51 protein-coding genes (1 of these 51 running past the window's edge) are annotated in these 57671 nt (G+C 46.5%); 10 read left to right on the forward strand and 41 right to left on the reverse strand.

Annotated features, from left to right (window positions below; translation table 11 throughout):
- Positions 1 to 219: 219 nt before the first annotated feature.
- Positions 220 to 924 (reverse strand): ABC transporter permease, encoded by a 705-nt coding sequence (locus tag BBG47_RS12925; RefSeq protein WP_065292042.1) that lies wholly within the window; start codon positions 922 to 924, stop codon positions 220 to 222.
- Positions 917 to 1828: an ATP-binding cassette domain-containing protein gene (locus BBG47_RS12930; protein ID WP_065292043.1), complete on the reverse strand. Its 912-nt coding sequence runs from the start codon at positions 1826 to 1828 to the stop codon at positions 917 to 919. The genes BBG47_RS12925 and BBG47_RS12930 overlap by 8 nt, the downstream gene beginning before the upstream one ends.
- Positions 1829 to 1915: 87 nt before the next feature.
- Here BBG47_RS12930 and BBG47_RS12935 point away from each other — a divergent pair, with 87 nt between their 5' ends.
- Positions 1916 to 2128 (forward strand): hypothetical protein, encoded by a 213-nt coding sequence (locus BBG47_RS12935; protein WP_065292044.1) that lies wholly within the window; start codon positions 1916 to 1918, stop codon positions 2126 to 2128.
- A gap of 133 nt (positions 2129 to 2261) precedes the next feature.
- Entirely contained in the window at positions 2262 to 3158 is an 897-nt protein-coding gene (locus BBG47_RS12940; RefSeq protein WP_065292045.1) for a hypothetical protein, read from the forward strand.
- 43 nt (positions 3159 to 3201) lie between these two features.
- Here BBG47_RS12940 and BBG47_RS12945 read toward each other — a convergent pair whose 3' ends face one another.
- Entirely contained in the window at positions 3202 to 4878 is a 1677-nt protein-coding gene (locus BBG47_RS12945) for a M28 family peptidase (RefSeq protein ID WP_065292046.1), read from the reverse strand.
- 383 nt (positions 4879 to 5261) lie between these two features.
- On the opposite strand from BBG47_RS12945, the gene BBG47_RS12950 reads away from it, so the two are divergent.
- On the forward strand, positions 5262 to 6086 hold the full coding sequence (locus BBG47_RS12950) for an undecaprenyl-diphosphate phosphatase (protein ID WP_175400531.1): 825 nt from the start codon (positions 5262 to 5264) through the stop codon (positions 6084 to 6086).
- Between the two features lie 113 nt (positions 6087 to 6199).
- On the opposite strand, the gene BBG47_RS12955 is transcribed toward BBG47_RS12950, so the two are convergent.
- The 5 genes from BBG47_RS12955 to BBG47_RS12975 form a co-directional block, all read right to left on the reverse strand.
- Complete coding sequence (locus tag BBG47_RS12955) at positions 6200 to 6481, reverse strand: barstar family protein (RefSeq protein ID WP_065292048.1); 282 nt, start codon at positions 6479 to 6481, stop codon at positions 6200 to 6202.
- Positions 6478 to 6969, reverse strand: a complete 492-nt coding sequence (locus BBG47_RS12960; protein ID WP_065292049.1) for a ribonuclease domain-containing protein — start codon at positions 6967 to 6969, stop codon at positions 6478 to 6480. The genes BBG47_RS12955 and BBG47_RS12960 overlap by 4 nt, the downstream gene beginning before the upstream one ends.
- Before the next feature lie 238 nt (positions 6970 to 7207).
- The gene (locus BBG47_RS12965; RefSeq protein WP_065292050.1) at positions 7208 to 8968 is read right to left on the reverse strand and encodes an ABC transporter substrate-binding protein; all 1761 of its coding nucleotides are present in this window, start codon (positions 8966 to 8968) and stop codon (positions 7208 to 7210) included.
- A 377-nt stretch (positions 8969 to 9345) separates the two neighbouring features.
- On the reverse strand, positions 9346 to 10365 hold the full coding sequence (gene spoVAD / locus BBG47_RS12970; protein WP_065292051.1) for a stage V sporulation protein AD: 1020 nt from the start codon (positions 10363 to 10365) through the stop codon (positions 9346 to 9348).
- 31 nt (positions 10366 to 10396) lie between these two features.
- Positions 10397 to 11260, reverse strand: coding sequence for a DUF421 domain-containing protein (locus BBG47_RS12975; RefSeq protein ID WP_065292052.1), 864 nt, complete (start codon positions 11258 to 11260; stop codon positions 10397 to 10399).
- Positions 11261 to 11423: 163 nt separating this feature from the next.
- On the opposite strand from BBG47_RS12975, the gene BBG47_RS12980 reads away from it, so the two are divergent.
- The gene (locus BBG47_RS12980; RefSeq protein WP_065292053.1) at positions 11424 to 11630 is read left to right on the forward strand and encodes a DUF1657 domain-containing protein; all 207 of its coding nucleotides are present in this window, start codon (positions 11424 to 11426) and stop codon (positions 11628 to 11630) included.
- Positions 11631 to 11982: 352 nt separating this feature from the next.
- On the opposite strand, the gene BBG47_RS12985 is transcribed toward BBG47_RS12980, so the two are convergent.
- From BBG47_RS12985 to BBG47_RS13020, 8 genes are all read right to left on the reverse strand, one after another.
- Positions 11983 to 12732 (reverse strand): M15 family metallopeptidase, encoded by a 750-nt coding sequence (locus BBG47_RS12985; RefSeq protein ID WP_254659815.1) that lies wholly within the window; start codon positions 12730 to 12732, stop codon positions 11983 to 11985.
- A gap of 235 nt (positions 12733 to 12967) precedes the next feature.
- A complete protein-coding gene (locus BBG47_RS12990) occupies positions 12968 to 13591 on the reverse strand; it encodes a 50S ribosomal protein L25 (RefSeq protein WP_065292055.1) in 624 nt (207 codons plus the stop codon).
- Between the two features lie 287 nt (positions 13592 to 13878).
- The gene (locus BBG47_RS12995; protein ID WP_065292056.1) at positions 13879 to 17058 is read right to left on the reverse strand and encodes a glycoside hydrolase family 10-like protein; all 3180 of its coding nucleotides are present in this window, start codon (positions 17056 to 17058) and stop codon (positions 13879 to 13881) included.
- 370 nt (positions 17059 to 17428) lie between these two features.
- The gene (locus BBG47_RS13000; protein ID WP_083189272.1) at positions 17429 to 17653 is read right to left on the reverse strand and encodes a hypothetical protein; all 225 of its coding nucleotides are present in this window, start codon (positions 17651 to 17653) and stop codon (positions 17429 to 17431) included.
- Positions 17650 to 17982 carry a YbjQ family protein gene (locus BBG47_RS13005; RefSeq protein ID WP_065292057.1) on the reverse strand — a complete coding sequence of 111 codons (333 nt, stop codon included), beginning with the start codon at positions 17980 to 17982 and terminating at the stop codon, positions 17650 to 17652. The genes BBG47_RS13000 and BBG47_RS13005 overlap by 4 nt, the downstream gene beginning before the upstream one ends.
- A gap of 180 nt (positions 17983 to 18162) precedes the next feature.
- Positions 18163 to 18366 carry a hypothetical protein gene (locus BBG47_RS13010; protein ID WP_021261482.1) on the reverse strand — a complete coding sequence of 68 codons (204 nt, stop codon included), beginning with the start codon at positions 18364 to 18366 and terminating at the stop codon, positions 18163 to 18165.
- Entirely contained in the window at positions 18363 to 18566 is a 204-nt protein-coding gene (locus BBG47_RS13015; protein ID WP_065292058.1) for a helix-turn-helix transcriptional regulator, read from the reverse strand. The genes BBG47_RS13010 and BBG47_RS13015 overlap by 4 nt, the downstream gene beginning before the upstream one ends.
- Before the next feature lie 90 nt (positions 18567 to 18656).
- Positions 18657 to 20135 (reverse strand): aminotransferase-like domain-containing protein, encoded by a 1479-nt coding sequence (locus BBG47_RS13020; protein ID WP_094183164.1) that lies wholly within the window; start codon positions 20133 to 20135, stop codon positions 18657 to 18659.
- 156 nt (positions 20136 to 20291) lie between these two features.
- Here BBG47_RS13020 and BBG47_RS13025 point away from each other — a divergent pair, with 156 nt between their 5' ends.
- Complete coding sequence (locus BBG47_RS13025) at positions 20292 to 20924, forward strand: LysE/ArgO family amino acid transporter (protein ID WP_065292059.1); 633 nt, start codon at positions 20292 to 20294, stop codon at positions 20922 to 20924.
- A 76-nt stretch (positions 20925 to 21000) separates the two neighbouring features.
- Here BBG47_RS13025 and BBG47_RS13030 read toward each other — a convergent pair whose 3' ends face one another.
- From BBG47_RS13030 to BBG47_RS13060, 7 genes are all read right to left on the reverse strand, one after another.
- On the reverse strand, positions 21001 to 22746 hold the full coding sequence (locus tag BBG47_RS13030) for a methyl-accepting chemotaxis protein (RefSeq protein WP_065292060.1): 1746 nt from the start codon (positions 22744 to 22746) through the stop codon (positions 21001 to 21003).
- 550 nt (positions 22747 to 23296) lie between these two features.
- On the reverse strand, positions 23297 to 24286 hold the full coding sequence (locus BBG47_RS13035) for a hypothetical protein (protein ID WP_065292061.1): 990 nt from the start codon (positions 24284 to 24286) through the stop codon (positions 23297 to 23299).
- A gap of 37 nt (positions 24287 to 24323) precedes the next feature.
- Complete coding sequence (locus BBG47_RS13040; protein ID WP_065292062.1) at positions 24324 to 25334, reverse strand: hypothetical protein; 1011 nt, start codon at positions 25332 to 25334, stop codon at positions 24324 to 24326.
- Between the two features lie 98 nt (positions 25335 to 25432).
- Entirely contained in the window at positions 25433 to 26356 is a 924-nt protein-coding gene (locus BBG47_RS13045; protein ID WP_254659816.1) for a helix-turn-helix transcriptional regulator, read from the reverse strand.
- Positions 26357 to 26462: 106 nt separating this feature from the next.
- Positions 26463 to 27356, reverse strand: coding sequence for a hypothetical protein (locus BBG47_RS13050; RefSeq protein WP_065292064.1), 894 nt, complete (start codon positions 27354 to 27356; stop codon positions 26463 to 26465).
- A gap of 80 nt (positions 27357 to 27436) precedes the next feature.
- Entirely contained in the window at positions 27437 to 28123 is a 687-nt protein-coding gene (locus tag BBG47_RS13055) for an AlkZ-related protein (RefSeq protein ID WP_065292090.1), read from the reverse strand.
- A gap of 97 nt (positions 28124 to 28220) precedes the next feature.
- Positions 28221 to 29186, reverse strand: a complete 966-nt coding sequence (locus BBG47_RS13060; protein ID WP_065292065.1) for a helix-turn-helix transcriptional regulator — start codon at positions 29184 to 29186, stop codon at positions 28221 to 28223.
- A gap of 235 nt (positions 29187 to 29421) precedes the next feature.
- Here BBG47_RS13060 and BBG47_RS13065 point away from each other — a divergent pair, with 235 nt between their 5' ends.
- The 3 genes from BBG47_RS13065 to BBG47_RS13075 all read left to right on the forward strand — a co-directional run bounded on the left by BBG47_RS13065 (position 29422) and on the right by BBG47_RS13075 (position 33786).
- Entirely contained in the window at positions 29422 to 30531 is a 1110-nt protein-coding gene (locus tag BBG47_RS13065) for a nitric oxide synthase oxygenase (protein WP_065292066.1), read from the forward strand.
- A 242-nt stretch (positions 30532 to 30773) separates the two neighbouring features.
- Positions 30774 to 33284, forward strand: coding sequence for an excinuclease ABC subunit UvrA (gene uvrA, locus BBG47_RS13070; protein WP_065292067.1), 2511 nt, complete (start codon positions 30774 to 30776; stop codon positions 33282 to 33284).
- Between the two features lie 67 nt (positions 33285 to 33351).
- Positions 33352 to 33786, forward strand: a complete 435-nt coding sequence (locus BBG47_RS13075; RefSeq protein ID WP_083189276.1) for a MarR family winged helix-turn-helix transcriptional regulator — start codon at positions 33352 to 33354, stop codon at positions 33784 to 33786.
- Between the two features lie 236 nt (positions 33787 to 34022).
- On the opposite strand, the gene BBG47_RS13080 is transcribed toward BBG47_RS13075, so the two are convergent.
- Genes BBG47_RS13080 through BBG47_RS13090 form a run of 3 tightly spaced genes read right to left on the reverse strand, consistent with a single transcriptional unit; the run spans position 34023 to position 36615 of the window.
- On the reverse strand, positions 34023 to 35594 hold the full coding sequence (locus BBG47_RS13080; RefSeq protein ID WP_065292068.1) for a GMC family oxidoreductase: 1572 nt from the start codon (positions 35592 to 35594) through the stop codon (positions 34023 to 34025).
- Positions 35591 to 36187, reverse strand: a complete 597-nt coding sequence (locus BBG47_RS13085; protein WP_065292069.1) for a gluconate 2-dehydrogenase subunit 3 family protein — start codon at positions 36185 to 36187, stop codon at positions 35591 to 35593. The genes BBG47_RS13080 and BBG47_RS13085 overlap by 4 nt, the downstream gene beginning before the upstream one ends.
- 32 nt (positions 36188 to 36219) lie before the next feature.
- Positions 36220 to 36615 (reverse strand): hypothetical protein, encoded by a 396-nt coding sequence (locus tag BBG47_RS13090; RefSeq protein WP_065292070.1) that lies wholly within the window; start codon positions 36613 to 36615, stop codon positions 36220 to 36222.
- Positions 36616 to 36732: 117 nt separating this feature from the next.
- Here BBG47_RS13090 and BBG47_RS13095 point away from each other — a divergent pair, with 117 nt between their 5' ends.
- The gene (locus BBG47_RS13095; RefSeq protein ID WP_065292071.1) at positions 36733 to 37857 is read left to right on the forward strand and encodes a mandelate racemase/muconate lactonizing enzyme family protein; all 1125 of its coding nucleotides are present in this window, start codon (positions 36733 to 36735) and stop codon (positions 37855 to 37857) included.
- A 121-nt stretch (positions 37858 to 37978) separates the two neighbouring features.
- Here BBG47_RS13095 and BBG47_RS13100 read toward each other — a convergent pair whose 3' ends face one another.
- From BBG47_RS13100 to BBG47_RS13110, 3 genes are all read right to left on the reverse strand, one after another.
- Positions 37979 to 38797, reverse strand: a complete 819-nt coding sequence (locus BBG47_RS13100; protein WP_065292072.1) for a hypothetical protein — start codon at positions 38795 to 38797, stop codon at positions 37979 to 37981.
- A gap of 114 nt (positions 38798 to 38911) precedes the next feature.
- A complete protein-coding gene (locus tag BBG47_RS13105; RefSeq protein ID WP_065292073.1) occupies positions 38912 to 39358 on the reverse strand; it encodes a thiol-disulfide oxidoreductase DCC family protein in 447 nt (148 codons plus the stop codon).
- A 50-nt stretch (positions 39359 to 39408) separates the two neighbouring features.
- On the reverse strand, positions 39409 to 39969 hold the full coding sequence (locus tag BBG47_RS13110; protein ID WP_065292074.1) for a helix-turn-helix domain-containing protein: 561 nt from the start codon (positions 39967 to 39969) through the stop codon (positions 39409 to 39411).
- A 149-nt stretch (positions 39970 to 40118) separates the two neighbouring features.
- Between BBG47_RS13110 and BBG47_RS13115 the strand changes: the two genes are divergently transcribed.
- Entirely contained in the window at positions 40119 to 41105 is a 987-nt protein-coding gene (locus BBG47_RS13115) for a DMT family transporter (protein ID WP_065292075.1), read from the forward strand.
- 138 nt (positions 41106 to 41243) lie between these two features.
- Here BBG47_RS13115 and BBG47_RS13120 read toward each other — a convergent pair whose 3' ends face one another.
- The 12 genes from BBG47_RS13120 to BBG47_RS13175 form a co-directional block, all read right to left on the reverse strand.
- Entirely contained in the window at positions 41244 to 41432 is a 189-nt protein-coding gene (locus BBG47_RS13120; RefSeq protein ID WP_065292076.1) for a hypothetical protein, read from the reverse strand.
- A gap of 171 nt (positions 41433 to 41603) precedes the next feature.
- Positions 41604 to 43298 carry a stalk domain-containing protein gene (locus BBG47_RS13125; RefSeq protein WP_065292077.1) on the reverse strand — a complete coding sequence of 565 codons (1695 nt, stop codon included), beginning with the start codon at positions 43296 to 43298 and terminating at the stop codon, positions 41604 to 41606.
- Positions 43299 to 43425: 127 nt separating this feature from the next.
- Positions 43426 to 45360 carry an LTA synthase family protein gene (locus BBG47_RS13130; protein WP_065292078.1) on the reverse strand — a complete coding sequence of 645 codons (1935 nt, stop codon included), beginning with the start codon at positions 45358 to 45360 and terminating at the stop codon, positions 43426 to 43428.
- A complete protein-coding gene (locus tag BBG47_RS13135; protein ID WP_065292079.1) occupies positions 45357 to 46697 on the reverse strand; it encodes a DUF6080 domain-containing protein in 1341 nt (446 codons plus the stop codon). Before BBG47_RS13135 ends, BBG47_RS13130 begins: the two co-directional genes overlap by 4 nt.
- 136 nt (positions 46698 to 46833) lie before the next feature.
- Positions 46834 to 47151: an EamA family transporter gene (locus BBG47_RS13140; RefSeq protein ID WP_065292080.1), complete on the reverse strand. Its 318-nt coding sequence runs from the start codon at positions 47149 to 47151 to the stop codon at positions 46834 to 46836.
- Positions 47141 to 47470, reverse strand: coding sequence for an EamA family transporter (locus BBG47_RS13145; RefSeq protein WP_065292081.1), 330 nt, complete (start codon positions 47468 to 47470; stop codon positions 47141 to 47143). The genes BBG47_RS13140 and BBG47_RS13145 overlap by 11 nt, the downstream gene beginning before the upstream one ends.
- Positions 47458 to 48099 (reverse strand): HAD family hydrolase, encoded by a 642-nt coding sequence (locus BBG47_RS13150; protein ID WP_083189279.1) that lies wholly within the window; start codon positions 48097 to 48099, stop codon positions 47458 to 47460. The genes BBG47_RS13145 and BBG47_RS13150 overlap by 13 nt, the downstream gene beginning before the upstream one ends.
- Before the next feature lie 24 nt (positions 48100 to 48123).
- Entirely contained in the window at positions 48124 to 49050 is a 927-nt protein-coding gene (locus BBG47_RS13155; protein ID WP_083189280.1) for a decaprenyl-phosphate phosphoribosyltransferase, read from the reverse strand.
- A gap of 242 nt (positions 49051 to 49292) precedes the next feature.
- Positions 49293 to 52940, reverse strand: coding sequence for a DUF4855 domain-containing protein (locus BBG47_RS28960; RefSeq protein WP_083189281.1), 3648 nt, complete (start codon positions 52938 to 52940; stop codon positions 49293 to 49295).
- A gap of 365 nt (positions 52941 to 53305) precedes the next feature.
- Positions 53306 to 54988 carry a DUF4855 domain-containing protein gene (locus tag BBG47_RS13165; RefSeq protein WP_065292082.1) on the reverse strand — a complete coding sequence of 561 codons (1683 nt, stop codon included), beginning with the start codon at positions 54986 to 54988 and terminating at the stop codon, positions 53306 to 53308.
- A 120-nt stretch (positions 54989 to 55108) separates the two neighbouring features.
- Positions 55109 to 56785: a DUF4855 domain-containing protein gene (locus BBG47_RS13170; protein ID WP_175400530.1), complete on the reverse strand. Its 1677-nt coding sequence runs from the start codon at positions 56783 to 56785 to the stop codon at positions 55109 to 55111.
- 502 nt (positions 56786 to 57287) lie between these two features.
- On the reverse strand, positions 57288 to 57671 hold the final stretch of the coding sequence (locus BBG47_RS13175) for a hypothetical protein (RefSeq protein WP_065292084.1). The gene runs 771 nt beyond the window's last position; the window shows 384 of its 1155 coding nt (coding positions 772-1155); its start codon lies beyond the right edge, outside the window; the stop codon is at positions 57288 to 57290.

A 57671-nucleotide genomic window follows, 5' to 3' on the forward strand; every position in this document is an offset into this window, starting at 1 on the left:
CTCTATACAAACAACCGCCGTTGTTTATAGTCCAGACTTTGCATAGAGCGCATCTGTAACTTACCGTTATCAGTCATGGCGATTCTCCTTATCAAAGAAAATAAAGTAATAAACTAGCGATAGCCCTCAGCTGATTTTCCCCATATATTACTCCCCGCTTCGTAAGAGTCTCTCGTTTATATTATGTACCTCCATATAATTGCGCCCATGATCTGCAGACTACTCTTCAACCCGCTTCAGCACTTGAATGAGCAGAATCATCAGCAGCACCGCATATCCAATAGATAACCCGATCGTACCAACAGTTGATGCCATCGTATAACTGCTATAGTTCAGCAGCATATTCATCGTATGATAGGCAGGCGGAAATACCCATGATAGAAGCGCACCTGCTATGCCTGCTTTTGCGATAAGTGCTCCTTGACAGAAGGACAGTGCAAGAATAAGCAGTATCCCGCCAATTGCATAGCTAGCACGCTCCACCCTCTTCGCGAAGTACAGCGATATCGCAATTCCGAGGAGTGCAGAGCCGAGGTGCGTGAACAGCCCGACAATGAGATGCTCGAACCGAATAGGCTCGTCAAATTTATCGAACACGATTGGGTAAACAATTGCAACCACAACAATGAAACAAATGATAAGCGCAGCCGAACAAATAAGCCCGATCAAATAGAGTGCTCGGCTCTTCACATGCAAGATTGTCAGTTCTTCCTGAACCGCATGCTCCGTCTTCAGGAAGCTGTAGCTGAACCATGCTGCCATGATATAAATCAGCATCGTCGTGAATGAGAAGCTGCCCATAATCGGATTCGGTGTATACGTATAGAACAAGCCCAAACTAATCAAGAACGTGAATAACGGCGGTATGTAGCGATACGATCGACTGTAGTTGCGCAGCAAGTACCATATGGTTGCTTTAAGCATATTCGCGTCCCTCCTGTCGAGAAGGCTGCTGCGCATAATTTGAACCAGTATATCCATGGGCGGCACTTGCTTGAACGGATACAATCGAACATTTCCGCATTAGCAGCTCTAACAGCACGTGATCTGAATCATGCTGCCTCGAACGTATGACATACCTGTCAGAGATTGTATCATGCTCTTTATAACCGAGAATCCCTTCTATTCGAGCGATCTCATCACTTATAGACAGAGATGTCGGTACCGTCACCTCAATCTGCACATCTTCCTCGAGCGGACGAACCTCTGTAATTGAAATAGAGCCACGGTGAATGCTTACGCATCGATCCGCAAGCTGATCGACCAAAGATGCCTCATGACATGACATCACCATTGCAATGCCCTGCTGCTTCATATGTCCGAGCAGACGAATAAGCTCTCGCTGTGATTCCGTATCCAATCCGGATAGAGGCTCGTCCAGCAGCAATAAATCAGGCTTATTCAGTACAGCTTGCATGAGGTTCACCTTTTGCAGCATCCCTTTGGAGAAAATATTCATTCTTCGTGCAGCTGCATCCTCCATTTTGAACAAGGCAAGCAATTCATCCAGCCGTGCAGATATGGCTTCCTTGCTCATCCCTTGCATACCACCCATGGAAAATAGGTACTCTTCCGGTGTAAGCCGCAGCTTCGGCAGTCGATCAGGAACGAAGCCAATACGCTGTTTGCTTCCTCCGTGACGATGAATCATTCCGCTCGTCGGCTTGGCTAATCCGGCAATCAAGCGGAGCAGCGTGCTTTTCCCCGATCCATTCGTTCCTGTAATCGATACTGCTTCATGCGCTCCGATAGACAATTCTACACGTTGCAGGATGACTCGACGATCATAGCTCTTCGTCACTTGCTCCAACTTTACTAACCCTTCCAATCAGATATCCTCCCGAATCTATCATTTCCACTAAAAACAAACATGCACATCCTAATACCAGTATTTTAACAGGTTGTAACAGTATGCATGGAAGAACAAACATTGTCAATCCATACCGGAGTCATTCGATATCCAGATCATGACCGAACCGTTGAGGAACACTCTGTTCCGATCCCCATTTTACATGAGCATTTACATGAGCATCATGAACATCTTCTTTCTTGCCAGATTACATCGCCAGATGGAATCGATATCCTTCCTGCGATTGATGTTGTTAGCTTAAAGGTTCGCTACAATTAGATGTTGTAGCTACAAATTGTGATGTACGTTGAACAATTAATTTCTTCACGTTCGCTCGAAGAGTGCCTGGGTGAAAAACAAAGCAAGCAGCTTCATTAGGGTTGTAAATGAACAATAGAGAGGACTACAACTTATGCTTACAATCATCATGACAAGTTTGGGAACGGTAATGCTCCTCGTCATTATTATTGCTTGTGCATCTATACGCTGGATACGTAGAAGCTTTCGGATTACACCTGCAAATCGCAATCGTTTCGATTTTCCTCACCCAGAACCAATGACGAAGAATCAAGCGAAGTACGTTTTACGGACGGTACAGACAAATGCAATTGCAGATTGGGAACGACGATACGAAGCTCTTCTACAGCACATGATCTCGCATGGAGATTTGCTAGAGGCATGGGGATTCCGCACCTCTCTCGTTGTACAAGGAAGAACGAACAAATCGCAATGGAGCGATCTTTTCATTTACAAGCTTCCTCCAGACATGAGTGCTGCGGATTTTACGGCTCTGGAACAGACGTATGTAAAGGATGCCGATCCATGCATGACTGAACAGCTCCGCTCACACAGCCGAATCGTACCGGCTCATCTTATCCCTAGCTGTGTAATCGGAGATGAGTCGAACTTGCCGCCAGAATGTGCATTCTATGTTGAATATATCTCGGTACAGCCTGACGCTATACAAAACTATACGCACAGCATGGATGCAATCACCGCACCTGCGATGTCTATGCTCGTCAAGCAGGGAGATATCCACTCCTTTACGGTATTTGAAATGGATGCGGCCGATACGGATGGTACAACTACGACTACCCTTAAAAGGTGGAACCAAATTCATATCACCGCCGGTTCGCCGCTCTCGTTCATTCCATTCAGTTCCCGCTTCAACCGTGCAATTACAACAGTGCATCCGCAGGTCGGAGGATTAGAAGGCGCAATCAAACAATGGGAGAAATGGTGCTCGTATGAGCGGGTTGATGTGATGAAGCTATTGTGGCACTGTCGCGACTCCAAGCAAACCGAATAATACACGAGCAGAGCCCATGATGCATACATGGGCTCTGTTTTACCTATTTGCTATCCACAATTTTCGCGGAACGGCTTACCCGAACCATCGTTAGACTCGTCATAAGCGGCTGCAGCAAGGTGAATATTAACACGCACAGAACTGTGGTGAATACCGTAATCTGAAGCGGCATTCCCGTATACAACAGATGAAATAAACTTGTTGTCAGCGTCAATGGAGCAAGCGCGAATACAAGGCTCACCCATGGCCGCTGCAAGACCATAATCGGATTGCGCTTATGCAGTGTACACCCGATGACGATGCAGTGAATAAGAAGCGGGAGCAGGAATAGGTAGCTTGCTCCAGGGATAAGCCCTAACACAACGATTAAAAGCAGGAAGTAGAACAGCATTCCGGTTAGGATCATTTCCAAGACGTTAACCCTATCCCGAGTCAGACGTGTGAATGCGAGATGAACAAGTAATGCGATCAGTACAAAAACAAGATTGACCTGAGCCGGTATGGAAGCAGATTGCAATGGCATCCCCGCCACTGAACTTCCAATATACATAATCCCTACAAACACCAAGTAAGCGACCACAACAGATGTAATGATGCTTCCTAGTGTAAGCAGGAAGCTGAGCGCCATTCCCTTCAAAGCAATTGCCTTCTTCCTGAAGAGCACCACGATACAGAGAAGCCACCCTATACCAATGAGAATGGACATCGGGATCGTCCAGGAAGCAGGATAATGAAGCAGCATCGTAAACCAGTTAAAATAGACCCGATCGGAATCATTCACTTGCTCTAAATCCATACTTCCGAACCGCATAGCTACCCCAAGTGCATTCTCGCCATGGTGCTGTAGTGTTGCTAGTGTTACATTGTCGGGCGTATCTTGATCGGAATGGTATTTGTCCCAGCCATCGATATATGCGAAATTAAGACCTGGTATGCCAGCATTCAGTGAGACGGTCAAATCCGTATCATTCGGCATCGTCCGATACAAGTCGCCTAACAGAGAACTGCTAACTGGAGACACCGCGAACGAGGCAAATTCAGAAATAAGCTGACCATTATTTCGGCTCGTTTGGAACATGATTGACGGACCTCTCGAACCTCTCGCCTCGAAATTCACGACAAGGCCGATCTGTTCACGAACTTTATTGTCAAACCAGAAAGCCTCTGCACCAAGCATCCCTTTCTCTTCACCATCAGTCAGCACGAACCAAATGTCCCTATCCATAGGCGGACTAGCCTGTAGAATGCGTGCCGTCTCCAAGAGTGCCGCAACCCCAACCGCATCGTCATTAGCCCCTGGGCCAAATGGTGTAGAATCGTAATGAGCGGTCAGCATCAATGCTTTTCCCGGTTTGGTTCCTTTATGTACTCCAATGATATTATGCAGCTCAAACGACTCGGAGATGCCTCTATACTGCCCTGTCCATGGATACGTGTTCACATTTGGCTGTAGCCCTAATAACTCCATTTGCTCAACTAAATATGTTCGCACCCTCTCATTCTCTACCGAACCTGATGGATGCGGCAGCTGTGCGATGGCTCTCACATGCTCTATAGCTCTAACCGCTGAAAATTGTTCTATCGGTGCATTCTCTCCTTTTGGCGCCGGCGGCTGCTCTGACCATAGTGTTGCGAGAACAAGCATTATACAGATGACGGCAATACCAAGCGTACTCCATCTTGTCTTATACGTCTGTTTCACTCTGACCGTCTTCCCCACATTCGACTACCCCCTAATCATCCTTTTATTTTTACTTTTAGGAATAATTTACCTAGAAAGATAGAGCTATCATATATGACCTCCCCTACAAGTACAAGACTTAAATCTGAGCGCGTACTACTTCAAATTCATTAAGAAATTTCTGTTTTTCTGAACTTAGCAATACTTACAAAACAACAAAGCTTCTTACCGCCTGCCTCTTAGCAGCTTAAGTACCGATTCTTGTCTTACATTCATTTATAAATCATTTATTAACATACTATGTATTATGTAAACTACTACTACCACAATGTGCAAGATCGCTATATAATACAATCTGTGCTATGCACATTCTATTTTACAGGCCTTACATAGGAGAGTGACTATCGTTGAATTGGTGGGACATGTTTGTTGGATTTATTTTAGGCGTGGTAGAAGGCCTGACTGAGTTTGCTCCGGTCTCTTCGACCGGGCATATGATTCTAGTGGATGACTTTATGCTTCATTCAAAAGAGATATTTAGCCCTCAAATGGCGAATATGTTCAAGGTCGTGATCCAGCTTGGCTCCATCCTTGCGGTTGTTGTTGTTTTTTGGGATCGTTTTTTCCAGCTGCTTGGGTTGAAGCGCGCTCCAATTGATCCAGAGCTAGGTAGAGCGGGACATTCCAGATTGAAGCTCACACAAGTGCTCGTTGGATTAATTCCAGCAGCAGTGCTTGGATTACTGTTCGAAAAGTATATTGATCAATACTTATTTTCCATCCAGACTGTGCTGATCGGCCTTGTGCTCGGAGCAGTGCTCATGATCGCATCAGACTGGTTCCGCCCTGCGAAGCCAACGGCAAAGACGGTGGATCAGGTAACATACAAGCAAGCATTTGGCATCGGCTTGTTCCAATGTCTTGGTCTATGGCCAGGATTCTCCCGTTCTGGCTCTACGATCTCAGGCGGGGTTCTGCTCGGTATGAGTCACCGTGCGGCTGCTGATTTTACATTCATTATGGCCGTACCTGTCATGGCTGGAGCTAGCGGATTATCCCTGCTGAAGCATTGGAAGGATTTCTCCATGGATGCACTGCCGTTCTTCATCGTCGGTTTCATTAGCGCATTCCTATTTGCTCTCATCTCTATCCGCTTCTTCTTGAAGCTGATTAATCGAGTGAAACTCGTACCATTTGCCATCTACCGTATCGTATTGGCAGCTGTCATTTATTTTGTCTTCTTGTAAGATAACACATGGGACATATACAAAAACAAGCCTTTGACCATATTGTCAAAGGCTTGTTCACTGTTATAGGCTTCTATATTCATTATGATGTCTTATTCCCTATCTGCCACACATTACCGTGTGATCTTCACTTTGAATCCATCCAACTCAGCTTCTGCATCTTGGAACAAATGCAGCAGCTGCTCGCAATACTCTCCCAATTGCCTTTTGCTTGCCTCATAATGGCTCCAATGGATTGTTAACGGACGTGCAGATGATTCCGTCAAGCAATCCCACAGCGCATCCAGATTACGTCCATAATGTTCAGGGAGCTCTAATTCCTTGCTGAGGACATCATGCAGCTTCGTACGCGAGGCTAAGAGTCGTCCATCCAATTCAATAATTTGTCTTGTCATCGCTCTCCATCCTTCTCTTTCATCTGCTGGAATGTATCATAATGATCCTCTGTTTTATAGATCAGCCCGTCATTTGAGAAGAGAAGACGATCTTTCCCACGGAATCCCTTGGAGTAGTTTATATCTGCTTCATACCAAATGCGCCCCTTCTTCTTCGGCAGCTTGCCTTCTCGATTGCGGAAGATGTCTCCGCCAATGCTCTTGCCCGGGGCTACTTCATTTAGATTGCCTTCCTTCGCATTCCAGCCCAGCTTCTCTGCATCCTTCTTCGTGATGAAATTATCAGGAAGAGAATGATGCTTCCGTATATAACTCGCCACTTCCTCGAAGTCTGTAAGGGGCTTCGATTGGGCTGGTTCGTTTGTTTCTACTGTTGTCGAAGGGCGATCTGTCGCAACCTTCTTCTCATTTCCAATCTGTGTCGTGCCGCAACCTGCCATTACCATCAAGGTAAGGAACAGGACGAACAGCGATTTCATCCATCTCAACGTATAATTCCCTCCATAGGTCTATCTACAGCTAATGTGATCAGGCACTATTGTAACATGAATGAGCCATTAGAATAAAATTCTCATATTTCTTGTCACGAAACTGTACCGAAGCAAAGATTTGAACACGGGTAAATGTATCGATAATTTTAATGTAAGCGAACAGATAGCAAGTCGATTTGCCAAAATTAAAAAAGAAAGTCCAGCAAATTGCTGGACTTCCCGAGAACATGTTCGATCATTGAATTTGAATAGTAGGAAGAGAATAAGTGAAATCGTTGTAAGGCGACATATCGAAGCCTTGAACACGAGCGTTCGTTGCAAACATATCACGACGTTGGTACATGTACATCAAAGGAAGATCTTCGTTCAACTCTTTATAGATTGCATGGAAGATTTCTTTACGCTTCTCAACATCGAGAGTCGAACCTGCCTGCTTGTACAAATCATCGATCTTCGGATTGCTGTAGCCAATTTCGTTCTGGAAGCCCTTTGTTGTGAATACACCCTCCGAAGATTGCGGATCTGGTGTTAATCCATATGCCATGAACAGCATATCGAAGTCGCCCTTCTTTTTCTTGTCGATAACCGCGTTGAATTCCATTTGGTCTGCGATGAACTCGATGCCGAGATCGCCGAAGTTCTTCTGTGCAACTGGAATAATTGCATCGTTAACTACGTTAGGCGTAGATGCTGTAAAGTGGATGACGAATTTCTCGCCATTCTTTTCACGCTTACCGTCAGCGCCGACTTTCCAGCCAGCTTCGTCAAGCAATTTCTTCGCCTTCTCCAGATCGAAGTTGTATTTCGTTACATCGTCCGTGTAAGACCAGGATTGCTTCGATTGTGGAACATCGATAACGTCTGCATAACCTTGGTATACAGCATCAACGATTTCTTGACGGTTCAAGCCGTATGTCAACGCTTGACGAACACGCTTGTCCTTGAACTTATCAAGCTTGTGGTTGAATGCGATGTAGCCGTAGCCATTTGTACGGTACAAGGTGGTATCCAAGAAGCCCATTTCCTTCAATTGCTCAACTTGGTCTTTGGATACTGCAGGAGCATCCATATCCGTCTCACCTGTTTGCAGCAATTGAACGTTTGTTTCGTCGGTTGTAAATTTAAAGATCAATTTCTCAACCTTAGGTTTGCCTAAGTAATAGTTCTCATTCGCCGTAAGCTGAGCTTCTTGTCCTGCTACGAACTTATCCAGCTTGTATGGACCAGCACCGACTGGTCTCGTGAACAAGTCAGGCATGTAGCCAAGGTTGCCTTGCTTATAGTCCTTACCATAGTAAGCCTTGGACATAATCTCTTGTGTACCGATAGCTGCTAGTGCTGTCGCGCTTACTTCTGTAGTCGTGAACTCGATCGTCAACGGATCGATAACTTTAATCCCTTCGATGGAAGATACTTTGCCATCGCGGTAGTCTTGTCCACCCTTGATATGTGCATCCTTCACGATATCAGCCGGACCGTCGTAGGATTTATCATGGAAAACAGTGAATGTGAACGCTACGTCTTCTGCCGTAAGAGGCGTTCCGTTGCTAAATTTCAAATCTTTCTTCAGCTTGAATGTATATTTCAAATTGTCAGGAGACACTTGATACTCTTCCGCCAATGCTGGCTTCACTGTACCGTCCTTGTCATATTGTAACATCCCTTTGAACAAGGAGCGCATAACGTATACATCATATGCAGACTCCGAGTAAATTGGATTGAAAATACCCTTCGGAGCTGTGATACCGATAATCACCATATCTTTACGGTTGTTCGCCAATTCTGGAGATTTGGAAGTATCCGTTGCCTTAATTACACCCTCAGAGACGATTTCGCCTTCTCCAGCCGCATCATCTTTCTTCTCTTCTTGGCCAGAACCCTGTTCATTCGATTGTGTGTTCTTCTCTGGTTCCTTCGCTTTATCGCTGCCGCACGCAGACAACGCGATCGATACAGCAAGAAGCGTACTCAAGAACAAACTCCACTTCTTTTTCATACAAAACTCCCCCTATTTCTGGAATAAATCCAATGATGTGATGTTTTTTTATGCACTATTTTAAACATGGAAGCAGCAGCAAAAAAACGAGATTTCCGATTGTTCTCCAAATGATTTTTTGCATATATATCCACTTACCATAAATAGGCATCTCAATATTTCTCACTATACTACTTTATCTATTTTATTTTGTAAAGTAGTTTTTTAGATTTTCTTGCAGGAGTAGTCGTGGAGAGGATTTTCATGCAGATCGATATTCCCACGGAAGACATATGAATAATTAACCATATGTCTGAAAACAAAATACATTATTACATAAAAAGGGATCTTGATATACAAGATCCATAATAGTAATTATTTGTTGTGATATTATCTTCTTACTCACCTTCCGAATCCATCTCAATGGATACGGCATGAGCAATACATGGTATGCTCTCACCTTGTTGATATGAGAGTGGCGACAGCAGTGAACCGGTGGCCACAATTAACATTCGTTTCAATTGTCCTCGAATCATCCGCTTCATCAAGTGCCCATAGGTGACAACAGCAGAGCAGCCGCAGCCGCTCCCTCCAGCTTCTACTGCTTGCTTGTTGCGGTCAAATATCATTAAGCCGCAATCATCGAATACGGTATCCTCCATCGATACCCCGGACTGCCTCAATAAGTCTGAAGCGATAGGATGGCCCACGGCAGACAAATCCCCGGTAACGATCATGTCGTAATAGCTTGCCTCTCTCCCGGTGTCAGTAAAATGCGCCCGCAAGGTATCCACTGCGGCTGGCGCCATAGCCGCCCCCATGTTGAACGGATCGGTTATACCTAAGTCAATGACCTTCCCAATTGTAGCGGTGGTTACCCGCGGCCCACTACCGCGATTGCACAATACCGCAGCGCCGGCCCCGGTTACGGTGAATTGTGCCGTAGGCGGTTTCTGCGAACCGTACTCCGTAGGGTAACGGAATTGCTTCTCCGCTGTGCAATTATGACTGCATGTTCCTGCAAGAGCATAATGCGCATTCCCGGAATCAATAATCATCGCAGCAAGCGCAAGTGATTCCATGGAAGTTGAGCATGCACCGAATACGCCAATATAGGGAACAGACAGAGTTCGAGCCGCGAAGCTGTTACTCGTAATTTGGTTCATCAAGTCCCCACCGATAAAATACTCGATATGGCTTGTGTTAACGTTCGCTTTCGTGATCGCAAGACTCGTTGCTTGTTCAAGAAGCTTGCGTTCTGCCTTCTCCCAGCTCGTCTCGTAAATATCAAGCTGTTCGTGGATCAAATCATAATCAGCTGCAAGCGGCCCCTTTCCTTCCTCAGGCCCAACAATGGCCGAAGTGCCTATAATATAAGGTGCTCGCTCAAATTTCCATGATTGCTTGCCAATAAGCATGTAACCACCTCGCTATGTCGCATACCTTCGATTATTGGATGAGTAATGGTCGTACCTTCTCAATAATGTGCTGCATCGTGCGAGAGCACTGTCCATACATTTGTTTTGCCTTCTCATCTTCCGTTGACAGACAGAACATTTCCAGATCAGCTTCGCACTTTTTCATCGTTGCTAACGTATTAGCCCTCTTCTGCGGGACCGTAACTTTAATTTGATCGTTGAACAGATCGACATACAACTCTCCGAAACTGTCCACTTGTGCCAAATATACATCTTGAACAGTCTTCACGCCTAGCGCTGTCAACTGTTCGCTCAACCACTTATTATCACGGCCAATCGTAGCAAGCGGCTGCTCCATAACCTGCCCGTCCATAATAACTGCTTGCGGTTCATACTCAGGAGCGACCTTAATCCCTAGATGTTTTGGAGTAAATGGCATATTTTCGCTTTTGAGCAAAACACTTACGTCACCGCTTGATTCCATCATAGCAAATTCAACATCAGCCACTTTGAATACATCCTTCTTTCGAAGCAGCAGCAGCAATTCATCGGAGGTCAGACGTTCCTTTTTCAAGTTGTCTTCAAGAATTTTGCCGTTCTTTATCAGAACTGTTGATTTTCCGTCTATCCAATCCCGCATCGTCTTACTCTTCAGTTGCAAGAATTCAATGCCGAACGAGACCGTAACCCATACACCCAGCGACACAAGCCCGAGATACCAGTTGTCCTCTAAATCTAGAGAAACATAAGCAGCTAGGCTTCCGATCGTGATCCCGGTTATGTATTCAAATACTGATAATTGAGTGACTTGACGCTTCCCCAGCATCTTGGTTAGCAGGAACAAGACAACGACCGCAACCAAAGTTCGAAGCGTGATTTCCAGCCAAAGTGGCATCATACATCCTCCTTGAAAAGAAAAAGTTCCATTCCACTACGTCATTATTTGTAGATGCTCATGATTTTATGAAGTGAGTTAATTTAATTATTAGAGGTATGGCCGCTCCTCTTTCGGGACACATTATCCTCTGTAGTTCGGTGGAGGAAGGGAGGTGTACAGCATGACAGTTGGATCTCAAGTGAAGACATGCTTAGCTTCGTTAAAAGGTGTTCAAGCTGACTTGGAGTCTTTCGCATTGGCCACTCAGAACCAAGAAGCAAAGCAATTATATACGAATGCCGCTCAGCAAACGCAGCAGATCGTCGACCAAGTAGAAAACCGAGTGCAGCAATTAGAAACGGAGGAGCCTCAATACAAAGGCTTCTAAGCAGAACATACAAGCCATGCAGGAATTGCATGGCTTATTTACATAACAGACGCGATGTAACTCGTCAAACGTCCAATCACCTCCACAGTTTCCTTCATACACTTATACGGTAATACATCATAACCAAACGAAAGGGGATTTGAACATGTCTGATGTAAGAGGCTGTGGAAGCTGCGGTTTCGGTGGATTTGGCTTTACAAGCACTGGCGTTATCTTGGTACTTTTCATTTTGCTCGTAATCATAACCCGTTCTTTCTGGTTCTAAGAGCTGCACCCAGGCGACCACCCAGGCATTGCTTGGGTGGTTTTCCTTTTGCCATCGACGTCGTTATCCATTCTCCAGAGCAGACCACTACGGATAAGATGAATCATAATATTCTTCCAGCGTGATCCCCCGTGCTGTCAATAGAGCGGACAATTTCTTCCCAACATAACGGATATGCCATGGCTCATATTGATATCCTGTAATATGCTCTTTTCCTTTTGGATACCGAACAATATACCCATATTCATGTGCATGATTCTGCAGCCATTTTGCCTCTTTCATGTCCGCGAAGCAAGCTTCCGCTGCACATTTTCCATCACTGCGCGTGAGGTCTACGGCGAGCCCTGTCTTATGTTCGCTATGCCCCGGCTCCGCACAATACAACTCCGCATTTTTCTTGCCATAACGCCGTACATTGCTATGATATATGGCAGTCTGAGCAGCATGCGATCGGTAAGCAGATACACCTGCCAAATAAATACCGTCTTGTCTAGCACCAGCGATTAGCTGCTCCAGAGCTCTAGCTGCTTCCTTGCGCAATTTGCGCTTATCTACTCGCTCGTCAAAAATAAAGGGTGCGTTTGGATAAACCAGATCATCTGGCCGGTAATCAAGAGGGAGTTCGTGAAATTTATTAACGAGGATCCCGATACTGCCGATTCTAGCCTTATCCATTTTGACATTACGTTCAATTGGAGTCTGATGCATCTTCAACATCGTATGTTGGAATGACTTCAAATCATCCAGTTGCATCGCGACAACTTCGATTGCTTGTCTTGGATGAAGAGCGTTCATCTGTGTATCAGCCACTGTCACTTCATATCTTGGGTGTTCCATCCCTTGTATCCTGCAGCTGCAGCATAATGGAATCAACAACAGCATGGACATTACTCGTGCAAATCGCAATCCATCACCCCCATCGCCTATCGTTAGTATGGATCGATGAGACATGATTCATGTGAGCCAATTACAGTTGTATGCATGAAAAAAGAGCCTGCTGTGTGCTCGTCCATTCGCACTTTGCAGACTCTTCATTCTGTTTATATTTAATTTAGTTAAATGAAATAATGTGCTATACTTCCACAGAAGCCGGTACTGCTGTTGCCGCTTCTGATTCTTCATCCTCTACCTCTTCAATGCCCCGCTGTGTAACAATGGAAACCAATAGCTCATTCTTATGGGACAAGAGATGGATATGTTCTGGAATTTGCACGTCTTCCACCAACATCTTACCACCTATGCCCAAATGGGAAATATCCACTTGAAACACGGAAGGAAGATGTGCGGGCAGACCCTCGATTTCCAAACTTGTTTCTTGCGTCTGCAAAATACCGCCTTTTTTGACCCCAGCAGGTGTACCGATATATTCTATAGGCACATGAATACGTATTGGGTGATTTGCAGATACCTGTTGGAAATCAACATGTGCATAAGCACCATCTTGTTTGACAACGTCTTTGATTAGCGCTTGGACTGGCTTCATGCCTTCCACCTGCAGTTGGAACACTTCTGTCCGGCCAACATGTGCAAGCTTGACGAAGTCTCTTGAATCAACATGCAATGCAGTACTCTCGATATCCGCACCGTATACGACGCCCGGGATCCGGCCTTTCTGACGTAATTCACGAAGGGAAGAGCGAGTAAAGTCCGTTCTTCTCTCTGCTTTCAGTTGATAAGTTTTGCCTTGTGCGTTCATATTGAAACTGCCTCCTTGTAGCAATCCTCTCACTTCACCAGAGTGGCGTCCTGCGATGAGTGTTGCAGGACATGTCTATTATTAACCTCGTTAATCTTATTTGAAACAATTTTTCATTATTTTTTCGCAAATTTTCTGAAAATAACGATTTAGCCTGATCGCAACTCCTTTTCTGTCATTTCACATAAACAATGCCAGCATTCGCAAGGAACACTGGCACTGTCTCTCGTATGCTTCTATTTGCGCTGAATATGCTGTAACGAATATCGTGATGTGATATTGTCCGACTACTTCTGTGACACTTTGATTTGCATTGTGCTCTGCAAGAAACTTCCATACTTTGCGGTCACAACAGCGGTACCCGATAGATTCGCCTTCACCGTGCCTGCCTCGTTAATGGACAACACCGAAGGCTGATTGGATGTGAAGCGAAGATCATTCGTCAACTCCACTCGATTCCCACTCTTGCCAACTCCGAACACCTTCAGTTGCTGTTGTTTCCCCGCTGTCATATTCGTATCGCCCTTCAACTCAATTGAGACAAGCGGTTCATTCCAGATCCATTTGGATTGGCTAGGCATACTCTCGTTGTGCAGACGGTCAGCCGCCGTAACCGCATAAGTATATTGTTTGCCTAGCTCACCTGTCGTATCAAGGTAAAATTGATATGCGCCGTTTATTTTACGTATAGTCTTCACGATTTGCTTCGGATCATTGACATTAATCGACTCGCTGCCCTCAGCCCGATAAATCACATAGTAAGCAGCCGAGCTGTTCGTAACCTCCTCCCATGACAGGTGAACTCCTTTATCGGTGACATGTGCAGTTGTAAGCTTCGGTGCAGATGGAGTATTGGCTGGAAGCCACGGCATCTCTGGCACAAGCGCTTTATACCGGTAACTGTCCCCGCTTAGTCGATCCTTCAACCCAAGCGGATTATTGAGAATATCGACGGTGCTGAAATGCATGCTCCCCTTCACCGTATCGAAGTTGAGCAGGTATTTCAATTGATTCGGAAGCTCATCAGGATTGAGCCAGGCTGGCGTGTTCGGATCATTCACCTTATAATCGGCATGACCGATATAGAGCTGTGTATGTGTTCCTTCTGTTTCCTTCACCCACCAATCCACAAGCTTCTCGAAGGCTGCAGGAGTAAAGCCAAAATACCAGTATATCTGTGGCGTAATGTAATCAATCCATCCCTTTTGAATCCACAAGCGTGTATCTGCATAGAGGTCATCATAATTCTGAACCCCAGCTGTTGTATCGGAGCCTGTCGGATCCGTTACTTTGTTGCGCCATACGCCGAATGGGCTAATGCCGAATTTCATATAAGGCTTCGCCTGCTTCATTTCTTTGGACAATTCCTCAATGAAGGTATTCACATTGTTGCGTCTCCAGTCCGTAATATCGGAGAAACCAGCTCCATACTGCTGGTAGGTCGCACGATCAGGGAACTCTACCCCGTCTACCTTATACGGATAGAAGTAATCGTCGAAATGAATCGCGTCAATGTCATAATTGTTGACGACCTCCATGATGCTGTCCATCACGAATTGCTTCGCTTCCGGCACCCCTGGATTGAAGTAGAGCTTGCCGCCATAAGATACTACCCAATCTGGATGCAATCTTGCAGGATGGTTGGGAACTAACTTATTGATATCTGGCTGCATACTTACACGATACGGATTGAACCATGCGTGGAATTCCATATTGCGCTTGTGTGCTTCATCAATCATGAATTGAAGCGGGTTATAGCCAGGATCCTTGCCCTGTACGCCAGTGAGCCATTCCGACCAAGGTGCATATTTAGACGGATAGAAGGCATCTGCAGTCGGTTTAATTTGCATCACAATAGCATTCATGCCTGCTGTTTCTAATTCATTGAGAAGATTTACAAAGTCTTGCTTCTGCTCTCTTTCCGTAACTACGCCTTCACGCGGCCAATCAATATTGACGACGGAAGCAATCCAAGCTGCTCGCAATTGCCGCTTAGGCAGGATTGTATCCTTGTTCACGACAAGTGTGAAATCAGCAGTCTTGCCTCCGTAAGCAGCAGTTATGGAGCTGATGCCTACTTGAAGAGCCATGACGTTCCCACTAGCATCTATCGTTGCATTGTGCGGCTGACTGGATTTGAACACAACGCCTGTCGATACTTCTGAGAAAGAGCCATCGGAATAGTATGCTGTTACCTTCCCTTGCAGCGACTCGCCGATAGTCATTGCACGCAAGCCGGTCAGCTCAAGTCGTTCCAGCTTCGGCTGAGGCACGGATACCTTCAATTCGTAAGCGGAGGAGAGTTCGCCATATACCGCCCGCATAACAGTCGTTCCATTCGCTTGTGCAGTGACCATACCAGCTGCATCAATGGAAGCAACCTCGGGATTGCTGCTATTGTAGCTAACTCCTTCTAGCATGGATACAGGCTTCGCAGCACCTTCATATCGCGCAAATGTATGGGTCTTCACGCGCTCACCAATCTCCATAGCTGGTGCTCCATACAAGTTCAACTGCTGAATGACTGGAGCGGCTTGGCTGACGACTACATCAACTACGGATTCTGGTGCTTGCATGTAGCGTGCCGTTAGTCTCGTGCGTCCTTCGGCCACAGCAGTAAGCGTATTGTCTGGATTTACAACGACAATGGAAGGATCATCACTGATAAGTACGGCTTCCTTCGTCACATCTACTTGTTCTGCTTCGCCAGCAGAAGTCGCTAACACCTGAACCCGTTTTGTCTCTCCTGCCTGCATAGGAGGCAAGCCGATCATCGTTAGCTCATATATACTTGTCGATCCATAGAGAGCTCGCAGGCTATCAAAATAAATAGCGCCGCTATTTTTATTCCGATCATTCGTTTCTACTACATAGAGCTGATTCAATTTGATAGGCTGAACAAGATTAGTAGGCAAACTCGCAGTAACGTACCGCCAGCCATTCCAGCTGAGCCCGTTGCTAGTAGTAAAGTCAATCGTTGGCTTAGCTCCGCTGGCATCCTGCAGTTGACCTCGCAGCCAGTGCTTATTTCCATCCCCATACACCCACACTCCGATTGAAGATGGATATCCTTTTATCTCACGCCCTACTCCCCCAGATGCGTTCAAGAAATTCAGATAAGCCGCTGATGTTCCCGTCGTTTCCGTGAAATCATAGGTGAGCTTTACTGCATGTTCATCATGTTGTACCGGTTCCGGTCGTGAGGTTAGAACCGCCTTAACAGAACCAGGGACTGCTCTTACTGAGGTTGCAGACAGCTGTTGAAGCTGCTCGAAGTCTTCAATAATCTGGGATGAAGCCGTACTGCCTGATGCGAGCGGTTCTGCCTGCGCTTCAGATGACGATAAGGATGAAGAGGATAAATCAGAGGAACTCATTGCGGAAGCGTTTACAATTGTGCTGAACATAAGCACGACCGACATCATCGACATGAGTAAGATACGAGCCCGGTTCCTTGCAAAATACAATGTTAATTCCCTCCCTTTGGATATCGAGTAATGAGAACATCATCGTATGTCGGCTCTAGATGAATGAAATTTTATTTCAATCTTTGAAGCAGTTTAAGTTTAAAATATTTCAAACCGAATGTATATAGCGACTAAAGTATACTTTTGTCTAATGAATAGGACTGGGGACGTAATTCTATATCACTGTTCTCTGTGGCTCTGAATAATAAAAAAATACCCCAGCAGCTGGCAGCGTGGGCTCATAAGTACCGTTACGACTTACGAACCAGCCTAGCCAACGCTAGGGTATCACCTGAATATCGAGGTATCTGGCTATTGAAAGCAACCACGTTAACAAGATTGTTCATTCGTGGATTGTATCCTTCCATTGTTACTTCACGCGGTACCATCGCTGTCCTGTACGCGGATTGTAATAAACCGTTACCTTTTTCCCTGTTGACGGATCGATACTAACTTCCGAAGTCTTCTCGAAGCCTTCCGGCACATGTTCATGTTCATTCGCTTGGTGACGGCGATCTCGGAAGGCCGAGATGATAAGAAACACAATAAAAAAGAGCAGCTGCAATGAAAAATAAACAATCAAAAACGTAATCATCTTACTTCTCGCTTCGGCCGAAGCGTTACAGCCGTGCCGTATGCAACAATTTCACTCATATTGGTTCCGACTTCACCAGAGTCAAAACGCACCATAATGACAGCATCCGCACCCATCGCTTGTGCGTTCGCTACTAAGCGATCCAGCGCTTGCTTCCGTGCATCCTCTAGCATTTCCGTATATTGAGTGATTTCGCCTCCTACCAATCCTTTGAATGCAGCAGCGATATCCTTCCCCAACCCTCGTGCGCGAACGGTCAGTCCGAATGCTGTACCGAGTATTTCCTTTACATCATAATTGGCCACTTGCTCTGTCGTTACGATAATCATCGTCAAACTCCTCCTCAACCGCCTTTTCTAGACGGAAACCCAAAATGAATCATAATGTATCTATAGTACGGTTGAGACGATCCTTGCGTTCAATCCCCATCATTATTTATTTTAGTTTACATAATTAAGTTTATGTGATCAGATAAGTTATCCTATCTCATCGATTTTTCACCGTAATTATTACATCACTTTTCGCTTATAGTAGACGCGTGTCCATAGGAAGATGGCGTTCCCGATTAATAGGATAGTAAATTGCAATCCGCTATTCCCCTTGACAGTAAAATCATACAGCCCCCACACCAGCAATGCGATCGTATAGAACATGTAGCCGTTCTTCGCTGACTTGTCATTATGATAACGTTCCATTTCATCTTGCTTTCTCATCTTGATGCCTCCTCATAAGTAAACAACTGATCGACTGTGACCTCTAACGTTCGTGACAGCCTGAACGCTAGCGCTAAGGTTGGATCATAATTATCATTCTCAATCGCGTTAATCGTCTGCCGACTCACTTCACACCGCTGAGCCAGCTCTTGCTGTGACATGCCCATTCGCTTGCGCAGCTCTGATATCTTGTTTTTCATAACGAGTTCTATCTCCTCAAATGTAAAAAACATTTTACATCTTTTATTATAATGATCAATTGTGTTATGTCAAATTCTTTTGACATCCCATCATTCGGTGACATTCTTACTCTTTACCCACTTTGCAATCAAAAGGATAGCCCGCTCCATTTCTTCAAAGCTTGCGTAAGCGTACGATAGTCGAAGTTGATGCTTGCTCGAGCGATCATAGATATGACCTGGATTCAGCAGAATTCCACAAGCTAGCGCATGCTTGAACAGGGCTTCGATTGCAATAAATCTATCCATGGTCACCCATATGTAAAATCCGCCTTGGGGAACTCTCCATGCTGCAAAAGATGACCAATGCTGTCTCAACTGGTCAAGCAAAAAGTCTCTTCGCAAACGAAGCTGAGCACGAATGTGTTGCAAGCGTGACTGGTGGATACCCGATCGAAGCCACTCCGCTGCAACTTGTTGCGATAAAGAGCTGGAGCCGTAATCCATCTGCATTTTAATATCTGCCAAGCGTTCTATCACCTGCTTCGAACCAACAATCCAGCCCATTCGCAGGCCAGGGCAAACACACTTGGACATCGTCCCTACGTAGAGGACTTGTCCATGCTTATCCATTGACTTCAATGATCGTGGCCCCGGGGCATCCAGCCATAACGCTTCGTAGGCACTATCTTCAATAATTGGCAATCCAATGCGATTGCTGATGTTCATTAATGCTTCTCTTCTGTTCTGCTCCATCACCGTACCCGTTGGATTATGGAAGCTTGGAATCGTATACAGCAGCGAAGCCTTATACTGTAGCGCATATTGCTCCAGAGCATCCACTTGTATACCGCCTTGATCCATTGGCACACCAACCATTCTTAGTCCGGCCGATTGGAAGGCATGAATAGAATATAAATAGGAGGGCTTCTCCACGAGCATAGTGGATCCACGACCAACGAGGCCTGCTGCAATGAGCTGCAGTGCTTGAAGTGCTCCCGAGACAATCAATATCGAGTTAGGCGCGGCTTCGATGCCTTGTTCCGACAACTGCTTGCTGAGCTGTTCTCGCAGCGGATAGTGCCCAAGCGGCTGTTCATACCCGAGTGATATTCCATGATCGATTGCACCGCGTGTCGTTTTCTCCATCTCTTTTGTTGGCAATAAGTCAGGGGCAAGCTCGCCCGTGCCCATGCGAATCATTTGCGGTGAGAATTCCATGTTATTTATCGTCTGAATAATCGGTAAATTGGGATAATGTGAGCCTTCTTCCACATACGCATTCCAATTCGGCAGAATAGGAGACATGCTGTCGACACGATGGGCTATGTCCGATATAACCGTCCCCCCTCCGCTATTCCCTTCAATAAACCCCGCATCAGTCAAGCAATCCAAGGCTGCCACCAGCGTGCTGCGATTCACACCCAGTTGCTTCGCAAGCTTACGCTGTGCAGGGAGTCTCGCACCCGCTTCCCATTCCATAGACAAAATTTTAGATTTCATATAATGCTCGATTTGTTTATACAGCGCGATCGATGAGGATCGTTCGAGTCTCCAATCGCTGTAGTCAATGCTGCACGTCTTTGGCATATGTTCCTCTCCTGCACCAAGTTGATTGATAAGCTTATTATAGAATTTGGTTGGTCTTGAACTCAACCAAATGGTCGGGGACAATTGTAAATTGCTGCGTTATGATATTGTCTTAGAACCGGTTCTATGGATGATGACATACGGAGGTAGATATCAATGGTCGAGGCATTCATTCACGGAATATTGCTCGCACTTGGCCTTATATTGCCGTTAGGCGCACAAAATGTGTTTATTTTCAATCAAGGGGCTTTATCTAAGCCGTTCGTAAAGGCCATCCCTGTCGTGATAACAGCGGCATTATGCGATACCCTGCTTATTCTAGCCGCAGTTCAAGGCATCTCGCTATTCATCTGGAAGTGGAAATGGCTTCAATACGGACTGTATCTATTGGGATTCTTCTTTCTGTTATTTATGGGTTGGAGTTTGTGGAAGTCGTCAAGCAAGTTGAATGGCAGTCAGGGAAGTGCTATGAGTATCCCGAAGCAAATGATGTTCGCCATGTCCGTCTCTCTTCTGAATCCACACGCGATTCTCGATACGATTGGCGTTATTGGAACGAACTCTTTGCAATATTCTGATAAACTCAAGTGGATGTTTACGATAGCCTGTATCGCAGTATCGTGGCTGTGGTTCCTGGGACTAGCTGTAGCAGGTCATTTCACTAATAAAATCGATGCTGACGGCCGCATCCTCACTTGGTTGAACAAGATATCCGCAATTACCATTTGGTTGATTGCGCTATACATGTTGGTTCAACTGCTTACCGGTGGCCTGACTGTAATTGGATAACTGCGATCCATTTATGAGGAACGTAATACAAGCAAGACTCCCTGCTCTTCCAGCGAGCAGGGAGTCTTGTTCATTTTTAAACCGTAAAGATTTGAAGTTCTTCTTGCAGATCTTGCATTTTGCGATTCAATAAGGTAGCTGTATCCGATATTTCCTCCACAATAGCAAGCTGCTCTTCGGTCGATGCGGCAACACTCTGTGTATTCAGTGAGGAATCCTTTGCTATGGTAGCAAGGTTGTCCAAAGTGGCAGCAACCTCCTCACTTCCAGCAGACATTTCTTCAGCGGCTGCCGATACCTCTTGAATTTGCTCCGTGACCTGCTGCACGGATGTCCATATTTTGTTGAAATGCTCCCCAGCCTCCTGCACAATCAAGGTACCTTGTTCAGCCTGCTCCGTATTTTCTCCCATCGCTTCGGCCAGTTCCTTCGTATGTGCAATTACCGTATTCAGCATCTCTGCAATTTGTTCCGTAGAGTCCTTCGTTTGCTCTGCAAGCTTGCGCACCTCTTGGGCAACAACGCCGAAGCCTCGTCCATGTTCGCCTGCCCGTGCCGCTTCAATAGATGCATTGAGCGCCAATAGATTGGTTTGCACCGCTACATTGCCAATGATACTGACGATATGCTCTATCTTCTCGGATTGATTCAACAAAGACTGCGTAATCCCTTCAGAACGACTGACGGAATTTCTGATCTGTGCCATTTGCTTCACCGTCAGCTGGACAACCTGATTGCCTTGATCAACCGACTCTGTTGCGTCGATGCTCAGTTCTGATACGGCAGAGGATGATTCAGCGATCCGCTGAATGCCGATTGCAATTTCCTCCATAGCAGCCTTACTTTCTTCAGCCCCTTGCATCTGCGATTCTGAACCAGCTGCAACCTCTTGAATAGAATTGGATATTTCATAGCTAGACTGAGACGTTTGCGTGGCGATTACCGTTAGCTGCTGTGACGATTCCGCGACCTGATCAGCGGTCGTCTTGACATTGGTAACCAAGTGCTTGATTTGAGCAATCATCGTGTTAAAACTATCAGATAGAACGCCGATTTCATCTTTCGAGCGAACCGGAATAGATACCGTTAAATCGCCGGCCGCCACTCTCGTGGACAGAACGGACAGCTGTGTAAGCGGCCGAACTAATCGGCGTATTAAGAAGGCAATCACGATAATGAATACGATACCTATCGATGAGCCAATACCAATAATTTCCCACAACATGGAATTCAGATCGTCTTTAATCTTCTGATTATTGAAATCTACGGCAAAGACCGCTATCGTCTGATTCCTTTCATTATAGATCGGCTTCAGTACCGTAATCCATTCGCCACCAAGATCTCTATAGACGTCACTAAAGCCAACACCTGTCCGCTCCATCTCATAGATCGCATCGACAAGCTCCGGCTTGACCTCATAGTCGCTTCCTGGCGCATTTCCTAATTCAGTAAAAGAACGGCTGCCTAGAAGCACCTTCAAGTAAGACTTTCCATCGCGCTCCGTGAAACCCGGTGCAAGCAAGTACGCATTCGAGATGAAATTATCCCGTACCATGCTGTCTAAGTTATCCCGAATCCAGACAATATTCTGATCCTTCGTATACTGTAAGGCTCCCATTAGCTTGAGCTTGTTAGCAGCTCCTGCAATGCCCTCACTTTCAACCTCAATCTGCTTCGTTAGCGTAGTATGAAGGGATAGTAATTCATCATTATAGATTCTTCGCTCCATCATATATGAGGATGATATGAATACAATAGACATGATCATAAGAAGAATGGTCACGACGATGATAGATTTCATCACTAAACCTTTGTTTTTCATTCAATAACCCCCCTAGTTGACTGACAAACAGGTTATATACAGGGGTTCCTTCAATTCGAATCCTTACTGCCTATAAACCTTGTCCGTATTTGCTGACCGATCAATTCATGTCAATTAGCTATATATCGTCATATTTCGACAAAAATGAATAGGCAAATTTAAATATTTTATAGATTATTTATAGAAAAAAGAGCATGTATATCCGAGTATGGGGAAAAAGCGTCTCTATTAAACGAAGTCATCTACAAAAAAACATCCTTGCCGAAATAATCGGCAAGGATGCTGATGGTAAGATTCTGCATGCACAGAAAACATAACTACTAACTACTAACTACTAACCAGATAACGCCATATCAATTCGATATTGAGTCGCTTTCACACATTTTTTGCAAACTTGAAGAGATGTACCATCACTTTTCGTTTGTGTGTATAATACTTTAATTCGTGTGCTTCCACACACTGGGCATGTTCCTCGTCCATGTGACGGAAGATTCCATAATGCTTTACCGCGTTTTGTTTTTGCCATTTCTTTTCCCCTTTTCCGTATCTATTATCGTAAATGTGGTGTGGCTCCGCGCGCTTCGCGAATATCCTTCACTACCTGCTTCATACCTTCTATAGCATTTCTTTCGATCTGCTGGGCGGAGATTAGAGTCCTCGCCATCTCGTGACGCGTCCCTTCTTCATTCCTATCATTCCGGTCATGTTGCATTCTGTAGAGGATTGCCACAATATCATCATATAAGCCCGCTAGAACTCGATATTTCTCAGCCAACTGCTCTAGCCCATCCATCGACTGCTTCATATCATGCAAATAACGGGCAATGTAGTGCTTGAACGTACGATACATGGATAATGTTTGCTCCGCCCCATCCCAATCCGCCGTGCCTGACTGAATTGCCTCTATCATTGCATCATAAGCTTGTTCGCCACATGCAAATTGCTCAATCGGCAAAATGCTATCATGCTGCTCCCATTTATAAATCGCCTGTACCAGCGATTCTGTAATTAGATCACGTACATCCATAGAAATCCTGCGTTTGGATATTAGCTGCATAAATACAATCGATGAATCTCCTGTTTGACCAAGTGTCTGAACAAACAGCTTGCATCCGCAATTCCCACACGAATCTATTGCGAAAAAACACTGCTGCGTTTCGTCATAGCCATAGATCGTATAGTATTGATCGTGCCAATAAATGAGTCCGACACCTTCTTGAAGAGAAATCCTCATTTCTTCGATCGCATGCTCGAAATAGACCGGGAAGACCGGTTCCGTATTGTATCCTGCATACGTCTCTGAATAGAGACCCAGCAAATCCGCAGCAACAAAGTGATCAGCATCCCAGTTATAGGCGGTTACAGATAGGGCACCTAACTGACGATGAACGGACATGCGGAAGGCCAATGATGACATGCACGCAATCGTATGCTTCGGATACGAGGTTAGCCCGCTAGTCAGCAGAACACTGTGGAAATGATCGATAAACGTTTTTGTTTCCGGTACGATTTTCATATTTTCAAGGATAATAGACGTCATCTCTTCACCTGCTCTTATACTCAGTTGTTGACTGCAATTATCTTGGCGCCGCCTGGCCCCAGTGGAGACTACTGGAGCGTGAACGCATGACTTCATCGTAACCGATATCAGCGCGCAGTAGTTCGATCGCTGCTCGTTCATGCTCCTTCGCAAGTTGCGCTTGCTCAACCAACTGTGGTACTCGATCAGCTTGGATGCACATCTCTTGACTTGTTGGAATCTGAACCGTCGCTTTCATGACTTGAAATGCCTCATCGATAAGTTGATAATGGCGAACGATCTCCGCAGATATACCAACCTCTTCTTGTATAGAAGCTAAATAATTCATCATGTCACGTTTGATTCCAGCGTAAGAGCTGATGGTATATGCGCCCCCATGCGGATGATATTGTTGGCTAGACAGGGAGGCAATCATATAGTCGTATGCCTTGCAGCCTGCAGCAAAGTCCCGATCTGGCAAAGTTCGATGCGGTGTATCCCAATCTGTTACTGCTGTAACTAGCGACTCCCTGTATATAGGTTGGCGCGGCATGTCCACTGCTCCAATAATCGTTTGATAATACCAGAAAGGCGTAGGATTACCGATGATACCGAAATTCCGATACAACAGCACCTGTTCCTCCTTCTCGTAACCGTTGAGATAGAAGAACACTTCGTCCTCATCGTCATAACCCGTAATCACGGCAAACCCAGGCTTCCAATAGACGATGCCTATTCCTCGATCGATGCTGTGCTGAATATGACGTATCGACTCCTGCTGCGCCAATTTAAATGTACGGTGACGCGTATGCCATGCAAATTGCCTCGATGCAATCCCCATTCGATGGAGCGCATTCCCATGTTCTTCTCCCCAGTTGCCGTATGCGGTAACCGAGCTGCTTGACATTTCTTTGTGAATAACGAACTTCGACAGTAGACCTGTCATCCCGCCAAGCATATACTTCGAACCCTCATACAGACCAGCACCCGTAAGTACAGCATGCGTGGCATCTATATAAGATCGATTTTCGATTTGAAAAGAAAGAGATTGAGTTGATGCTATACTCATGAGCGGCCGCTCCTCTCTTATCGCGATAATCCAATTATAGTAAAGAAGGTACGACATATAATGTCATACCTAAAAATTTGTCAATATATATCTTCCTGTTATCGACACACCTCTTGCTTGCTTAGCTTCAACGTTATTTCTTCACATCTAGCCATCACCTTGTCTCTCAGCCACTTCGGCTTCACGATCATTGCCCAATCCCGTGTTGACATCAAGTGATCGACAAATAAGGAAACGTCAATAAATTCGATCTTATATATGGAATCTTCTTGTTCGATCACGTTATATTCCCGCCACGCTTCCGAAGGTTTGGAATCGAGAAATGTAATGATTGCCGTAAAAGGATGGACAGGAAGATTCGATGATCCGTAGGCAGCGGAATGTTCATTATGCAGCCGAAATACACCCTCAGCTCGTTCCAATCGTACTATGCGATCTAGGCGAAGCAGCTTCTGCTGCTCCTCTTGCTCGCACCATCCATTAACGTAATCAACATATTGCTTGTAGCACAGCTTATAGGGGTGAAACGTATGCGTCTCTTCCCCTTCCATCCCCTCATATTGAATGGTAAGCACTTGATTGTTCTGAATGGCCTTGCTTAGTTGATTTGCGATATCAACGATCTTGGCATTGATCTCATAAGCTGGAATTTGCTGAGACTGCAGCTCATTAACGTCTGACAAGCGACGGAACAATTCTGATACTTGCATCATAATTGGCAATTTCGCTTGGTATTCATCATAACCGCCATAATTGTAATCCTGATAACGATGAGACAAGAATGCTAACGTTCGTCTTAATTCTTCCGTAATATACGTGCTAGGCAAAGCAAATGTCGCATCCGTATACCGATAGCCTCTTTTTTTGGCATCATAGTGAAGAGGAGCTCCAAGAGAGTTGACCATATATTCAATATCTCGATTGGCTTGTCTGGTAGACAGCTCGAATTGATGTGCTAATTGAGTGCAATTCGGAAAATGATTCGATCGTACTTCTTGATCAAACCATAAAATTCGATGCATATTGCTCAAATCCAAGTTCCCCCTTGTAGACATAGACAAAACAACAAAATCACTATGTTGTGCATAACTTCGTAATTGTTGGAAGTTGGCCTTATCGTCGCTATTGTTAGCGTTGCAACCATCCATATGACTTCAACGTCAGCAGCCGATTGACGGTTACGTATCCCCGCCATTCCATCTGGCCTGCTGGACTCACTGCTGGCCAGCTTATTGGCCAACCGCCATCCTCCTGCTGCTCCTCCACAAGGGATTGCAGATGCTCTTCGATTTCTTTCTCAGTGACAAATTGTACGCAGTAGCTGTCACGCGTTGGTGCCCAATCCAGCACCTTATGAACATACCCTTCCGCCTTCGTATTGCGTTCAATGACACCTGGCAGCTGCAGCCATTCGTTCACCTTCTGCAATGCTCTCTTTGCTCGCTCCTTGTCCGGATGAGCAGTTAAGAAGGAGATATATTGTATATTGCTGTGATAGCCTTCATTATCAGCTGACTCTAGCTGATTCCACATGAACTGCTCAGCCTGTTGGAACCATTCTTCTCGGATGAGTTCAGGAACAGTATTCTGCTTCATCAAATATCCGAGTATATGTCCTGTGGGATTAATGGAGGCATGACGATCATCGGTGACTGTCCACCAAGGCGCGTGCGGATATTCATTCGCTGACGTCTGAATAAGAGGGAATCCCCCAGTATCCCCCACTGTAACCGATTTCAAATAGCTGCCGATTCCAACGATTAACTCTCGGTCATATTCATCAATCTCTTGCAAAATTGATAGTGCTACTTCCGTTGGGACAGGCTGACTATGCGGACAACGAATATCGGGCTCCAGCGCTTGACCGAAGCCGCCATCCGTATTTTGAAAACCTGTAAGGGCCATGATAACAGCTGCCTTGCTCCCTTGGCCGAAATGATATTCAAAACGTCTGCGGTCGAGCAGTCTCGCATTCTCGTAAATAAAGCGCTGCGTGCGATTAAAGCTGTCTACACTCAACATTTTTATCAACTCCATTATTGTTTAATGTGATTAATTTACTTTCTCATAAACATTATTTCCCCGCTTCGTCACTTGCATGTTTAACGCAGCTTCATGGTTTTAGTAAAATAAGTTAACGCTTCCGAAGTCGTAGAACGAGCAAGACGTTCATAGAGCTGTTCCTTCGCATCCTGTACAGATATCATTGACGTCTCGATTCCCAGATTCTCTAGCCAATGGTCAATCGTCTCATAGGATGTACTATTCCATCCGTTTACTTCGCCAGCGCTATTTCGCCGTTCTGTCACACCCGAGATGACAATATCCATCGTCCCCTGCAGCTCATTTAACGCATTGTCGAATGCCTTCTTCTGATCAGGAGATTTCATACCTGCCTTCACTCGAAGCAGCCTCGTATCGATACCGGGATGTTCAACAATGATGCCATACAACAGCTTCTCCTCCGGTGACATCTCACCCGCTGCATACCGTTCCTTGACGGAACGAGTATCGCCAAGCACGGAGCGGACAATCGCTACCCACTCCAGCGAGATAAACACCCCTTTCTTCTTGATGAACTTGCCGTAGGCAGCAACCCCATCCCCAGGAAATTGAACCCGCCAACGCCACGGATCCGCATCCGTGTCACTATGCCATGCCGATTCTTCTGTCACACCCGCAAGTGAAGGGTGATGGGGTGCCAGGTTGGCCAGCGGCAGAATACCCACTTGGCGAATAAGCTCAACTGCTTCTTTATAATTGTGAATCAAATTCGTATTCGCGCTCATCTTCGATTTCATCCCTTCTTCGTCTGATCTAACATCTTCTTCCTTCCTCTGTTCCAATCGCTATGTATCAAAGAGAGACCTAAATGACTCACGTTGTTCACTTATACCTCTCACATACCTGATAAGCATGCTTATAGATGGCTTCTCGCAATTCCACAGGCTCCAACACCTCAGCATCCAAGCCAAGGCCATAGAAGAAGCGCTGTGCCCATTCCCATTCTGACCGAGGACAGTTAAACTCAACCTCTCCCACATCTTCACCGGTTTCATGCACCAATTCCCCAATATGTTCATCTTGCTCGACAAGCAGCATGCCGCGATAGGTCAGTTTTGCCCGGATTCGGATCGGGTCTTCCTTCTTCACGGCTTCTAGCTTACGATTTACTTGGCTGACCTTGCCGTTGTCCCCGTTGCCCTGCACTGTGCGTACATCTTCATCTTCGGCTATCGAGATTTGAGACATACGATCGACACGAAATGATCGATCTTCACCATGTGTTAACGAATAGGCTTCACAATACCAGAACCCATGTGCCGAATATATCCGCTTCGGCTGGATATACAACCAACGCTGATGCTTCTGTGAACGATAGAATATATGGAGCCACTCGGGCTTCGCCTGTGATAGATGCGCAATCAGCTGCTTCAACTGTGGAGCACGGTAGTTTCTTGCAGGTACGGACAGCTCGACACGCTCTAACATCGGTTCCACCTCAGTCAGCACTTCACTGGATACGATCTGCTTCAGCTTGTCCATGACCGTCCAACGCTCCTGATTGAATGGTGAATCGGGAAGCTGTGTCATGCCCTGCAGCGCGAAGAGCACGGTTAATGCTTCTGTGGTCGATAATTGAAGCGGCTGGAGCATGTAGCCATCCATTAACCGATAGCCCCCACTTGAACCCGCTGTCGCATATAACGGTACTCCCATCTCGCCCAATGCTTGCATATCTCGGATAATGGTACGGCGGGAGACTTCGAATTTCTCTGCTAACGATTGAGCCGTTTCGGAACGGTGATGTAGGGCGATAATGATAGCAATTAATCGATCGATTCGTTTCAATGGCTTCTCCTTAGCTGGATGATTTTCACGGTTTGACCTGATTATATCATGTGAATGGTGACAGCTTGTATGTCACCATTTATGATCGGGTAACAAAATTTTTGCGACGATTCCCCGGCTGAAATTGTTACATCTCATCGACATCGTCATCAATGGTACATACCAAACTGTTAGAATCTGATATAGTTAATCCGACACATTACGGCGCTTACACCGCAAGGAAGGACATCGGAAGATGAATGTATACGCGAAGCATACGCTTCTAGAAGAAGCTTCAACATTTATTAGGCAATGCTATCAAGAGCTCGGCAAGCTCCCTGCTGACATAGAAGGGCGCCTATCACAAATACATTCCGAGATTGAACATACTGGCACTTATTCGCATACTGCAGAAGAAATAACTCACGGAGCTAAGATGGCTTGGCGCAATAGCAATCGCTGTATTGGCCGCTTGTTCTGGTCATCCTTGCATGTAGTTGACGCCAGACATATAACCGAGGGTAAGCAGATCGCAGACGCGTTAGTCCAACATATTGACTTCGCAACAAATGATGGCCGGATACGTCCTGCAATCACGGTTTTTCCACCTGCTCACCCAGACGGAATGCATCCTGTTCGGATATGGAATCATCAGTTGATTCGCTATGCTGGCTATGAGACTAGCCAAGGCATCATGGGAGATCCACACTCGCTCCCATTTACCCGAATATGTGAATCACTTGGATGGCAGGGAGAACGCACACCGTTCGATGTACTGCCTCTTGTCATTCAGACAGGTACGAACCCACCGCAGGTATTTGAGATACCGAAGTCCTCCGTTATAGAGGTGCCGCTCAGCCATCCCGAGTTCGAATGGTTTGCTGATCTGCAGCTGCGTTGGTATGCCGTGCCGCTTATTGCTGATATGCGCCTTGAAATCGGCGGCATCTCCTATCCTGCCGCGCCATTCAATGGCTGGTACATGGGAACAGAAATCGGCGCACGGAATTTGGCCGATGAAGGACGATACAATTTGCTGCCAGTCATCGCAGAGCAAATGGGGCTGTCTACGGTGTCGAATACATCACTGTGGAAGGACAGGGCTCTTGTTGAGCTTAATGCCGCAGTGCTTCACTCCTTCAAGGAAGCGGGTGTTAGCATCGTAGACCACCATACGGCAGCACAACAATTCGTTAAGTTCCAGGAGCAGGAACAGAGTTGTGACCGTGCTCATACAGGCGACTGGACATGGCTGATTCCACCGATGTCACCCGCCGCAACTCCTATTTTCCACCAAAGCTATGACAATACGATTGTGAATCCGAATTTCTATTATCAATCTGTACCGTATATTAACGAAGCATGATCATCAATTATTCTGTTCTCACAAGGGCCTGCTCGCCAAAATAGTCGAGCAGGCTCCTTTCTTTTTATTCCGTAATACAAAACATTGGGTCAACTAATTGCAGGTGCACGCAGCGTAATGAGTCTCAGAGTCTCATACTATCGCCATTTGACAACTTCTACGCACAGGTCTATATTAATTTCTGTATTCAATAGTTTCCTCACTCAACTATTGAGTTTTTTAAATAATAAGGAGGAATTAACATGACTGCATCATCACCCGAGTGGATCGTCATTCAAGGGGCTCGGGAACATAACTTGAAGGATGTCACTGTTCGTTTTCCACGAAATCAATTGTCCGTTGTAACCGGCGTATCTGGTTCAGGGAAATCAACCCTGCTGTTTAACATACTTGTCCAAGAGGGTGAGCGCAAATTTGTTAGTGCTTCCGGACATGCAGCAGACAACGTGCAGCGGCCGGATTATGACGACATCTACGGTCTGTCCCCTATCGTCAGCGTTAGTCAGCATCATCATAACTTCAGCCGACGCTCTACCGTTGGAACATATAGTGAGATTTATACATATCTGCGTTTGCTGTATACGGCAATTGGAGAGCGTGCTTGTCCGCATTGCCAAGTAGTGTTCAGTTATGCGGATATACGTACGACCCCTGTTCGTCTGTCTGAGGAAGAACATTCCCATCAGAAGCACTATGCGTGCCCTTCTTGCGGACAACCCGTTGAAAATATAACCATGGCTCACTTTTCCTTCAATTCACAGCTCGGTGCGTGCCCGGGGTGTACCGGTCTGGGCGAACAAATAGAACCCATTCTCGATGCAATTGTACGTCCTGATTTGTCGATCCAAGATGGAGGCATTCAAGTATGGAAAAAGGGATTCCTGTGGCACTTTGCTCCGCTTCTCTTGCGTGCAGCCAAATATTATCACCTTCCTCTGCATGAAGAAGATCTTCAGCGGCCGATCGGCGAATTGCCAGACATTGTGCGTCACATGCTGCTGTACGGCACGGACGATCCACGCATCCGCGAGCTTCGCCCTGATGCCCCTGCCCCATCCAATATGAAGCAAGGCAAATATGAAGGTGCCGTGAACAGCCTACTGCGCCGATATTACGAGGGTGACGATGACGAGGAATCGCTGCTGGAATTCGCCCGCTTCCTCCGTACAGTTCCTTGCGAGTCCTGTCACGGTTCGCGGTTGAATGCAACAAGCTCGTACGTCCTGGTGAACGGGACGCCGATCCACCATCTCATGTCTATGTCTCTAACTCAACTGCTGAATTGGCTTGAAGGCTTGCCTTCTGCTCTGCCTGATCGATACGTCGAAGCGGCTCAGCCTATCTGCAGGGAATTACGGGAACGTACACGAAGTCTCATGAATGCGGGACTGAACTATCTATCACTAGATCGAAGCTTTTCCAGCCTGTCTGGCGGAGAAGCGCAACGTATGCGGCTGGCCTCTTTGTTGAATTCGAACTTGAGCGGCATGATCTGCGTACTTGATGAACCTACGACAGGATTGCACCCGCAGGATACCGACAAGCTGATGCGTTCGGTGCGTAAGCTGGCCTCACTCGGCAACACCGTAATCGTCATTGAACACGATATCGATGTCATCCGACAAGCTGAATATGTAGTGGACATCGGCCCAGGCGCAGGAGAGCTTGGAGGAGAGCTTGTCTTCCAAGGGACGGTTAATGAGTTGCTGTATCATCCGGAATCCATGACGGCTCAAAGCCTTCGTGATTCTCTGAATCGGCATCGTTCAACCACTCGAAGCTGGAACCGCACATTAACCATCCGCGATGCCCACGCAAACAACTTAAAACATATTACTGTGGTCATTCCTCTGGGCATCATTACCGCCATTGCTGGCGTGTCGGGCTCCGGAAAGTCCACGCTTGTCATGGAAGAGCTGCTTCCCCAGCTGCAATCAATTGGTTCAGCATCGAATGCTTCCAGCCGAATTGGCGGTACAGAACATATTCAGCATCTCGTCGTTGTCGACCAGCAGGCGATGGGCAAAATGTCCCGTTCTAATGCTGCAACCTATACAAAGGTATTCGATGACATTCGGGAATGGTTCAAGGAATTGGCCTCTAGACAAGGCCTGCGGTTGAAAGCCTCTGATTTCTCCTTCAATGTAGCTGGAGGAAGATGCGAATCCTGCAAAGGCACGGGCAGTCTTAAGGTTCAGATGCACTTCATGGCCGATCGCTTGATTCCTTGTCCGACTTGCCACGGGAAGCGTTATCGTGAGAAAATACTGTCTGTGCAATGGCATGGACACTCCATAGCCGATGTATTGGGCATGAGCATCGAGCAAGCAAGAGAACTGTTCCGCGATATTCCGAAGATCGCAGCCAAGCTGGATTGCTTATGCGAAATAGGCTTAGGATATTTACGGATGGGGCAACCATCCAGCACATTCTCTGGAGGCGAGGCGCAGCGCGTCAAGCTGGCAGCAGAACTGTCCAATGCCCGCAGCGGCCACACGCTGTACATATTGGATGAGCCTTCCGTTGGATTGCATGACCAGGATACGAGCAAATTGCTTGCCGTATTGAATCGGCTCGTCGATCGCGGGGATTCGGTTCTACTAATCGAGCATAATACCCAACTTATCGCAAATTCGGATTGGGTGATCGAGCTTGGCCCAGGAGGAGGGCAAGAGGGTGGTACGGTAATCGCCACCGGTACTCCCGATTTGTTGAAATCCAGCAATGACTCCATTATTGGGGCTTATCTATAAAATATAGCCATAGGAAATGGCATGCCAAGTTCCCGAAAAGGTGCGAGTAGAAAGGACGAGATAAAAATTGACCGAACATACCACGTGTGATTTCGAAAAGGAATTTACGATGCTCCAATGCAAGCTGGTCGCGGAGCATAATCGGTTCAATGTGGAAGGAATCACTTCCGCTCAATACAATATATTGGATCTGCTTGCAACGAATGGAGCAAAAACGACTCGAGAGCTTGCAGATTCGATCCATACGACATTATCCGCCATTTCCAAATTAACAAAGAAGCTTATCGATAAAAACATGATTACACAAACACGCGATACTCATGATCGACGCTATATGTATCATGAAATTACCGAACAAGGTCACGCCTTCCTTCAGAAGGCAGCCTTCTCTCGCCATGGCATCATGAATCGAATTCGCGATGGGCTCAATGATGACGAGCTGCGACAGTTTGCAAACTTATGCGGGAAGATAAATCAATCACTGACGGGGAATATGGAGTAGGAAGTAAACTACGTAAAGCAATATCGAACATGATACTTATTCATATGCGTAACTACACCCGTCCAGCATAAATATCCGCAATGAATTGCAATCCTGCTATATTCTCTTCAATTAAATTGGAAGGTAAATAGTTTGTTGCTCCGAATGAAATGGAAAGAAAGACCATAGGAACGAAAAGTTCCTATGGTCTTTCCACGTCATTGACATTACTCAAACGATTTAATGGAAGAAGCTAATTACAGCTCCAGCTTCCTCGCTTGTTCCTTGATGTAATCGGCGGTTCGCAGAGCCAGTGACATTACGGTATTCGTCGGGTTAGCTCCGCCGGATGTCACGAACATGCTGGCATCGCAGACGAACAAATTGGGAATATCATGGCATTGCCCATACGAATTGACGACAGAAGTCTGCGGATTCGTGCCCATTCGGCAGCCACCCATGAGATGAGCGGTATCCGGCACGACATATTTGACATCGCCGCCTTCCGCTTCCAGAATTGCGCTCATTTTGCTAACGGCATGCTCGATTAGCTTCCGGTCGTTCTCTCCATAGCTGAACGTTACCTTGGCCCGCGGCACTCCGTTCTCATCCTTTTCACCGGCAAGCGTTACACGATTGTCCGGGTTCGGCAGCACCTCTCCTACCATCGTAATTCTTCCGTAGTAATTATAGTCCAGCAGCTCTTCCTTAAGCCGGCTTCCCCAGATTGGGCCTGTCCGAGACTTGCTCAAGCCCTGAGCGAACCCGACAGGTCTGGCGCCATGAGCATGAAGAGTGTAGCCTCGCACGAATCCCCTGCTTTTGTCCGTCTCATAGAAGTCTTGCGTCGTTGCCAGTACCGGAGTTCCCTTGTACAGCCGTATATCGCGGTCGAACTTGGCATATACGTCCTCACTGCTGTGCGGCATTATCGCTTTGCCAACCCAACCACTGCTATTGGCAAGTCCATCCGGATAGCGGTTATTCGCGGAGTGAAGCAGCAGTCTCGGCGTCTCTACCGCGAAAGCGGACAAGATGACTACTTTTGCCTTCTGCGCATAGGTCTCTCCTTCATGCACGAACGTTACGCCCGTTACCTTGCCGTCGCTTCCCGTTAGCACTTGGGTGACCATGCAATCGGCTAATACCTCCGCTCCTGCAGCGATAGCCTTCGGAATATGCACAATTAACGTGCTGAATTTCGAATTCGGCATGCATCCTTGGTTGCAAAATCCCCTGTTGATGCATGGCGGACGGCCGTCGAACGGCGCGGATATGATGGCAAGCGGCGGAACAGACGAACGAATCCCCAAATTCTCGCAGCCCTTCATGAATAAATAGGCATTCGGACTCAGTGGATCCCGTTCTGGATACGGATAAGGCCCATGGTAGCTGCCCCAAGGGAAATGCTTCGGACCGGATACCGCAATCTCCTTCTCAATGCGCGAGTAATACGGCTCAAGATCCTCATAACGTATGGGCCAGTCTTCTCCAACGCCATCCAGTGTCTTGGTGCGGAAGTCAGATTCATGGAATCGAAGAAACACGGCCGTAAAATGCACCGTTCCTCCGCCTACACCGCGACCGGAGTTGTTATGTCCCATCGTCAGCGGGTCTTTTCCGTCCACAATGCGGGTGTCCTGCCAGCCCAAGTTTTTCATGGTGAGCTCGTCGCTTGCAAAGTCCTGCTGCGGATCGCGAAACGGCCCAGCCTCCAGTACAACGACACGGAACCCGGCCTCGCCCAATTCCTTAGCAAGCACGCCGCCGGCGGCACCGGCGCCTACGATTACGATGTCCGCCTCATCAGCAAATTTACGCAGTATCATGCTTCTTCCTTCGCCTCCCATGGATCAAGCCGTCCGATATCGCCGCGAACATAGCCGCGCGGGTATGCAGGGCCGGCATACCCCATCTCAGACCACACGATAGGATGCGAGCAATACGCTTCGACAGTCAGATTAAGCATCTTCACGAACCATTCGCGTTGAAGATCGCTGGGCCATTTCGAATAATCCGCTCGTCCATCGCTAATTTGCCGAAGCACCTCGGTAAGCTGCTGTGCTTCACATTTGCTCGCTTTTTTCCCCGTAACTTGCAACAGGAACTTGTCTAAATGCCGAATCCCTTCAAGAATAAGCATTTTGCGCTCCGGCACACCCGTTCTGCGTTCCCCTTCTCCCGTCGTCGTATCCTTCGATGTCTGGTCTACGTGGGAGAGCACATATTGAATTACTTCCTCTCTCCCGTCATCGACGAGCGCGGAACACACCTGTTGCAGCAGCTTATATTCCTCACCATCTAACACTGTGCAGGACTGCGACTTACTTATTCTGCTCGTCACGATGGCTTGGGTATGGGTATCCCATGCCTCGCGTTCATCCAGTACATTGAATGAAGGATACCGAGTTCTTCTCACCATCAATCTCACTCCAGTACAGTCATCTTCAACCATTACGCTCGCCAATACAGCGCTATTATCCCAAGCAGGCTCATCGCGGTAATCATGAGCGGCATGATGACAGGAGGCCCAATTAGAAAGTTATGTGATTGATAACCCCCGACCCGCTTTCCTACACCACGAACATGAAAATAAAAACCGACCAGTCCCGCCAAAGCTCCAACCCACATGAGGATTTGAAAAAAAACATGCAGCCATGCCACGTGAAAGCAGACGAGAATCAACCCGAACACAAAAAACAACGGAGCTGCCAGCACGGGTACCCACATCGCTTTATGGTGAAAATTTTGCCGATAATGAGACATCGTCACTTGTATGCCGATTAAACAAAAGGTTAAACTGACGAATAAAATGAGCATCCGCTCGATTGGCCAACCTTCCCATCCCATCGCGTTCCCTCTTTCTTACGAATCATAATTTTTTTCTTTTGCGAGTGCCGCTTATAAAAGTGTTCCAACATATCCCATACTTAAAACATAGGCATCATTTTTATATGGAGGTTACTCTTGCTAATTCACAAGGTCGACACGTACCCGTTGTTATATCGAATCCCCCGTCCCTACGGAGATGCCAATGGCTTGAAAAAGTTCCGTTCCGCTTACCTAATCAAAATTACGACGAAATCCGGACTTACCGGATGGGGTGAATGTTCGGGATGGCTGCCTGCTCTGGAAACTGAGTTTGAACACGCCGTCATTCCATTCCTACTTGGCAAGGATGCCCGGGAACGAAATGCCATTATCACTGCATTATCCAAGCAAAAGCATGATAGACCCGCAGCTGCGGTCAGCATGGCGCTGACGGAAATCGTTGCACACAGCGCGAAATTATCAATTTGCGAGCTTTGGGGTGGCACGGTTAGACGCTCTCTCCCCTTGTACGCATCGCTTCAATCGTATTCAGATGCATCGGATTGGGTAGCCCAATCGCTAAAGGATATGGAGCAAGCGGTTCAACAGGGGTTTATAAACATTAAAATAAAAGTGGGCGGGAAATCACTCACTGATGATATTCGCCATGTCCGCACCGTCCAAGAACAGTACGGGCAGCGCGTACGAATTGCATTGGACGCCAATGGAAGCTATGATGCGGCCACGGCTAGCAGCTGGAACTCCCTGGTCAATCAATACGAAAATTGGCTCTGGTTCGAAGAGCCATTGCCCTTGAACGCATGGGATCAATTCGCGCATTGTCGACTTCGACTGAACATTCCGGTTGCAGGCGGTGAAAATGCCATGACTCCCTCGCTATTCCATCAAGCCATCGTTCGGCAAGCGCTGGATATTGTTCAGCCCGATCCGCTTCATCTTGGCGGTATCGATGCCTATCGCGACGTACTAAAGCTCGCACGCACAGCAGCCATTCGCGTATCCCCGCATACCTTCGATGGCGCTTTAGCCCGCTGCTACGCGTTGTTCGCTCACGCTTGCTTGCCTGCCTGGAGCAAAATGGACGCCGACGAAGCGGTTGAACCGATAGAGTGGGACGTAATGGACAATCCATTTACGGCCTTGATTCCGCTTCGCATTCATCGTGGAACCGTCGATATTCCGAACGGTCCCGGCATCGGGACAGCCATCGATGAAGACATGCTTAGCCATTACCGCTGGGACGGATCGCGTTTTTGGTAATTGAATCTGACCAGCATTTCTTTTGCGCAACGAAAAAAGGCGAAGCTCTGGCTTCGCCCAACAATATTGCAATTCGTATTCATATATCCATCTACGAGAAATTATATGGCCTAAGGCTTCTTTAACCTCGCTGTTTCTTCGGCCATGGGGCCAGCAGCAGCGTTACAGGCAATAGCAGCAAGCCAACGATGAGCACGGTCCAAATGACGTTTTTCTGCATATTTTTCTCATGCGCTATGATAGCATTCAGCGACGAACCTACGACATATCCTCTTTCAATCGTTTCCGGCTTGTCCTTCGGCGCATAGGGCGGCAAGCCTCCATACAAGACGGAATCCGTGTCATTTGGAAATGACATTGGCTTCAGCTGTCCTTCTTCTGCCTGCCCGAGTATGGTAACCTCCTCGCCATTTGAAACGCCGGCATAGCTTAGTGCCGTCTCTTTCGGCGCAACTACCAGCACGCGGTTGTTCTCGACCTCTTCGTTCGGATTGCGGAGCGTCCCCTCGTGCAGCGGCACAGTAAGATCGGTCAGGCGGAATACGGACGGCTGAAGCGAGATCCCGTTCACCGACAATCCGTTCACATCACCGACGGTTGTCGTCATTGTTGTCACATAACTGCAATTGCGAGAGTTGCATGACCACCTTCGATCCTCTTTCACGAGCAACGCATAAGATGAAGCCAAATGCTCATCCAGGGCAGGATTTCGAGAGGTAAGCGTACCTGTTATCGCTACGATGCCTGTCATTTCTGGAGTCACCGTTTCAACAGGGAACGCATTCTGTAATTCCTTTTCCCAGGCGTTAGATTCACTGTACATGATAGCAAAGCCGCCGAAAACGAGCAGATCCGTTAGAAGAAAAAAGATAAACCAACCACTCACCCGTCGTGACTTTGTCACTTTTCCTGTTGTACCTTGATGTCGCGGCCTCGTCACGTTTTATCACCTTCTCTCAATCATTGCTGCGCACCCTCATACCTGCACGGTAGACACGAGCAATGGTGGCATTGCAAAAAACAGAAATACGCCCTATGCCTATGCGTAAGGACGTTATGTTCTGCTAGAATGCGTATCGGAATCATCGCCTTGCGTATTCCTCCGCACCGGAAGCTCACAGCCATTAGAGTTGCATTGGCCAGCAGGAACAATCGTACGTCTTGAGGCGATGTATCGATACAGTTTCCCGCCAAATCCCAGCTTCATGCTGACCCATATGAACAGACTCATCGGCATTAATATCGGCACCCTCATACAGAGTGCATGCACCGCCTCGATACCGGAAAGAATGCGGCCGCTGCTTGATTCCCGCGCATGCATGCTGGCCACCAGATTGTCCTTGGACACCGGAATCCGTTCCGTCACATGCTGATCGCGAATCGAGTAAAATCGCAGCACATGCAGCCAATCCCAACGTTCCAATCGTGAGCGTATTCCCGTACAAAGCGGACACCAACTATCATAATACACCTCAAGCATGCGGCGTTTACGTATGCTCATCTGTCCTCACCCGCTTCTTCCTTCAACAATTGAATATCCATCACATCCCGTTACGAGTAGAACACCGTAAATTGCACGACCGCTTCCTCGTCGCCTACATTGGCATACATATGTGTCTCGGTAGCGGAAAATTGAATGGAATCAAATTGGTGCAGCGTATACGTATCTTCTCCAATGGTCAATTCCACCGTACCCGACATCACCGTAGCAATTTCCACTGTCCATGGATGATTTGGCTCTGGTTCGTAGACGCAATTGGGCTTTAACCGTGCACGCAGCATCTCCATCTTCTCGCGCAGATCCGTAAAAACAGGCTCCAATATCCATTGGCCGGATTCACTCTCATAGGTAGGGCCATGACCTGATCGAGAGATGCGCACTGACTTATCCGGCATGAGCAGCGTCATCAGAGGAACGGACAAATGCCGCGATATTTTCCACATCATCCCGATTGTCGGGTTCGTATCTCCACGCTCAATGTTGCCAAGGGTAAGCTTGCTGACCCCTGATAGAGCGGACAATTCCTCAAGACTTAGCTGCTTTTCTTTCCTCAGCTTCCGCAAATTCGCGCCTACCGATTGCATCAATTGCTTCGTTTCGTGCTCATTCATCGAATGTTTCCCCCAATTCGAACAAGAAGTTTACAATCTTTGTGCAAATATTTGTTACATTATACTTTACTTTAAAAATAATATAGTATATTATACTTTACTGGATACACAATTGAAAATGATTTTCAAGTAGAGGTAAGGTGAGCATCATGAGAGCCATATTTGTTGGTATTTTAGCATCCATGTTTTTTTCATCCACATTCATTATTAACCGCGCGATGAACCTGTCCGGAACAAGCTGGGCTTGGACCGCATCGCTCCGCTTTCTACTTGCGATTCCCATACTGCTTGCGATTGTCGCATTTCGCAAAAACCTTACGCCTCTCTTCCGTGAAATGCGTAAGCATCCCCTGCAGTGGCTAACATGGGGTTCCCTGTGTGGAGTCGCGTTCTATTCGCTGCTCAGCTTTGCAGCAGTCTATGCACCGTCTTGGCTCACATCGGGAACATGGCAAATTACGATATTGATTGGCGCGTGCTTGTCGCCACTGTTCTTCGAGACACGCCAGACACCGAATGGCCCGGTAAGAGTACGCCAATCCATTCCGTTCAAGAGCATGCGCATTTCCGTCATTATACTTATCGGTGTTGTACTTATGCAAGTGTCTGAAGCAGGTAATGTTACTCTCTCAGAACTATTGCTGGGCTTTATACCTGTCATTATCGGTGCCACCTTCTATCCGCTTGGCAACCGTAAAATGATGGCGCTCTGCGGCAACAAGCTGGATTCCTTCCAGCGCACACTCGGCATGGCACTTGGCAGTATGCCTATAGCTATCCTGCTTGGCATATACGGAACTATGTCTGTAGGTTTGCCATCCGCCTCTCAGTTCGGACAAGCAATGCTGCTTGCCATCAGTTCTGGCGTAATCGCAAGTCTGCTCTTCTTCTTGGCAACAGACATGGCGAAGCATAATACAGCACTGCTTGCTGGAGTTGAGTCCACACAGGCTGGCATTCTGATCTTCACCGTGCTTGGCGAGGTACTGCTTCTCAACGGAACATTCCCACAAGGCTGGTCACTCGTAGGGATGTTCGTCATTATCGCCGGGATGATTGCGACGAGCTTGGCGAACCGCAATATTGCACCAGCAAAGCCGAAGCCAGCTCCAACACTGTCTAAGAGAACAGCCTAATATACCAGAAACAGCGAAAGAGCGCCGCATACTGCCTATCAAGTATGCGGCGCTCTTTCTATTATATAAGGTGGAGGCAAAACTAACCATGGTAAGTTATTATTTTCACAAAGTATTTGAAACGAAAGTCATTTCTTGTTAGGCGTAATAAGCATTCAGCAGTTCACGTGTTTCTTCTTCCGGCTTAGCTGCAAGACCCTGGTCAGCCCAGCATTGTCTGCACTCTTCTTCTGTCGTGCATCTGTCATTATCGTCACACATATAGCAAAGTTGAAGGAAGTTGCGAGTTACTTGATCCGTTGTGTCAAATGTTTTGAATGTTCTCATCTTTATCACTCCCTGTTCTTTATGGTTACACTATATCATGGAATTGAATGATAGTATGTGAATTAAATCACAACACGATATAGTCATATATACAAAAGCTGCAGTCCCCTCGAAACCATATGGTTACAGTAGGACTGCAGCTATCTGCTGAAGCTTCTTTTCTTATATTATTTATTTCGTGTTCTTAATTTCTAAAGTGATATTCGCTACATCGAATAAGTCCGCCGCTTTGACATAATCTGTCGGATTCATCGTTAGATAACGGATAGCAGCTTCAAAGGAATCTAGGCTTGACTCTTCATAATTTTTTTCAACCGACTTAAGGCTCGCTAGTTCCGTCTTCAGCTTAGCTAACGGCTTCGAGAACTGAGCATCAATCTCTTCTTTATTCGCTTGAGGTGCGCTCGCTCCCTCTTCCCCGTTCTTCTCCGGATTGTACTTCGCAAGCTCTGCTTCGAACTTCTTTATCAGGGCTGCATAGGATTGCTGCCATGCCTTGAATTGTTCTTGTTCTTTATCTTCCGCAACCAACTTGTTCAGTTCAGCTAACATTTGCTTCATATTCGCGCCAAGTGCTTGCGCTTCATCAGCCGCAAGTTTTGCCGCACTATAGTTCTTCTTCGTATATAAAATCTCTGCAGCAGCTTTATATTGTTCAGGCGTGTGCGCGATACTCAGTGCTACATTTACATCCTTCTTCAAGAAATATTGGAATCGTTCGCGGAAATCTCCCTCGTCGAATACGTTGCGAACACCCCAATGAGTACTTTCACTCGTTTTCTTTAGAACAGCTAGAACGGATTTCGCCTCATCATCGAAGGCATAAGCGCCAGTGTCCATATATAATGCCTTCAAGTGGATTGCCATAGCTGCCAGTGTGTTCGGATCATTCGGCTTACCAGCACCCTTGTAATGCTTTTTCACGGCATTGATCCAATTATTCACCACGGAATCGAACTGCTTATTTGATTTGCGCAGATTGGCATCGGCCTTTGTATACGCATTTTTCTTCGCGGTGATATTTTTTTGCATAGCAGCCGTTGGAGCACCAAATACGTACACATCAATCGTCTCTCCGAAAATATTCTTTTTCTTTTCAGTTCGGAGATAGTAATGATAGCCCGCATATCCATTCTGAGAGTATCCACTCTTGTCTGGATTCTGTATGATCATGCCCGCTGTGGATGAGTTTGCTAGCGTATGATTGCCTTCTGCGGTGCTCGAACCTATCACGTACAGCGGTGTTCGTTGATCAATGTAACCTTGAAGATAGTAAAGCTTATCGTTCAATGCCAACTCATATGCAGCTAGCGCCTTTTCGTATGTACTATACATTTGATGATATGGACCGCTAACTTTGTCATACGCGTTACTATATGCATCTTCATTTGGAATCGCCGCAACATGTACCTTGTCCAACTGATTCACGAGCTCCAGCTTCACATTATTCAGCAATGCACCGTAAGACAAAGGTACCGCAACGCCACCTTTCTCGAACAGAACAGCTTCAGGCAGCGGCAGTGCAGCTCCGTCCACCTTCCCCTGCTTGCTGTTGGCTGTGAATACGAAGGTATGCTCTTGATTTTTCAATGTCAATGTCTTCGATGTTTTGTTCCAATCCGCTTGGAACCCGAAGATGTCTGTAAATGGCTTCAAGCCGAGATACAGTCCATCCGTAGATGTCTCTACATAATGCCTGCCTAGGAACACGCGCTTTCCGTTCCATTCCAGCAATGAATAATCATACAGCTTCATTGTTCCTACGGTTGAAGAAGCTGCGGCAGCATAAGCTGGCTGTATACTGCTCCCAATTCCCGTTAGAAGCAATGACACAACCAGCAGCCACGTCCATATTCTCTTTCTCACGTTGACCCCTCCATCATATATCGCCATAATTCGGCATAATCTACCAACTTATTATAACATGGCGAGAATCATAGACGAGTGACTTTTTACCAACATTTTCGTTCCGTGAAGGTAGAAATAGCTCTGCTTATCGCTTCGGCAGCAGTTGAACGTATTCATCCGACAGCTTCATGAGAGAGAGAATATAGTCATAGTCCTTGCGGTACGCTTCCTTCATAGGCGCGGGCTGCAATGTCTTAAGCGATATCGCTGTGCCATCATCGAATCCTTCACCAGGTACGAACATCACTTCATTGTTGAAGAAGGAGCCTGTTGGCAGATAGTAGCGCATACCGACTACATTATTTTCTGTATTCAACATATCGCGACCAAGTGCAAGGAATTGCTTTTCTTGCAGGGATATACCAAGCAGGTTGGCAGCTGTCGGCATAATGTCGATTTGACCGCCTGTCCTTTCGATTATCTTAGACTCAGCTTGCCTCGGTACATGAATGATCAACGGAATATTGAAGCGGCTTACTTCATTCGAATAGGGAACACCGAGTCGATCGGTTATTTCCTTGTCGCTTGCTTCCTTCGGATTCACGCCAAAGTGATCGCCATACACGACAAGCATTGTTTTATCCCATATCCCCTGCTTCTTCAACTCCTCGATAAACTGTCCCAGTGCATAATCGGTATAATTGATTGCAGTCAAATAGTTCCCTAGGTACGAGCCCTCCATATCGGCAGGAAGCGTCAACTTCCGCAGCTTGTCCGGCACAACAAATGGCGCATGACTGGATGTCGTCACGAATTGAGCGTAGAATGGCTGATTTCGCTTCGTCATCTCCCGAATTTGCTCTGCACCGACTCTATACAATTCTTCATCAGAAGCACCAAAATCATTGAAGAAATCGTTCGTGTAGTACGGCTTGTCATAGTAATGGTCAAATGCTAGTCCAGGATAGAGCAAATGCCGGTTCCAGAATGTCACATCATTGACGTGAAACGTTGCCGATTGATATTTCAAGTCATGAAGAAGACGAGGCATACTCGGAAGCTCTCTCTTCCCAAAGCCTGTGGACATCGCTACCGTTCCCGTCGGATATATGGACGTATTGGACAGAAACTCTGCATCCGAAGTATTTCCTTGGCCGATTTGCTGATAAATATTCGGGAAGTAATAGCTCTCCTTCACGAGATCATTCAGTACTGGTGTAATCTCCTGTCCTTCCAGCTTGGCTTGAATCGGGAAGTTCTGAAAGGCTTCCAGTTGAACCACAATCACGTTGGCACCGTGGGCCAATCCGAAACCCTCCGGCTGTCCAGACGGAGGGTTTTCCTTACGATAAGGATATGCCGCTTGAAGCTCTTGGATCTTCACTTTCGTCTCATCCAAATTCCCATTCGCGATGATCTCGTTCTCACGTATGATTTTCAGCGCAGTTGCAGCTTGATAGTTGAGATAGCCAATCTTCTCTGACTTCACCGTCTCATTGCTGATCGATTCTGCCTTGTCTATTACGAACCAGGAATAGCTCATGCAGCCGATCAAAATCAGGGCCGCGGCAGTTCTCCACATCCAACCTGCATAACGTTGTGGCGGGGATGAATCCATCCAAGCTTGCTGCTGCGAATACGTCCTGCGGATCAACCAACGAATCGCAACAAATATTCCAGCCACCACGATATCTGCAAAGTACAAAAAGTGTGAGAACTTCACAAGCGGCCCGATACTGCCGCGGATTTGTGGAACCTGTCCCATTTCATCAAATGCAGTAAAGGTTGGTACTGTATTAAAGTGAATATGGTACAGTGTTGCAGCAAACATCAAAATAGAGAAAATAACCTGAAAGATCCAATATAACGTACCTTTGCCGAATCGAGGCAGCACCATCTCGAAGAGACTGACTAGAACAAGTACGGAAATGATATCGGTAAGCAAGCCTGATACGGTAATCGAATCATAGACGAAGTGGCGCAGCAGCGTTAATTTGACCACCAGAAGCAGGGTCAGCAGTGCGCCTTGCGGAAGCTGAACCCGCTTGCGTTCCACCCTGGCCAATGAAATATTACTCATGATCGTTCATCCTTTGCAATGATGTTGTGTCGTGGTGATGATGTCTCATCTTGCATAATTGCCGATTGGAGCTGCGCATATGTTTGCTTTACGGTATCCAGCGCCTTCATATGTCCCATTATATTGCTCAATAGGGTGATGACTGCACACGCCGCTACAATGCCAGTAAGCACACGGCGAGCCTGTCCGCGCAGACTATGAATAAACCACGCCATTAACAAGAATAAGGCGAAGAGATAATGCCCAGCATATAGGTACATATCATATTCAAATGTTCGTAGACCGAAGCCGACGACAAGGTGAAGCAGAATGGCAAACAGAGGATACACGTTCAAGGACCACACCTCAGCCGAACGATACCCTTTCCCAATTGCCAATAAGCTTAAAATAATGACAACTGCACCGACGAGATGACCGTACCACGGGAATGGGTATGCTAAATTTGTGACAAACGCCATAATCGAGTCACTCATGAGAACAAGGTTCGGCGTAATAATCGGACTCTCGATCATGGAATAGACTGCCTTCCAATGATGCTTGAACGAGAATGGAGAGACATAGCTCATGCCCCCAGCTTCAATGTTATGCTGCCAGGAGGATACCCACGTATTGCCGGAAAATAAGACATGCTGGAGCACCGTCAACAGCGCAACCATCACGGCAAATATCCCCGCAACCTTCACCCATTTCACAATAAACTGCTTGCCTTGTCCCAGTGAGCAGAAGAATAGGACACCAGCCGCTGTAGCAACATTCGTAATGGTAATCCCAAAGTTCAATACAAGCAGCAGCGCGACCGGTATAAGGGAAAATCGGTTATTCTGTCTGCAATACTGAGCATACAATACCGTCAGAAGAATCCCGAATACCGCATATGGATAGGAGTCAGGAATAAGGGCAGTAAAAATACTATACGAACTCGCCCCGAAGAATGCAGCAGTACTAATAGACAACCAATTACAGCACTGATTGCGGCGCAAGTAATAATACAGAATGACAACACAGAGCGCATTAGTCATACTTTGAACTCCAACAAAGAGCGCATTGCCAATTGTTGCGTTGGCGAGTGCCTTCAAGGGTGTCGCAACAAAATTGAGCAGTGGATGAATGAAAGAAGATTGCGGCGCATAATAAAACGACGGGTCGAAATTGAAGAGATTCAAGGTAAAAGGCGCGTCGTTAAATGGACTGCGCGGTAACAGTATGTCCTTATACTCTTCCATATAAGTTAAATAAGGAATATTCAGTAGAATATAGAGCAGTGAAAAAATAACAAAAAGAATAAGCGCGGTGCGATTATCCTTCTTATCAGTAAACACAGACTTCCAAAACTTCATGATGATATATCCTCCGTTACTACAAAATGACTGGAAATCATGATTAGGCGGGTACTCGTATGAGTACCTACTCGATCCCGACCTCATAGAATGTTCCGCCTTCCAACCGATTTCCCCCTATGTACAACTAAGCTCGCTATTGAACTAGAATAACCAATCCTAACCCGATGACACCAATCCCCGCTACCTTATGCCAACCTACCGATTCCTTGAACCACCACTTAGCCAAACAGAGTGTCCACACATAAGTTAGCGCATTCGCTGGAAGAACAAGTGTATACGGCAAAAACCGCAGTAAATAGATATTGAGAAGCGCTCCTATCCCATACAGCATAAATCCGGTGAGCAGAATCCACTTGCGGTGGCGAATGGAATACCATTTAAAGCACGCGCTTCCTAAAGAGCCGAACAATGTCATGAAAATAAGCAGCACCCATAACCATTCATTTCTCATAGCTGATCAACCCCACGCCAAGCATTAACAGCAGCACGGCAATTCCCTTTTGCAAGGTAATGGCTTCGTTCAAGAATAACCCTCCATAAATCAAGGCAAATATATAGCTGCTGGACATCAGAGGATACGCAACGGACAACTTCTCCATAGAAAGCGACTTAATCATAAGAAGCGCCCCCACTCCGTAAAAAACAAATCCAACTCCAACGTATAAAATCTGGTGCACACCCCATTTCCAGAACAGTTGCCCGGTTGCTGTGCAGAAGGCGGAGAAGATCATAAGCAGCTTCCCCAAGTGACGCGATGTTATCTGTTCCATCTACGCTCCTCCAATCCGTGAGCAGCCTCGGAAGCACGATTGACAACATAGCGGTGCTTCACCAATTGCAGCATAGGCAGGTCGCTCAAGCAATCCGAATACGCACAGGATGATTCATAGTCAATCGTGAACCGCTGTTCGCTCGCATATTGGCGAATACGAACCACTTTCTCATCCGCCTTGCAATTTACCCCGACAATGCGAGATGTATATCGATCGTTGCTCTTCTCCAGTTGGGTTCCAATAACCTCATGCACACAGCCCAGCTTCTTGAAGTACTTCATATAAGCATGCGGGGACGCAGTCACCAGCAGCACATGGTATCCTTCCGCATATTTGCGGCGGATTACCTCAACCGCCTCTTCATACACATCGTTGGCGAGAATCTTGTCATAGAAGGCCTCAAGATCTGCTTCGTCCATATAATTAATTGCACAGAAAAAGGCTTCCTTTGCCTTATCGGCAGGAATTCTCCCCGTCTTGTACAGCAGCAAATTCCATAACACCGAGGTCAAATGGACAGCAGCCCGTGGTCTGGTTGCGATGCCGTACTTCAAGAACAGCAGCATCGAATCATGCTTTGTAATCGTTTTGTCAATATCAAATAAAGCTAGTTTAGTACGTGTCAAACCGTTCGTTCATCCCCTATCCAATTATTCAAAAATAAGCAGGATGGACAACACACTCGCGACATACAGCACGACCGTCACAAGAATATGCTTGTCCTCTACCAGCAGGCGATCCGGTGCTCCACCCTTGTTCTCGATGTGAATCAAGTACAAATAGCGGAAGATGCCGTAAATGACAAATGGGATCGTCCACATGAGATAAATCGTTCGGCCAGCTGTAAACGTGAATAGCGAGTAGCTAATAATCGTAGCCGTCGCAACGATACTCGTTAGTTGGTCAAGCAGTGTGAACGAATACTTGTCCAACACCTTGCGATGGGCATCCTTCTGCTTGTCAAGTAAGAACAGCTCATGCCGCCGCTTGCCAATTGCAAGGAATAGGGACAACAGCATCGTACACAGCAAAAACCACGGCGTTAGATGCACGTTAATGGCCAATCCTCCTGCAATTGCCCGGAGCACGAAGCCTGAGGCAATCACCATAATGTCCATAATGACCACATGCTTCAGCTTAAGGGAATACGACACATTCATGGCAAAATAGACAACTAACAAAAGCATCAAGAGCGGGTTAATCATATACGATACCACCAATGAGCAAACGAGCAATATTCCTCCAAACATTAATGCGCCTGTTGGATTCAATGCACCGGACGCCATAGGACGGAACTTCTTGACCGGGTGATTGCGGTCTGCTTCCCGATCCACATAATCATTCAATATATACACGCATCCTGATACGAAGCTGAATAGAAAGAAAGTCGTCAGGGTATTCACGAAAGCCGACACGTTAATGGCTTTTAAGGAAAAGATAAGCGCCGCAAATACGAGCAAATTTTTCGTCCACTGCTTCGGTCTTAGCTGCTTGAACAGCAATCGAATAACCGAGCTTTGACTCACTTCCTGGTATGCCTCTGATCGATCAGCGGTATGACTTGCTTGCAACTTCATCACTTGCACCTCCTAGCTGTAGTAGCAATATTTACATCTTTACATACCGACCTATTATAATACAGATCCTATCGAATGAATATGGTTATTATGGATCACGAGGAAGCGATTACTAGTAAGCATTAGTGCTAGCTTCCACATCTACACCATAAAAAAGCGCCCCAATGAATTGGGACGCTTCATTCTATTTTGCCTGTTTCCAGTTGCTTTGAGACTACGATATAAGAAGGAGCAGAGCCATACTAAATTTGTGCACTCTTCTTAAAGATGGCGATCTCGTCTTTAAGCTCTCGGACAGCTTCATCTACATTCGCTCGCGTGTAACCTTCTGACTTCAGCCATCTCATGACCTCAATCGTTTTTTCTCCCAATTGCCATTTGGCCTGAATGAATTCGCTACCTGTTTGCTGAAGCAACCACGATACCTCCTCATACAGCTGCTGAAGTTCAGTAGTATCTACGATCCCGCTGTCCCCTACTTGTACCGTCGAACGGAAGGTTTCTGACTTGCCATTGTAGTTCATTGTAACGTTAACCGCTGCCGTACCTGGTTTTACCCCCTTCATCGTCACGCTGTTACTGGATTCACTGATTTTCTCAACCGCATCACCGATGACTTCCCAATGATAGATAGCATCTTCTGTAGGTACAGCATATCCATTGGCATACTGGCTCAGCAATCTAATCGTTCTTTCCTGTGCTGGAGTAGAAAAGAATTGATAGGTTCCCTGCCAGCCAACCTTCTCTCCCTGTTCCAATACAACTGATTTGTTAAAGACTTGCAGGAAGTAGGATTTCCCATACTCCTGAGTAAAGACAATCGGTTGATCATCAGCCAGATATTGCAATTTACCAAGTCCGTAATTGCGATTCAGCGTCACGAGCAGCTGATGCTGGCTCCCATCCTGTACTCCTGAACTCAGCCAATACTTATCTACGTCTGGATGCTGGGCTTTCGTTCCCGAATCACTATACACGCTCGAGCCGCTTCTGCCTACTTCCGTCTCCCCTGCATAGTAGCGTACTTCTTGATTCCATGCTCCGTTGACGGACTGCAATCCATAATAACGATATAACGTAATCTCTTCCAGAGGCATAATTTCCGTATGAACTTGTACTTTGCCGCCTTCGATTTCATACGTAACCGTCTCCTGCAAGATTTCACGACCACGTCCGTCCTGCTCCTTCGTATTGAAGCCCTGAATTCGATTCACAACCTCAATTTTCACCTTGGTCCCGGCGATTGCTGTCCCATCTTGAAGCTGCTTCCCGTCCACCCACACATTATATTTAACGGTTCTTCCTGTCGTAGAACTGTTCTCGCCGCCATCATAATTATGATTGCCACCCGTGAAATCCTGACCTTTGCCGTTGCCATTATCATTGGCACCAACGATATAAGGACCAATCCAGTCCGATATATCAGGCCACAACATAGTCGATGGGCGCGTCAAGTCGGGATCGGCATCCTTGTCTACATTCGGACTAAGCCTCCATTCTTTCATCCCGTAGAGCTTATTTGCACCAGCATGATCGAACACAATCCACATATCATTGCCGTCATTGTACTTGTGGGCAATCTTCAAGTTGCTGCCGTTTTTCATGACATATTGCGTTCCACCCAGCAAAGGATCGTGAAGTACAGGATTTTTGAATCCATAGTTGATAGATAGTGGTGTTTCGTTCCCCATTATCTGATTATAGGCCCAAGGTGCAGCCTCAATCACGACAGACTCCACTTCTACCTGCCCTACCTGTGCGCGAATCACGACAGTACCGGGTTTAGTAGCATGCAGCTTGCCATCTGAGGTCACTTCAATTATGCTTGAGTCCGAGCTCGCGAAGACCGCATTCACTTTCTTTTGTAGTGCATCGTTATTGTCGATCACGACTGGTGACCACAACGTACCGACATCCATAGTTGCCAGCTTAGAAGGAAGCATGATCCGGTAATCCGGAGCAGGACGGTTTGCTTCATATTTTAATAGCTTTAGATCATCAAGGTAGAACGTGGCGTCCTCCGATTGCCTGTTGCGCATAAGGGCAAAGCGAATGATATTTTTCGTATTGATTCCTGCCTGCTTCAGCTCCTGAATCGACTTCGTAATGATGGTCCATTGTCCAGGCGGGAATATGATGTTTCTGGCAAAGGTCTTGCCCCAATCATATTCATACATAAATACCTCGCGTATCTCTTGTGGTTTGGACGAGGCATTGAACACTGCATAGCTAACCGCGTCATACCCGCTCCAATCCTTTAGATCATAGGCTGGATAGGATTCCTCCGGATGTTCCTTCTCGAACCCGTCATAATCGGAGTCGATATACGCTGCGATCCAGCTATTTGGATAAGCCTTGAAATCGATCTTCAGCGACTTCTCTCCTTGCAGCACGTATGTAGCGTCTGTAACCGTCGCCCGCTTGACATGGTCGCCGTTATTCGTTCCGGATTTTACTTCATTTTCAAAATCTATGAGCGAACGAGATTCTGTTACTGTCGACTCACCAGATTTCTCTAGAATAATATCGCGATAAATCGTCTGCTTATCATGGATGTTGACGACAATAGATTTGCTGGGCAAGCCTTGTTTCTCTACGACAAAGGTATTCTCGGTTGCATACAGATCGCTCATCGCGAACTGACCTTCTGTATCAGTGGTGACAGCCTTCCCTGCCTTATCCTTTAACGTCGCCCCTGCAATACCGTTGCCCTGACGATCAACCACTTTTCCTGCAAAGTTCCCTTGCGGAGGAATAAACTTGCCCGTTGCAAACCTGTATAGATCCGTATACATCTGCTTCGCCGCCGGTACCTCAGAATGATAGAGATCATAGATTGCGTACACGTCTTGGTAATACGCAAGAAGAGACTGATTCATAAACTGCTTCTTCACACCAGTAATTAAATAGTTATAAAATGCTTGACGGTACCGCGGAGCGCCCACAATACGCTGATCAAGCTCTACTTTGACTCCCGCTTCATTGGCATAAGCCAAGTCCGCAATCTCTTCCACCCGCTCAATTGTGGTGCTGTCGTCGCCATAATGGTTCGGCTGAAGGGCTGAGAAGTCAAAGCCTAGCCGCTTCCCATTCGCCTTCTCCCCTGCACCATACCAAGGAAGCCAGCCTAGACGCATGCCGCGCTGCTGCAAGTACTGGGATGCGAAATCCGCACTCTCCGGCTCCCCAGGTACAGTTGTATCGAGATCCTCTTGGAGCCAATAGAAGCCGCTCAGCTTCAAATGCTTATACTGCTGTTGCTCGAAGCGAGCGGTTATCGTGTCGATGTACCAGCGGATTAACTCTTTGCGCGTATTCAAGTTTTCTAGATTTTTCACTCTGCCATCGCCATTGAAATCCCCAAAGTCCTTGCTCTGTGGGTCTGGGAAAGGCAATGTAACATACACGTTTACCTTTTTATTAGGTTCATGCAAATCCTTGCCTACCTGTTCAACTGCAGCATCCAACCCCTCGAGCTGCAGCCCCTTCTCGAACAAGCGATCTATCGACCATTTCCAATCCTGCCAAGTTCCTGGCTTGCTTCCTGCCGCCCATGGGTAATAGCGAGTGAGACTGCCCTTGTAGGGGGATGTCTTCGTGAGCAGGAGGAATGTATCGAAGAACGCATCCTCTGCAACTCCATCTTGATTCAAGTATCCTACGTAAGGAAGAAAATGATCCTTCCCGTACTCCCCTCTCTTCGTGCCATTCGTATTCTCTCGGTTATCATATCCGGTGTTCATAATCACAATATTCGAAGCGCCATTGGATTTTTCACTGTTTTTGGGCAAATAATCTGCAGACACTATTGTTGAGAAAAACGATGTCATGATCACAGAAGCAAGCATGAAGGAAGCAGTCAGCAGGCTTATGCTTTTCTTTACTTTCACGAATTCACTCTCCTTTAATCTTTGCAATAAAGCGTTTACATAAAATTGATAGCAAAACGCTTACAATTCTCTTCGTACCCACTCCCTTCATGAATCGACCTCTCATTTTTGGATAATTCAACCTATCTCATCATATCAAACTGGATAAACTATTCAACTAATAAATATCCTATTCTCTGAGAAGTCATGCAAAAGAGCTGCCATGCGGCAGCCCCATTATTTAGAACATCTGTATTAGCACTTGCAGTTCCGTAATCTCATCATGCGGCTTCAAAAACGCCGATGGATGACCAGAGTATGGCCCATAGAAATAAAAAGAAGATGACCCGGAGTGAACCGCTGTCATCTTCTATCAATTAGACCATTTATCGAGGCTGCTTCTGATACGTACCCTTCACAAATTGGTACATCCAATCATAAAGCTCACGAATCCGCGGATCACTGCTGCGAGAACTGTCGAGCAGGGCATCTACACCTTGGTAATAAGCCATGAATGCTTCGTTCATATAGCCGAAGTCGACCCCTCCATTCAAATAATCAATGTAATAGCCGCGTGATGCACCATTCGTGAATGCATCCTCATCCATCTCCATCTCAATACCTAGACCGTGATGCTTCGCTAAGTACGCCGCATCTTCAATCCGATCTGGGTTAGTTCCACCCCAATAATGGTTCGGCTGCAGCGCTGTCGCGTCGAACCCTATCGCACGTGCTGCATAGTTCCTGTTGCCACCAAAATTCGGAACCCAGAACAGCTTCTGTCCTCTCTTATGCACGATATCTCCAGCATGCTTGACCAACTTCTCGTCCGATGAATTGTCTCTTCCCATCGATTCGGCCATCCAATACATTCCAACCAATTCCAAACGGTCGTATCGGCCTTTAATCCATTTTGTTCTTACTTGATCCAAATACCAATCAACAGCCTTTTTCCGATTCGTAAAGGATTGTTCCGCGCCAACATCACTAGGCACAAAGTTCTCAGAGATCCCGTCCCCATCGACATCTCCAAAATTTGAAATCGTCTCACCAGGATTCGGAATCATAATGACGACTTTCATCTTATGATGCGAATCATTCAGCTTATTCCCTGCTTCTGTCACAGCAGCATTTAACTCGCTCAGATCCCCGCCCGGCTTGAACATTTTGTCCAGATACCATTTCCAGTCATCAAGTACTGCGTTAATCCCAAAATCCCGCTGGTAATCCGCCGTACGAATGCCTAATAAAAGCGTTCCATCATACATCCAGTCCTGCGGCTCTCCGTTGTTGTCAACATAACTGACGTACGGCATGAGCTTCTCCTTTGTCCAATTGCCGCGATCGTTACTATACATACTGTTGTACATGAGCCACAGATCGTGAATGCCTGCCGTATCATTTCCCGGCTTCAAATAAGAAGATGTGACTGGGCGAAGCGCATATGCATCCGCTGTTTTTCCATCTACACCCCATATCTCCACTTCGTCCATGAACACCCAAATCTCTGTCGTAACTGCAATTTTCACATACCGGGCATAGATTTTCTTCGCTTGACTGGATGGATGGGGAACTCGATCTACCGCTGCGTCCCACACATAATCATAGGCTGCAGTCGGAATATTGGTCCAGAGCGGTACCGGGGAATTCATGTATTTTACAGGGGCCCAATTCATCCCGTCTTCTGAGGCATAATAGGAGACAATTTCTGGTGTATAGATGCCTACTTCTTGATTGTAGAGAAAGTGAGACTTAATCTTCCCAATCGATTTGCTTTCGCCCAAATCAAATATGATTTCACGCGTCTTTCCTTTTAACAATGCGGTCCAGTTCGGGTCCATAAAATCATTGGCATCTCCATACTTTCCATCTGTCAGCTTCGTTCCATCGTCTGGGTAATTTTCATCAGGTGGCTGATGGGTGAAGGAATACGAAATCCCGCTTGCCAAATTCCTCATTCCATCGGCGGCCACTGTAGGTTCAATATCTACCGCTAATGCAGCTTGGAAGGTGGACAGAAGCATGATGGAAGCTGCGACGAAGCTCACGACTCTCTTCAACTTAATCATCAATAAAAACCCCTCTCGTCGATTTTTCAATAAAATCGTGTATTGAGTAAGCATGGGTTGATCACCCATTCTTGATGACTTATGTCTATTCCGTGCTTCGCTGCGCTCCCCATTCATCGTTTATCGAGGCTGCTTCTGATACGTCCCCTTCACAAATTGGTACATCCAATCATATAGCTCACGAATCCGAGGGTCACTGCTGCGTGAACTGGTGAGCAAGGAATCAACCCCTTGATAATAGGCCTTGAACGTTTCCGTCATGTACCCATAATCGACCCCACCGTTCAAGTAATCAATATAATTGCCGCGTGAAGCTTCATTCTCGAACATTGCTTCGTCTGTCTCTAACTCAACACCGAGACCATGATGCTTCGCCAAATAAGCGGTATCTTCAATGCGTTCCGGATTGCTGCCGTCCCAGAAGTGGTTCGGCTGAAGCGCTGCTGCATCGAATCCCAGAGCCCGAGCCGCATAGTTCTTATTCGCACCGAAATAAGGAATCCAAAACAACTTCTGTCCGCGCTTGTGCACAATCTCTCCAATATGCTTAATCAACTTCTCATCGGACGTCTTACCGTTTGATACCCCTTCGTCCAGCCAGTACATACCGGAGATCTCCAAGCTGTCATAACGACCCTTAATCCATCTTGTTCTGACTTGATCCAAGTACCAGTCAACAGCCTTCTGCCGATTCGCAAAGGACTGCTCTTCCCCTACCTCACTCGGTACGAAGCTCTCAGAAATGCCATCTCCGTCGATATCTCCAAAGTTGGATATCCCCTCACCCGGATTCGGGATCATGATAACAACCTTCATCTTATGGTTCGGATCATTCAGCTTCTCTCCCACTTCTTTAACCGTGTCATTCAATGCGCTCAGGTCTCCACCCGGCTTAAACGTCTTATCCAAATACCATTTCCAGTCTTCAAGATTTGCTGAATAACCAAAATCCCGTTGGTAATCCGGCGTACGAAGGCCTAGAACGAGCGTGCCGTCATACATCCAGTCTGTCGGTTGACCATTATTGTCGACGTAGCTGACATACGGCATGAGCTTCTCCTTCGTCCAATTGCCGCGATTGTTATCGTACATTCCATTGTACATAAGCCACAGATCGCGGATTCCTGCTGTATCATTACCCGGCTTCAAATACGATGGTGTCACTGGACGAAGTGCATATGCATCAGACGTCTTGCCGTCAACACCCCAGATCTCTACCTCATCCATGAACACCCAGATTTGTGTGGTGACCGCGATCTTCACATAGCGCGCATAGATCTTCTTCGCTTGACTGGAAGGATGAGGAACTCGATCTGTTGCAGCATCCCATACATATTCATAGCCAGCTGTTGGAATATCAGACCATAGCGAGGCTGGAGAATTCATGTACTTCACTGGAGCCCAATTCTGGCCATCCTCGGATGCATAGTAAGACAATATGGTCGGTGTATAAATGCCTACGCTGTTGTTATAGAGAAAGTGTGATTTAATTCGGCCGATCGACTTGCTCTCTCCTAAGTCAAATGTGATTTCTCTTGTCTTCCCTTTCAACAACCCCGTCCAGTTCCCATCCATGAAGTCATTAACGTCTCCATATTTGCCATCTGTCAACTTCGATCCATCATCTGGGTAATTTTCATGAGGGGGCTGAGAATAAGAATAAGATATTCCGCTCGCTACATTCCTCATTCCATCTGGCTCCTTGAGCTCATTTTCTTCGGCAAAGGCTGTGTGAAAGGTGGACAGAAACATGACGGCAGCAACAATGAAGCTGGCCCATTTCTTCATCTTGATCATCAATTCGACTCCTTTCGTTACGTGAAATGTGTGAAATGCGAACTCCATCGCGAAGGAAGCGTTTTCAAGATGTTGCAACTATTATACCTGCTGTACAGGTTTATGGTTTTGATTATAGTCCATACTTATCGACTTATTGTCCACTTACCAGATATGATCCATCAGCAAGGACATCCCCTTAAGAAGGAGTCGGATTGAATCATGGTAGTTACTCCAGATGTGATGTCTAGTGGAGAGATGGTGAAAATTCGACTTGGTAATGTTGGCATGATGGCCAGGATGTTAAGAAGTGTGCGATCCACACCATGCTCCTAATAATTTTATTTTATCAATCCAGCAGGAGGCGTGTTTACGACCATCACATATACCACCGTAAAATAGCATTTGGAACACAGCATGATGGTATTGTGGATCGGTTGCAGCGCCTATTATGGACGAATAAAAATAGGGCATGCAGATGCATGCCCTATCGAAACCAATACCTTATCGCTATGAGTATGGATTAGCGTTCTGGATTGTAAGTCACATGAACTGACTTGTATCCAAGCTGCTTAATCTGATCAGGTGTAACATAGAGTGTTCCTTCCTCCAGCACACTATTCTCCGCATTCAGCTCCATAGTTCGGCTGCCATTCACAAGCTTAAATCGATGAGCGCCATTCTGCTTTTTCAGCTTCTCTAGCTTGATAAGCTGCCAGCCGCATGCATCCGCGAGCGGTTTAACAGGGATACGAATATACCCTTTTTCTTCAAATACGATCGGCACGCGAATCGATGCCTTATCAACCTTAACCTCGTAATCGCGCTGGATCTTCATCGTTATTTTTTCCTCGGGCAATGCATCCAGATCGAAGTCCGTCGGCAAATCTGCGGTAGCATCCTTGGC

The organism is Paenibacillus sp. KS1 (genome assembly GCF_001680695.1).
GTDB lineage: Bacteria > Bacillota > Bacilli > Paenibacillales > Paenibacillaceae > Paenibacillus_B > Paenibacillus_B suaedae.

What these genes read in the sequence shown, in the direction of transcription:
- BBG47_RS12925 (WP_065292042.1), bottom strand. Translation starts at nt 924, where the DNA reads ATGCTTAAAGCAACCATATGGTACTTGCTGCGCAACTACAGTCGATCG.
- BBG47_RS12935 (WP_065292044.1), top strand. Translation starts at nt 1,916, where the DNA reads ATGGAAGAACAAACATTGTCAATCCATACCGGAGTCATTCGATATCCA.
- BBG47_RS12940 (WP_065292045.1), top strand. Translation starts at nt 2,262, where the DNA reads ATGCTTACAATCATCATGACAAGTTTGGGAACGGTAATGCTCCTCGTC.
- BBG47_RS12950 (WP_175400531.1), top strand. Translation starts at nt 5,262, where the DNA reads ATGTTTGTTGGATTTATTTTAGGCGTGGTAGAAGGCCTGACTGAGTTT.
- BBG47_RS12955 (WP_065292048.1), bottom strand. Translation starts at nt 6,481, where the DNA reads ATGACAAGACAAATTATTGAATTGGATGGACGACTCTTAGCCTCGCGT.
- BBG47_RS12965 (WP_065292050.1), bottom strand. Translation starts at nt 8,968, where the DNA reads ATGAAAAAGAAGTGGAGTTTGTTCTTGAGTACGCTTCTTGCTGTATCG.
- spoVAD (WP_065292051.1), bottom strand. Translation starts at nt 10,365, where the DNA reads ATGCTTATTGGCAAGCAATCATGGAAATTTGAGCGAGCACCTTATATT.
- BBG47_RS12975 (WP_065292052.1), bottom strand. Translation starts at nt 11,260, where the DNA reads ATGCCACTTTGGCTGGAAATCACGCTTCGAACTTTGGTTGCGGTCGTT.
- BBG47_RS12980 (WP_065292053.1), top strand. Translation starts at nt 11,424, where the DNA reads ATGACAGTTGGATCTCAAGTGAAGACATGCTTAGCTTCGTTAAAAGGT.
- BBG47_RS12985 (WP_254659815.1), bottom strand. Translation starts at nt 12,732, where the DNA reads ATGGAACACCCAAGATATGAAGTGACAGTGGCTGATACACAGATGAAC.
- BBG47_RS12990 (WP_065292055.1), bottom strand. Translation starts at nt 13,591, where the DNA reads ATGAACGCACAAGGCAAAACTTATCAACTGAAAGCAGAGAGAAGAACG.
- BBG47_RS13000 (WP_083189272.1), bottom strand. Translation starts at nt 17,653, where the DNA reads ATGATTACGTTTTTGATTGTTTATTTTTCATTGCAGCTGCTCTTTTTT.
- BBG47_RS13005 (WP_065292057.1), bottom strand. Translation starts at nt 17,982, where the DNA reads ATGATTATCGTAACGACAGAGCAAGTGGCCAATTATGATGTAAAGGAA.
- BBG47_RS13010 (WP_021261482.1), bottom strand. Translation starts at nt 18,366, where the DNA reads ATGAGAAAGCAAGATGAAATGGAACGTTATCATAATGACAAGTCAGCG.
- BBG47_RS13015 (WP_065292058.1), bottom strand. Translation starts at nt 18,566, where the DNA reads ATGAAAAACAAGATATCAGAGCTGCGCAAGCGAATGGGCATGTCACAG.
- BBG47_RS13020 (WP_094183164.1), bottom strand. Translation starts at nt 20,135, where the DNA reads ATGCCAAAGACGTGCAGCATTGACTACAGCGATTGGAGACTCGAACGA.
- BBG47_RS13025 (WP_065292059.1), top strand. Translation starts at nt 20,292, where the DNA reads ATGGTCGAGGCATTCATTCACGGAATATTGCTCGCACTTGGCCTTATA.
- BBG47_RS13030 (WP_065292060.1), bottom strand. Translation starts at nt 22,746, where the DNA reads ATGAAAAACAAAGGTTTAGTGATGAAATCTATCATCGTCGTGACCATT.
- BBG47_RS13035 (WP_065292061.1), bottom strand. Translation starts at nt 24,286, where the DNA reads ATGACGTCTATTATCCTTGAAAATATGAAAATCGTACCGGAAACAAAA.
- BBG47_RS13040 (WP_065292062.1), bottom strand. Translation starts at nt 25,334, where the DNA reads ATGAGTATAGCATCAACTCAATCTCTTTCTTTTCAAATCGAAAATCGA.
- BBG47_RS13045 (WP_254659816.1), bottom strand. Translation starts at nt 26,356, where the DNA reads ATGCATCGAATTTTATGGTTTGATCAAGAAGTACGATCGAATCATTTT.
- BBG47_RS13050 (WP_065292064.1), bottom strand. Translation starts at nt 27,356, where the DNA reads ATGTTGAGTGTAGACAGCTTTAATCGCACGCAGCGCTTTATTTACGAG.
- BBG47_RS13055 (WP_065292090.1), bottom strand. Translation starts at nt 28,123, where the DNA reads ATGAGCGCGAATACGAATTTGATTCACAATTATAAAGAAGCAGTTGAG.
- BBG47_RS13065 (WP_065292066.1), top strand. Translation starts at nt 29,422, where the DNA reads ATGAATGTATACGCGAAGCATACGCTTCTAGAAGAAGCTTCAACATTT.
- uvrA (WP_065292067.1), top strand. Translation starts at nt 30,774, where the DNA reads ATGACTGCATCATCACCCGAGTGGATCGTCATTCAAGGGGCTCGGGAA.
- BBG47_RS13080 (WP_065292068.1), bottom strand. Translation starts at nt 35,594, where the DNA reads ATGATACTGCGTAAATTTGCTGATGAGGCGGACATCGTAATCGTAGGC.
- BBG47_RS13085 (WP_065292069.1), bottom strand. Translation starts at nt 36,187, where the DNA reads ATGGTGAGAAGAACTCGGTATCCTTCATTCAATGTACTGGATGAACGC.
- BBG47_RS13090 (WP_065292070.1), bottom strand. Translation starts at nt 36,615, where the DNA reads ATGGGATGGGAAGGTTGGCCAATCGAGCGGATGCTCATTTTATTCGTC.
- BBG47_RS13105 (WP_065292073.1), bottom strand. Translation starts at nt 39,358, where the DNA reads ATGAGCATACGTAAACGCCGCATGCTTGAGGTGTATTATGATAGTTGG.
- BBG47_RS13110 (WP_065292074.1), bottom strand. Translation starts at nt 39,969, where the DNA reads ATGAATGAGCACGAAACGAAGCAATTGATGCAATCGGTAGGCGCGAAT.
- BBG47_RS13115 (WP_065292075.1), top strand. Translation starts at nt 40,119, where the DNA reads ATGAGAGCCATATTTGTTGGTATTTTAGCATCCATGTTTTTTTCATCC.
- BBG47_RS13120 (WP_065292076.1), bottom strand. Translation starts at nt 41,432, where the DNA reads ATGAGAACATTCAAAACATTTGACACAACGGATCAAGTAACTCGCAAC.
- BBG47_RS13130 (WP_065292078.1), bottom strand. Translation starts at nt 45,360, where the DNA reads ATGAGTAATATTTCATTGGCCAGGGTGGAACGCAAGCGGGTTCAGCTT.
- BBG47_RS13135 (WP_065292079.1), bottom strand. Translation starts at nt 46,697, where the DNA reads ATGAAGTTTTGGAAGTCTGTGTTTACTGATAAGAAGGATAATCGCACC.
- BBG47_RS13140 (WP_065292080.1), bottom strand. Translation starts at nt 47,151, where the DNA reads ATGAGAAATGAATGGTTATGGGTGCTGCTTATTTTCATGACATTGTTC.
- BBG47_RS13145 (WP_065292081.1), bottom strand. Translation starts at nt 47,470, where the DNA reads ATGGAACAGATAACATCGCGTCACTTGGGGAAGCTGCTTATGATCTTC.
- BBG47_RS13155 (WP_083189280.1), bottom strand. Translation starts at nt 49,050, where the DNA reads ATGAAGTTGCAAGCAAGTCATACCGCTGATCGATCAGAGGCATACCAG.
- BBG47_RS13165 (WP_065292082.1), bottom strand. Translation starts at nt 54,988, where the DNA reads ATGATTAAGTTGAAGAGAGTCGTGAGCTTCGTCGCAGCTTCCATCATG.
- BBG47_RS13170 (WP_175400530.1), bottom strand. Translation starts at nt 56,785, where the DNA reads ATGATCAAGATGAAGAAATGGGCCAGCTTCATTGTTGCTGCCGTCATG.